The following is a 57,671-nucleotide window of genomic DNA, read 5'->3' as shown; positions in this document are numbered from 1 at the left end:
AAAAGGTGTCGCAGCAACAAGGCGAAGTCAACGCTATAGAAGCGAAGCGCCGTGATACCCAGGGTCAGTTACAAACTGCACTGTCCACAAAAGCTGCGCTAGAAGCGCTTCAACAAGATGCCTCAAATAATGAAGACGTAACGTTAGACGGGATAGAAAAGCTGTGGCAACAGTTTAGCTCTAACCAAACCCTTGCCCCTTGCGTAGAATCGATTTTACAACACACCAAAGACCCTGTTGTTGCTAAAAGCCATGACATACAGGCACTGCTGCAAAACCAAGATAATTTGCCAAGTGGCATTAAAGTGTTTACCGATAAAGCGTTTGTAAGCACTGCCAGAATTGGTTCATTAGCACACGCTCTATTAACTGAATCTAGCACTAATGAATCGTCAACACAGCGTGTTCCCACATTTTTTAATGACATTTACCTTTGTGGCAACGATGACGAACTTGCGGCAACGATTGAAAATGCTTTTGTAAGCGTTCTTGATAAAGAGGATGATCCTGAAGGCATAGCCAAGGGGTTTACTAGCGCAATCTCGCCTTCAGGGTTGTGGGCAAGCTCACAGTGGGTAGTGAAACCTGGAGAAGCAAGCGACGGTGCTTTGCAGCGGGCGAATAAAATTAAGGAACTGGTAGACAGCATTGAAGAAACTGAAAGCCTTATAGATGAGATTGAGCATTTACTAGAGCGCGCCAAACAGGCACTTGAACAGAGCGAAGCGCAAAAGCAGGATATTCAGAGGGCCTTGGGTGAAAAGGAAAACCAGCGCGCACAGATTAAAAATAAACTTTCTTTGCTTGAAATGCAGCAAGAGCAACAGTCTACACGCACTGCCAAACTTAATGACGAGTTAGCAAAGCAAGAGTTAATGTTAGCGAAAGAAGAAGAGCAGTTAGCTCAGCTTTCGGAAAAATTAGAGCTTCAAGAGGCACAAATTCTTGAACACGAAGTACACATTGACGATGTGAACGCTAAGCGTGATGCAAATGAGCGAACTACGTCAGAGTTGCGCGCGTTAGTTGATACATTAACGTCACAAAATCATGAGCTTGCACTTAAGAAGCAGCAACTAGAGAACCACCAGAATTTATATAGCCAACAGGTTACACGTAACCTTCAGCAGCGTGAAGAGTACATAAAAAACAAAGAAAGATTACAAAAAGAACTTACACAGCTGACGTCTCCTGAAGAAATTCAAGAAGCAGAGCTTCAGTCGTTGTTGGAAAACAAAGCGGAATTAGAACAGCTGAAAAGTGCTAAGCAAAGTAGTCTAGAAGATATAGAGCAGTGGTTGCGAGAAGCCGAAAAAGGGCATCAAGCTCTGGGTAAAGATATTCAAACGCGACAGACAAACATCGATAAACTCAACATTGATATTGAAGGATATCGGGTACGTGCGAATACGATTTTAGAACAGCTTGATGAAACGCAGCAGTCGCTAAAGAGCATTCTAGAAACCTTACCTGAAGATGCCGAAGAGAAGCGCTGGCAAGAAGACCTTGAAAAAACGCAGGCTAATTTGCAGCGCTTAGGTGCTGTGAACTTAGCTGCGGTTGAAGAATATGAAACCCAGTCGGAAAGAAAGTCACATTTAGATACACAGCACAACGACCTGACCGAAGCCTTAGAAACGCTACAGTCGGCCATTCGGAAAATTGATAAAGAAACCCGCACACGCTTTTCTACCACCTTTGAGCAGGTTAACGAAGACCTTAAAACGTTATTTCCCAAAGTGTTTGGGGGCGGTTCAGCGTATCTTGCGCTTACCGATGACGATTTGTTAGAAACTGGGGTGACGATAATGGCTCGCCCCCCTGGTAAGAAAAATAGTACGATTCACCTCTTAAGCGGTGGAGAAAAAGCACTAACCGCTTTATCATTGGTGTTTGCTATTTTCAGATTAAATCCGGCTCCATTTTGTTTGCTGGATGAAGTAGATGCACCATTGGATGATGCAAATGTAGGGCGCTTTTGTAACTTAGTGTCAGAAATGTCACAAACAGTGCAGTTTATTTATATCACCCACAATAAAATAGCGATGGAAATGGCCAGTCACCTCACCGGTGTTACCATGGCGGAACCGGGAGTTTCGCGCATGGTGGCGGTAGATGTGGACGAGGCTGTAGCCTTCGCAGAAGCATAACAAAGGGCGAAAGAAATTAAATGGAAGATCAATTACGTCTATTTTTACTCCTTGGAGGCACGGTTTTTATCATCGCAGTGCTTGCCCATGGTATTTGGAAAATTCGTAAAAACAGTAAGCCTTCGGAAAAAGAGCGCTTAGAGCCCCGTCAGTGGCAAGATGATGACAACGATTTCGAGTCCGACGAGCAAGAAGGCTTTGACGAGCTTGGCATTGGCGCGGTGCGCGTGGTTAGCAAATCACAAAACCAAGAGCATGAGGCTGCAAGCAACGTATCGACGAATACGGCAAAAAGCCCTGCGCATTACGATATCAATGAAAAACATGCTTACAGCAGCGAAGAAGCTGATGACGAGGATAGCTTGTCTCAACATGCCACGTCAAAAGAGCACGGTGATGGAAAAGAGGGCGCACACGGTGAGCATGCGGGTAAACGCCCAAGCAGCGTTGGTAATTCAGCTATGCCGTCTGACGGGAAAGAAGAAGCTGAGAAAGCACCAAAGCTCTATGGCTCTGTGGTTACGAATCCGAAGCCACACATGAAAGGGCAAACTCGTCCCGATGGCCCATCAACAAAAGGTGCTAACAGAGGCGACGAAAACCTTGCCGCGTTCCCTGAACCTCCAGGCTTCTTACTTCGTGAAGGCGAAGAGCAAGAGGAAACGTCTTTAGCGTCGCATGCTCAGCGTGAAGAGAGTGAACAGCCAAATACTCCAAGTATTCAAGAGAGAGCGGATAACGCGCAATCGCATGACCCAATTCAGAGTCAGGCGGGCGGTCATCAAGAAAGAGGGCGTGCAGAGCCTGTTCGTCCTGCACAGAAGTTTTATATTGACCCAACGCTGGAGGAAGAGCCTGAAACAGTGCAGCCGCCGGCTAAAAACGAAAGAGAAGTTGCTGATTTTAGTTTAGATGCACCCGAAGAGTCTGTTTCATCCAGCGATGCTCATGAAGAAAATGAACAGCCTCGACGTTTTGCACGTAACAAACGAAACAAAACGCCAGTGAGAAGACGTGAAGAGCCGAATTTTGGTGACGATCAAATGCGTATTGATTTTGACACCAGTGAAGCAGCTAGCGCTGATTTTGGCGATGAAAGCTTTAGTGCTAATGAGTCAGGTAATGATGGTGCTGGAAGTACACCAAAGACCGCTAAGTCGTCGATCGAACCCGAGGTTTTAGTATTAAATGTAAGAACGCCAGAAGGCGAGCCCATTTCAGGCGCTGCACTATTACCTATGTTATTAACATTAGGGTTTAAATTTGGCGATCAAGACATCTTCCACCGCCACGTAAACTCAAACGGCAAAGGGCCAGTATTGTTTAGCCTTGCTAACATGTTTAAGCCTGGGGTTTTCGATATTGATAACCTAGAGAACTTTGAAACCCAAGGTATTTCACTGTTTATGATATTGCCTATTGAGGGTGACCCTCATCAAGTGTTTAACATGATGCACAATGCAGCCCGCAAATTGGCAGATGAGTTCGGCGCACAAGTACTTGATGGACGCCGAAGCGTATTAACGAAGCAGGGCTTACAGCAATACGTCGAGAAAATTCGTGAGTTCGAGCGCAAGCGTATGATTGCGCGCAGCTAGCGTTAGTTTATCACTTGCGCCTCAATCTTATGGATTATTCATGTAGGTGCAAAAACAGAAAAGGACTTGGCTCATACCCAGGTCCTTTTCTGTTGATTAGGGTCTATTGATCTTTGATGTATAACACGGGCTAGCAAGCCATAGCATTGTAGCGTGGCTGTTCGTTTCACAACCTGACTGAAATAGATCAGATTTTTGCAGCCCATTTGAAACATACAGCGGCTTGGGCGAATAGGCCTTGGCAACGAATTGTAATACTTTTAACTATTTAAACGGCGTGACAACAACTCCATGTCAGATTCTTTAGAACAAGCAAAGCAACAAATAGCAACACTTCGCAACACACTTAATGAGTACAACTACCAGTACTATGTGATGGATGACCCTTCGGTTCCTGATGCAGTATATGATAGAGATATGCAGGCGCTTATTGCGCTAGAAAAACAATATCCTACGCTTCAAAGCCCGAATTCTCCCAGTCAAAAAGTAGGGGGCGCAGCATTATCGGCCTTTGAACAAGTTACCCATGATGTTCCTATGCTGTCGCTGGATAACGCCTTTGATGAAGAATCACTGCTTGCGTTCGAAAAACGTTTAAAAGACAGACTAAAAGATTCGGCAACGTTAGATTTTAGCTGCGAACCCAAGCTAGATGGTTTAGCGGTAAGTATTCTGTATGAAAATGGCGAATTAGTGCGTGCTGCCACCCGTGGTGACGGCCAGGTAGGCGAGAATATCACGGCTAACGTGCGTACTATCTCAAATGTGCCGTTAACGCTTCGTGGTGAGCATTATCCTGAGCGCGTAGAAGTGCGCGGTGAAGTGTTTATGCCTCGTGAGGGCTTTGCAAAACTCAACGAACATCAAAAAGAGGCCGGAGGCAAGGTTTTTGCCAACCCCCGTAATGCAGCGGCGGGCAGTTTACGGCAGCTAGACTCTAAAATTACCGCCAAGCGCCCGCTGATGTTTTATGCTTATTCGCTAGGCGTAGTGCAACCCGAAAGCTTTGAACTGCCCACAACACACAGCGAGCGCCTTAAGCAGTTGGGTAATTGGGGGCTGCCGCTGTGCCCTGATATTGACACCGCCGAGGGCGGTAAGGGCTGCTTGGCGTACTACAACCACATTCTGGAAAAGCGCGACAGTTTGCCGTATGACATTGATGGCGTTGTGTTTAAGGTAAACCGTATTGACCTGCAAAATGCCCTTGGCTTTGTGGCTCGCGCGCCTCGCTGGGCCATTGCACAGAAGTTTCCTGCACAAGAAGAAGTAACTAAGCTACTTGATGTTGAGTTTCAGGTAGGAAGGACTGGTGCGATCACGCCGGTTGCTCGTTTAGAGCCCGTGTTTGTAGGCGGAGTTACAGTATCTAATGCTACACTTCACAACCAAGATGAAATTTCCAGATTAGGCGTTAAAGTTGGCGACACCGTGGTAATCCGCCGAGCGGGTGACGTTATTCCTCAGGTGGTGTCTGTGGTTGAAGCTAATCGCACGGGAAGTGAAACTGACATTACCTTCCCAAGCCAATGCCCGGTGTGTGATTCGCAGGTTGAAAAACTAGAAGATGAAGCGGTTGCTCGTTGCACCGGTGGACTAATTTGTGCCGCACAACGCAAGCAGGCGCTTAAGCATTTTGCTTCGCGTAAAGCATTCGATATTGATGGTCTGGGCGACAAGTTAGTCGATCAGTTAGTTGACGCTGATCTTGTGCACAGTCCCGCCGACTTTTTCACGCTTTCGTTAGGCGATGTTGTTGGGCTAGAGCGCATGGCTGAAAAGTCTGCCAGTAAGCTACTGGCATCGCTTGAAGCTTCAAAGCAAACCACGCTTGCCAAGTTCCTTTATGCGTTGGGGATCCGTGAGGTTGGCGAAGCTACTGCGGCAAACTTGGCTGCGCACTTCGAAACCTTGGAGGCTATTCGCGAGGCGTCGCTTGAAGCACTGGTTGAAGTCCAAGACGTTGGTGAAGTGGTGGCTACCCACATATTTAATTTCTTCAACGAGTCGCATAATACCGATGTTATTGATGCGCTGTTAAAAGAAGGAATTAACTGGCCTGCTATTGAAAAACCAGATTCGGATAATTTGCCTCTTGAAGGCAAAACGTGCGTTATTACAGGTACGCTCAGCGAAATGGGACGTTCTGATGCGAAAGCCCGTTTGCAGTTACTTGGTGCAAAAGTGGCAGGCTCGGTAAGTAAGAATACCGACTTCCTAGTTGCAGGAGAAAAAGCGGGTTCCAAATTAACTAAAGCACAGGAACTAAATGTGGAGGTATGGGACGAAGCTGCGCTTATCGCTTTTTTATCAGAGCATGAAAAGTAGCCTGTCTGGCTTAAAATTCAATAAGAGCGCTCGGCGTAATGGTTTTCCTGAATAGATTGACGCCGAACTCATATTGATAGTTACCAATAAAAAAACGCCACTTCTATGAAGTGGCGTTTTTTGTAATTCTTGCTCTTTCTTTTACGGCGTATTTTGTACTGAAGGTTGTAACGGGCTTGAGAAAAGGTAAACATTTCTACAAACCCTCAAGTGTAGGGATCTCACGCTAGTGGGCTTCTTGATTCCGCATTTGTCTGCGCCTTTCCCAGGCTTTTTTCACTTGAAAGCGCCAAACCCAGTTCAAAGAGAAATAACCCGCTAGTCCAAACACAACCGAGCAAATTCCACACCCGACTAGAAATGCAGGGCCGATGGTATTAATGCTTTCTACAACCCACTGCCAACTAAACTGAAATTCAAAATGCTCAGGCTTGGTCCCAAGTACAGTAGTACCAACCTTGTAAGCCCCATAGAATATAGGCGGGATAGTAAATGGGTTAGTCACCCAAACAGTTGCAACAGATAAGGGCAGGTTTGCTCGAAACGGAATAGCTAATCCGGCAGAAAGCCACATTTGAAACGGTACCGGCCAAAACGCGAAAAATAAACCTATGCCAAATGCACCAGATGCAGAACGACGGTTTAAGTGCCAAAGATTAGGCTCGTGCAATACGCTACCAAAAATTTTTAAAGCTTTGTTTTGCTTAATGCTTTGGTGATCTGGCAAAAAACGTCGGATAAATTTCTTAGGCATAAATATCAATGCATCTCGAAAATAAAATCAAAAAAGACAGAAAAAATAACAGTAAACGGAATTGCGCAACATGAATTTGCACCACCCACATTCACTCACTGTCAATTGCTACGTGAAAACATGGTCAATCGTATCACAATTTGCTTAAGCTGTTTTTGCGCTAGCGCAATAAGTGCAGTTTCCTGGCAAAAACTTCCAAGTACTCACAGCATGGCATTGATGATTGCCATTTTAATAATATCTGTGACTATTATTATATTCATTTCGGCGACAAAACCCGTTGAACATCATGCATTTCCAGAGGTGCTGCTATGTTGGGCAGTGAGCGGACTGCTGTCTGGAGTACTTTGGGTGGCGAGTGTAGGGCATTTTTACTACGCTTGGCAACTGCCCCAAGGGAAAATTCAACAAGATGTCACAATTTCAGGTCGAGTTGTGTCGGGTGGATGTATCTTCGGCACAGCTAGGGTGCTGGAAGCAACTTATCACTATGTTGTCGCTATTGAGTCTGTCAACCGTGAAAGCACCGCGACATTTCTAGACAAGGGTATACTTTCCCCCTTGCCTAAGCGTGTTTTAACTAGCACGTTTAATTTCAAAGCTCGTCTTACTCACCAACGTTATGAATTCCCAAATGATCGAAAAAGCGAAGGCTTAGCCAACAAGAAAATCGCATATGCTCAACAGGGGACTATAGGCGTGCGGCCTCAATCAGTTTCTCCGTCCAAGGTGAAATTAAATTGTTTGCACAACGGCGATACCTTCACCGCAATTGTAAAACTTAAACCTGCATACGGTACGGCTAATCCTGTTGGAGCTAGCCGACAACAGCAGTTGGTTAGCCAATTTATTCATGCAACTGGCTATATTAAGTCGATAGAGCACGATAAAACAAAGCATAATCACTCAGCGCGTTATGAACTTGCTACAACATTGCAGAAGCTAGACCTTGTTCATGAAAAATGGTGGCGCGCATTGCTGATAGGGGAGAAAACGGGCTTTACGTTGGGTGATTGGACGCTGTTACAACGCACCGGCACTGGGCACATGTTTAGTATATCAGGCATGCATCTATCACTTATCGCTGGGGTCTGCTTGTTGTTTTTTAACCCCGTTATATTTTTACTCACGCATGTTACAGGCCTATTAGGCAGAGCGAAATATTGGTTAGTACGTTCAGCCTCCATCAACTATCCGGCAACAGGTCGAAAGAACAGAGAGCAGCAAACAAGTAAGATGTTTCAAACCAGCGCGCCAATTAGAGCCTCTGTGCTTTGTGTGCTTGTCGCTGCTTGTTTTTGTTACGCGTTGCTTAGTGGAAGCGCATTGCCGGTTGTGCGTGCGCTGATACTGGTAACTATGGGGAGCGTGCTGTCTCTTTCTCGACATGCATGGCGGCCAGTAAATGTTGCGCTCACAATGTTTACTTTGAGCTTGTTGCTGTTTCCTCTCTCTATATTAAGCGCTACCTTTTACTTGAGCATAGGGGCTGTACTGTGCATTTGGTTTTTAGTTGTTGTTTGGGGGCTACAGCGAGCACCATGGTATGTGTCTTTGTTTAAACTACAAGTAGCACTTACCGTAATAATGATGCCCCTAACCCTAATATGGTTTGGTAGCGCCAGTTTTGTTGCAGTTGTTACCAACTTAATCGCCTTGCCCGTCATATCGTTACTTTTACCTATTTGTTTAATTTCGTTGTTAGTCCTTCATTTTGCTGAGTTGCCTTTCGCACAACAAGTTACGGGCATGCTTATGCATTACAGTGATGTGTGTTTAGGGTATTTGTTATCGCTTTTGAACGTTCTTAGTCAGTTTTCTGGGAGCGCTATCAATTTTTACGTAAGTAGTGGTGCGGCACTTTGTCTAATTGTCGCTTTTTTTATTTTTCTTTTGCCAACATGGCGGTACAAAGCTATCTGCGTAGCGCTTCTCTTGCTCCCATTGCTAAGCATTTTTCAAAAGTGGTTACCTACCAATGAATCGGCATGGGCGCTGCATGTATTTGATGCGGGCCAGGCCAGTGCTATTGCAGTGACTGCGGGAGGTCGGGCTATGATTATTGATTCTGGTGCTCAGTTTAATGGCAATGCTCATACTGCAACGAAACACCTGTTACCTTTTTTAGAAAGTAAGCATATTTCGAATATAGATGTTGTAGTTCATACGCATAGTGACAACGATCATGCAGGTGGGGCATTAGCCATTGGACAACACGCCTTAGCTAAAAAAGCCACTTTCTACACACCAACATTAGGTTGTGAGCGAGGAAAGCGTATACGCTGGCAGAACTTAACAATCAATTTTCTATGGCCGCCAAATGGCAACAAAGAAGACAACAATGCCATGTCGTGTGTGGTTAAAATAACAAGCGACGCTGGTAGCGTGTTAATTCCTGGTGACATTGAGAAAACAAGTGAGTACGCGTTGATAACCCGTGAAATCATGGATGGTTTTTCAGAGGGGGCTTCAATGGATACTTTAGCGAGTTCTACAAATCTAAGTGCCGATATTCTTATTGCGCCGCATCACGGAAGCAAAACGTCGTCTACCCATGTTTTTATAGAACACGTTACACCAAAAGCTGTGATCTTTACGCAAGGTTATGAGAATCGATGGCAGTTTCCTGCGTATGTTGTGGCTAAACGTTACGAGCGTTTGGGTGTAACGCAATATTTAACAAGCTATCACGGATATATAAGCGCAACCTTCGATAAGGATTCTTTTCATATAGATTCCCAACGTGGAACGTTGAACAATCGCTGGTATTTACCAGGCATTACACCGCGACACCTCAAAGACTAAGTAATATCGTCAAATGCCAAAAATATTAGCTTGTAACGAAACGAAGATGTGCACGAATACCTTTAAATAGGTATGAAGTGGCCACACATTATTCACTTAGTTGGCAGACTAACCAATTTTGCCGCTATATTAGTGAATTAGAGCGAGAACGAGTACAATACTTCCAACGCGTTTTTGTTAACGTTTCAAACAGGTTAAAAAAACTACATGCAACAAGCCGACAACTCGGATTATCAAATTAAGCGCTTTTTACAGTATCTTAAAGCGTATAAAGTGCCTTTCGTTTTTGCCATCATCGGTATGATTGGTTATTCCGCGGTAGATACCTTCGTATTTTCCCAGCTTCAGCCAATGATTGACGAATCACTGGGGAAAAACGACCATGACTATCTACGTCTAGCCGCATATGCGATTGTGCCGCTCTTTTTGTTACGGGGTGTTTTCAACTTTTTAGGTAGTTACACGCTAAGCTGGATTGGTGCTCAGGTGGTAATGCGCATGCGCCAGCAGTTGTTTGAAAAATACATTCATCTTCCAGTGGCATTTCACGATAATCATGCGGTTGGCGGGCTCATTAGTAAAGTCACCTACGACACAGAGCAAGTGGCTAATGCATCTGGTAAGGCGCTGCTAACATTAGTGAGGGAAGGCGCACTGGTCATCGGTTTGCTGTGTGTCATGTTCTATTACTCATGGCAGCTTTCGCTCATATTTCTTTTGATTGGCCCGATTGTGGCGGTAATTGTTTCTATCGTCAGTAAGCGTTTTCGCGTTGTAAGTAAAAACATTCAACAATCAATGGGCAACCTAACATCCTCGGTAGAGCAAGCGGTGAAAGGTCACAAAGTTGTGATCATGTTCGGCGGTCAAGAAATAGAGCAAAAGCGTTTCGAGCAGAAAAACAATCACAACCGTCAACAGTCAATGAAGCTGAATGTCACCTCTATTTTGAGTGTGTCTTCAATACAGGTAATAGCGTCAATTGCCCTTGCAGTCGTTCTGTTTATTGCCAGCACGCCCGGTATGCTTGAAAAGCTTACAGCAGGCGTATTTATTAATGTGGTCTTTTGTATGGTGATGCTGCTTAAACCTCTTAAACAGCTCACTACCATTAATAACCAATTTCAAAAAGGTATGGCAGCCTGCGCCAGTATTTTTGAAATTCTTGATGAAGCAGACGAAGAAGATAAAGGGAAAACCAAAGTAGAGCGCGCAACAGGAAAAATTGAATTTGACGACGTTACATTCTCTTATCCAGGAAAACAGACGCCCGCGTTATCTAATGTGAGCTTTATCGCAAACCCTGGGCAGTCGATTGCTTTGGTAGGGCGCTCGGGAAGTGGTAAATCGACCATCTCGTCGCTGCTTACACGCTTTTATGTACCGCAAGAAGGTGAAATTCGCTTAGATGACACGGCGCTCAACGATATTGATCTTAAAGATCTGCGAGCGCAGTTCGCCGTGGTATCGCAAAACGTTACGCTATTTAACGATACCATAGCTAACAATATTTCTTATGGTGCGCGCCAAAATGTATCTCGCAAAGACATCGAGAATGCGGCAAAAATGGCGCATGTTGAAGAGTTCTTATCGAACTTACCTGAAGGACTAGATACGGTAATTGGTGAAAACGGCTTGATGCTTTCGGGCGGCCAGCGTCAGCGTATTGCCATTGCAAGGGCAATACTTGCCGAAGCGCCCATACTTATTCTTGACGAAGCGACATCTGCCCTTGATACAGAATCTGAGCGTTTGATCCAAGACGCATTAGAAACGCTGCAAAAACGATGCACCAGCATTGTTGTGGCGCACCGTTTGTCTACCATCGAAAACGCAGATTGCATTATGGTAGTGGAGCAGGGGCGCATTATTGAAAAAGGTAAACACAACGAATTGCTTGAAAAAGGTGGTCACTACGCGCAACTGCACGCGTTGCAATTTGGTGAGACTAAGTGATTCAATCACAAAGTAAAACCAAGCACGATAAATGGTATTTTGGCCATCCTTTAGTGTGGCTGCTCTCACCATTTGCGCTGCTGTTCTACTTTATTTCGGCAATTCGGCGATTACTTTTTAAAATTGGACTCAAAAAGGCCTTTAAGGCTAACGCTCCCGTGATTGTCGTTGGCAACATATCAGTGGGCGGCAACGGAAAAACGCCAGTCGTATTAGCTTTAGCCGATTATTACCAGAAGCAGGGCATTAAGGTCGGCATTTTAAGTCGGGGCTATGGCGCTAAATCACCAGAATACCCGCGATTAGTGAAAGGCGAAGATGATGCGTCTGAGGTGGGTGACGAACCTCGTTTACTGGCCATTAGAAGCCAGTGCGACGTTGTTATCGATCCAGTCCGCGCACGTGGAGCCGCGTACTTAAGTGACGAATTACACTGTGATTTAATTATTTGTGATGACGGTCTTCAACATTACGCGCTTCATCGCGACGTTGAAATTGTAGTGATGGACGACAGAAAAGTAGGCAGTGGTTATTTGCTGCCAATGGGGCCCCTTCGCGAAGGACAATGGCGCCTTGGTACCGTCGATGCGCTTGTACATAATAGCCGTTCGATGCCGACATTTAGCCATGCTGTAGCGCCTCAATATTTAATGACTTTAGTAGCAGGGGACTTCACCTCTGTTTCAAACAGAGTAAGAACCAGTCCCCTTGAAGAGATACAAAAAGTGCCGTGCAGCGCAATTGCTGGAATAGGTTCACCTCAGCGTTTTTTCTCTCAGCTTAAAGAAATGGGTATCCAGCTTTCTTCGGCTACACCGCTGGCGGATCACCATGCGATCACACGGTCAGACATAACGAATGGCAGAGTATTAATGACAGAAAAAGACGCCGTTAAAGCTGCACCTTTTGCTCATAACGACTGCTGGTTTTTACCTGTTACCGCGCATTTAGCGCCAGACTTTTTTAATTTAGTAAATGTGAAACTTGCCAAGGCAGGTTTGAAGATCAACCAAGACGGACAGGAATAATAACAATGGCCTTTGATAAAAAGCTTTTAGAAGTTTTGGCTTGCCCAGTGTGTAAGGGAAAATTAGTTCTGAGTGATGATAGCACCCAGTTAGTGTGTCGATTTGATAGATTGGCTTTCGATATAAAAGATGGCATCCCTGTACTTATCGAAAGTAAAGCAACAGCATTGTCGTTAGACGATGTTGACGCAACACGGTAATAAAACGTTAAACTAAGTGGTAAATAAGGGCGAAATAAAGTTATGTCATTTACAGTTGTGGTCCCTGCTCGATACGGCTCAAGTCGGTTTCCTGGCAAACCCTTAGCGCTTATTGACGGAAAGCCGATGATTCAACATGTGGTTGAACGTGCTAAAGAAGCTGGAGCAGATAACGTCATTGTTGCCACCGACGATGAACGTATTCAAAACGTCGTGCTTGGTTTTGCTCAAGTATGCATGACGTCTGTCAACCACCAATCTGGAACAGAGCGCATTGCCGAGGTTATCGAAAAAGAAGGCATTGCGAGTTCTACTATTGTGGTTAACGTACAGGGGGATGAGCCATTTATTCCCGCCGAAAACATCAGGCAGGTTGCAGATAATCTTGCCAATGCGCCTCAGTGTCAGATGGCTACGTTATCTACGCCTATTGAACGTGTTGAGGATGTGTTTAACCCCAATATCGTTAAGGTATTGGTAAACGAAAAGGGTGAGTCTATCTATTTTTCACGTTCTCCTATTCCTTTTGAACGCGATCACATGATGGCAAACCCGCAATCTGCAAATACGTCGCTGTACAAACGCCATATAGGTATTTATGCCTATCGTGCTGAATACGTTAAGCAATATGTTGCCTATGCGCCTAGCTCTCTGGAGCAAATTGAATCCTTAGAACAGCTTCGAGCTATATGGTATGGCGATAAGATTCACTGTGAGGTGGCGATAGCGCCACCGCCAGTTGGAATTGATACCCCGGAAGATCTAGAACGTCTTTTAAAGACTATAAGTTAATAAGAAATGAGTGCTGAAATAGGGCTGACGCCTTGTAGTAATTTAGCAACAAGCCTTATCTAAACAGCCAGTTCTTATAAAAGGTGAGTGAAACCTTTTAAACGCATACACATAGTAACAAGGGAACCGTTATGAACGTAGTTATTACCGGTGGCAACAGAGGCATAGGCCTTGCGCTCACCAAGCAATATAAAGCACGTGGTGCGAAAGTTTATGCTACCTGTCGAAACAGTTGCGACGAGCTAAACAGTGCTGGTGTGACAATCATCAAAGGTGTGGACGTATCCCAACCAGAAATGTTGGCTGAAAAGCTTGCACCTTTAATGGACGTTAACATCGATTTGCTCATTAATAATGCCGGAGTGCTCGGACGCGAGAGTATTGACGATTGGGATCCAAATACCATCGATTATCAATTTAGGGTTAATGCATTAGGTCCATTGTTAGTTACTCAAACACTATTACCGGCAATGGCAAATGACGGTAAAATTGCCATGATTACCAGTCGCATGGGTTCAATGGCAGACAATGGGTCAGGCGGCTACTATGGCTACCGAATGTCTAAAGCCGCACTAAACGCGGCGGGAGTGTCCATGGCGAATGATCTAAAACCCAAGGGAATTGCAGTAGGTATTTTCCATCCTGGATTCGTTCAAACAGAAATGGTGAATGGAGCGGGAGATATTGATGCTGATACCTGTGCTGAGCGTTTGTCACAACGCATAGATGAGCTAAATGTATCTAACGCAGGTCGCTTCATCCATTCAAATGGTGACGAGTTGCCTTGGTAGGTTTAATGTTGGCTTGCCACAAACTCAATCAATAATGCATCACACCAAGAGAGCGCTTACGAAAAGCGCTCTTTTACTTTCAAACTACACCTGTCTTTAACTGTACGTGTCCTTAACTACACGTGTTCTTAACTACATGATTCCAATGCGCCATAGCTTTAGCGCGTTAAATCATACGTATCAATGATTTGCTTAATAGACCCGTCTTTTAAACGAGCGCTAAGGGCTTGGTTAAACTCTGGAAATAGTGATGCGCACTTAGATTTGGCGGAGATAGCAAAATGTACATTGTTTGAAGATATAGGTGACTGGCTTATTCGCATGCCGTCATTTTCTGGGTCGTTCAAGTGGCTTAGTGCTGCGCTTTGTGGTGAAACTGCGTAATCAGCACGATGTCGACGCATCATTTCATACATTTTGTCGTGGTCTTTAACTTCGATAATATTCAAGTTTGATTTAATGCTATCGAATTTTTCACCTAAGCTTATTCCTCGAGGCATCACACCAATATATTGCGCGAGTGCGTTAAGCGAAAGATCGGTACCTCGCGCTTGAGAAAGTGAAGGAGAGACCACAACGTAAACCTCTTCTGCTGCAAACGGTGCGGTGATAAGCCATTTTCGACTACGAGCTTCGTTCCAATAGTTTCCCGCCAAAATATCAAGCTCGCCCGCGTCGAGTTTGGATTCTATTCGTTTCCAGGGGAGCCCGGTTTCTATCTTTAGTGTGACACCTAAATCCCGTGCTAGCAGGGTTAAAACGTCAAATGCTATCCCCGTAGCTTTCAACCTTCCTTCAAACTCGTTAAATGCGTAGGGAAACCACTGTTGTGCTCCCGCGGTGTGTAAAGTCTTGCACTCTGTACTGGCAAGTGCACGAGGGTTGAATACGAAAGTCAAAATGAGCACTATGCCAAATGACAAGATGTGGCGGGAAGAGTGTTTCAGTTTGGAGTAGGGTAACATTGCCATATTTTATTCACGTACCACAGAAGATGGCATTGATAGTTTTACTTGTTTAATTATGTATAGGGTCTGTTATACATAAAACCCTATCGACTGGCAATTAGCCGATAGGGTTACAAAAATAACGAATAGATGACTTTCGAGTTTAGACTGCAGTTAATCGAAAGTTACAGCGCGGGATCAGCGCCTTCGTCTTCTTCGTCTTGGTCTTCAGACAATACTGCCCATACGTCGTGTTCGTTAGCGTGAATAACTTCAGCCCATACACGATCGCCAGGTTTTACGTCATAAACACCGTTTAAATGAACCAGACCATCAACTTCCGGTGCGTCTGCATAGGTACGGCCGACGGCACCTTCCGCATCAACGCTGTCGATAACAACTTGATATTCGTTACCGATTCTCGCTTGAAGTCGCGCTGCGCTTATTTCGCCCTGTACTTCCATAAACCGTGCAAGGCGAGCTTGTTTCACTTCTTCTGGCACTGGGTCAGGGAGGTCATTTGCCCTTGCACCTTCAACAGGGGAATAGGCGAATGCACCAACACGATCAAGCTGCGCTTCGCGAAGGAAGTCCAATAACTCTTCAAACTCTTCTTCCGTTTCGCCCGGAAAGCCGACGATGAATGTCGAACGAATGACTAATGATGGGCACTGTTCGCGCCACTTTTTAACGCGCTCTAGCACGCGCTCAGCACTACCTGGGCGTTTCATTAACTTAAGAATACGTTTGTTGGCGTGTTGAAACGGAATATCCAAGTAAGGAAGGATTTTACCTTCGTTCATTAGTGGAATTAGGTCATCGACATGCGGGTAAGGGTACACGTAATGTAAACGGACCCAAATGCCCATTTCGCCCAGCTTTTCACACAACTGTTGCATGTGTGCTTTAACCGGAATGCCGTTCCAAAAGCCCGTTCTGTGTTTAACATCAACACCATAGGCGCTAGTGTCTTGTGAAATAACCAATAGTTCTTTAACACCAGCGTCTTTCAAACGCTTAGCTTCATCGAGTACGTTACCCACTGGGCGGCTGACAAGGTCGCCACGCATAGAAGGAATGATACAGAACGTGCAACGGTGGTTACAGCCTTCTGAAATCTTTAAATAAGCATAATGACGAGGCGTTAATTTTACACCATGGTCAGGGATCAGATCTTCAAACGGATTGTGCTGGGGTTTTGGAAGATGATCGTGGACTTGCTCAACTACCGTTTCGTAGGCATGAGGTCCAGTAATAGCCAACACATTTGGATGAAGCTCTCTAATTTCGTCTTCTTTAACACCTAAACAACCGGTAACGATAACTTTACCGTTTTCTTTAAGTGCTTCGCCAATGGTATCTAACGATTCTTCTACCGCCGCGTCAATGAACCCACAGGTGTTAACGATAACTAAATCTGCATCGTTATACGTGGGGACGACGTCATAACCCTCGGTGCGAAGTTGAGTAAGAATACGCTCAGAATCAACCAAGTTCTTAGGACAACCTAAGCTAACAAAACCAATTCTGCTGCCATTGCTTTGTTGCGAAGGTTTGTTGTCACTTAATACCTTCACTGGCGTTTCTAGCGTGGTGGTTTTATTTACTACTTTGTTTGGATTAAACGTTTCTACTGTCATCTAAAATATCACCTGGAAAATGACTGAGCTTAAAATGGCCGCGGATTATACAGGAAAACATGCTTGTACGCAGTATATATAATTAGCGACCAAGATATAAATTATTGACGCATTCTCACAGTACAGCCGTAAGTTAGGCACTAAATGTGAAAACAAGTTTAAACGGCCACGGGTTTCATTGTAAAAGCGGCACGAACAAGGTTTAAAAATACCTTACTCACCCCCACATTTATCACTTCTTGAAAGTAAACATTATCAGAGTTGAATGCGCTTTAGGGTTCAAATTAATAAAATAGAAGTGAATGCATGCTAAAATTACCGCTAACTTTTTATGATGAGTCAGGGCGAATTCTTCCTCCCCGTTGGCTTTACAGCGTGTTCATACTTCTATGCATTGACTGGCTCGCGTTCGTCTTTTCTCTGGCTTCCCGCACTCAAACTAGTGAGCTACTTACGTTCTTTTACCCACAAAAAGAAACGTTAGGGTTGGGGTTAGCGGCAAGTTTACCTGTGTTAATTGCGTTATCTTTGGTTAGCCAACGAGATCGCTTATGGAAAAAAGGCTTTTTAGCATGGCGCCGATGGGTTATTCCGCTGGCTCAATTGGGGGTGTTGGCATTGTTGAGTGTTCAGCTTTACTACGCTATGCATCATCACTGGGGGTTTGAAACTATTACGGGTGTAAAAATCGTTTTTTACAGTATAGCCTTGTATGCAATTTCAAAAAGTCGTCATTTAAAGTGGATGGTAGAGGATTGGGAAACACCTAACCCTTGAACCTCATTCTCCAAAAACATCTTTATTGGAAATATATTTAATGCACTCAATTGAACAGACGTTAAACTGAGTGCAAAATCTGTGAGAACGTTAGTGGCTGCGTAAGTGGTTCCCCAACGCCTGTTCATAGTAGGCAAATACACTGATTTGACTGTCGTTAACCAGACGTTCATAGCAAATACCCGCTAAGGCATAGGTATTTTCACCAACCTGAAGAAAAACGGCAGGTGCTTTAGGATTTGACTGATCGTAAATCCATTCACCATCTAGCTGCGCTTTTAAAATTTCTCCAACGTAAGCGCCAAAGATATTACAGATGGTGAACACTGCTTCATCTTCTAACGCTAAATCGTGATATTTATCTACGAAACTAAGTAAAATGTCGTCCACCAGTGCTACGCTAGCGGGTGAGTGGTCGAGTACAATATCGAACTCATCAGCTGCTGTTATCACAGCGTCCTTCGCGCAATCTGCCATTAATTTATTGAGTTCATCAGGTGACATGTTGTTCTCCTTCTCACCGATACTTTTGTTATAACAAGCTAACGCTTAAAAAGTCGTTAAGACAAGGTGTTATAAGTTTTTGACTATTGTGCGCAAGTTATCGGCCAAAGTCTATTTTTGTCCAGTTAATCTATTTATTACACTTGCAGCGGCAAACATACCAAAGGTGGCGGTTACCGTGACAACAGCACCAAAGCCGCCTGCACAGTCTAGTCGAGTACCACCTTCCATTGCAGATTTGTTGTAACAAACCGAGCCGTCAGGTTGTGGGTAGCGCAATTGCTCTGTTGAATAGATACATTCAACGCCAAAGCGGCGTTTTGGGTTTTTACTAAAATTATAGTTACGTCTAAGCTCACTGCGTAGCTTAGCTGCTAGGGGGTCTTGTGTTGTTTTAGCTAAATCGCCTTTAGTGACTTGAGTTGGGTCTATTTGACCGCCCGCACCGCCAACCGTAACAATGGGAATTTTGTTGCGTTTACAGTGAGCTATCATCGCCGCTTTAGCGCGAATACTGTCAGTGGCATCGACTACAGCGTGCATTTCTTTGGTTAAAAGCGTGGCCGTATTGTCTGGCGTGACAAAATCCTCAATACAATTCACTTTGCAAGCAGGATTTATCAAGTGAATTCTCGATGCAATGGCGTCGACCTTTGCTTCTCCTATGGTATTGGAAAGCGCGTGAATTTGGCGATTTGTATTAGTTACGCAAACATCGTCTAAATCAATAAGGGTTATAGTACCAATGCCCGAACGAGCTAGTGCTTCTGCAGTCCAACTTCCCACACCGCCAATGCCGACTACAGCCACATGACTGTTGGCTAAATTATTAGTTTGCTGTGCGCCATATAAACGCACAATACCGCCTAAACGTGGATCATCAGACATGTTTCACTTCACTTAAAAATAAACTAACTCAAAGGCGTGTGTTTTCACAAAAACGTGCAAACACGCTAGCAGGGCGCGCATCATCTCAAAAGTGAACACTAAAGATCAATACACTCCAGTTTTTTCGAATAATAAATCCGATTTTAAGCGACATACGTTCTACCCAATACATGTTTAAATGAATTCATTGTTTAATGAAGTAATAAAAAGGGGCAGGCATATGGGCTTACTCGTTGATGGAAAATGGCAAGACAAGTGGTACGACACCAGCAAAAATGGTGGGAAATTTGAGCGCCAAGCATCTAAATTTCGTGACAAAGTCAGTAACGAAGGTGGTTCCACGTTTCCCGCTGAATCTGATCGCTATCATCTTTATGTCTCGTTAGCTTGTCCTTGGGCCCACAGGGCGCTCATATTTAGAAAGTTAAAGGGATTGGAGGCGCATATTGATGTTTCGGTGGTACACCCTGAGATGCTTGATCAAGGCTGGGAGTTTAAAGATTACCCAGGGTCAACGGGAGATAAGCTTTATAACTTCGATTATGCGCATCAAATTTATACTAAGGCAGAACCTGAGATAACCACCCGTGTCACTGTTCCAATCCTTTGGGATAAACGAACAGAAACTATCGTTAATAATGAATCAGCTGAAATTATTCGTATTTTTAACAGTGGGTTTAATTCACTGACTAATAATGAAGACGATTATTATCCTAACGCCCAACGTGAAGAAATTGATGCCATCAACAATATGGTGTATCACGACATAAATAATGGCGTGTATAAAGCTGGATTTGCTACAACGCAAGAGGCCTATGAAGAGGCAGTAACTGCATTGTTCTGCGCGCTAGATAGGGTTGAAGAAAGGTTGAGTAAACAACGTTATTTGGTTGGCAGCAAAATAACAGAAGCAGACTGGCGCTTATTTACCACGCTGATACGCTTCGACGCTGTGTATCACGGGCATTTTAAATGCAATAAAAAGCAAATCGGAGACTATCCAAACATCTACGGCTATATGAAAGAACTTTATCAAGTTCCGGGCGTTGCTGAAACGGTAAACTTCGACCATATCAAAAGGCACTATTACTACAGCCACACTATGATAAATCCAACCCAGGTAATCCCCGTCGGGCCAGAGCAAGATCTTATGTCGCCTCACGGTCGCGATAAAATAGAACGTTAAAGCACACAAAAGGTCGGTAATACAAAAAGCTAAACGTGAAGCTCGTAAAAGATAGTGAAGGCTAAGATTTAAGGTAGATACACATTATGTCAGTGGAAGTGAGTGAACAAAAATCGATAGAGAAAGTGGTTACAGGTATGCCAACAAGTGATGGCGCGGGGGTGTCGCTTACTCGTATTATTGGGCAACCTGATCTACCTCGCCTCGATCCCTTTTTAATGTTGGATTTTTTTGGTTCAGATAATCCAGGTGAATACATTGCTGGTTTTCCACCACATCCTCACCGTGGTTTTCAGACAGTTACTTATATGCTTGCAGGAAAAATGCGCCATAAAGACTCTGTAGGCAATGAGGGGGTTATTGATGCTGGTGGCATTCAATGGATGAATGCGGGCCGAGGCATAATACATGAAGAAATGCCAGAGCAGGAGGAGGGCTTGTTACAAGGCTTTCAGCTGTGGGTGAATCTTCCGGCCGTAGAGAAAATGTCAGCGCCGAACTATCAAGACATACAGCCAGATAGTGTGCCTACAGTACACATTCAAGATGCAGTAATCAAAGTGTTAGCAGGTGAAATTGAAGGTGTGAAAGGGCCTGTGAAGACAACGGCGGTTGCTCCTACTTTTTTAGACGTTGCACTACGAAGCGGGAGTTCGGAAATTGCACTGGGTTCGGATGAAGCTGCCTTTATTTATGTGTACGAGGGAATCGTGGTTATTAATAGCGGCGAACTTAGCAAAGAAACAATTGTGTCGCAGGGAGAGCTGGGTGTTTTGTCACAAAGTGGCAAGCAGCTATCTGTATCCGCTGATACGGGTTGTAAGTTTATAGTGGTCTCAGGTAAACCTATTGAAGAGCCTGTGGTCCAATATGGGCCTTTTGTAATGAACACTCAGCAGGAAATTATTCAGGCATTTAACGATTACCAAAGCGGTTCATTAGCAAAGTAGATACAAGGTTTGCCTGTTTTGATTCGACTATGGGTAATTATCTATGCGGACTGGTATTAGACTGGGCTTTTAATTAATACCTCTTCATTAGGTTCAGCAAGGAGCAACACCGCCAATGCATTTTGAAAGCGTCGCCGAAAAACACGTGCTATCACTTTTAGACTTTGAGCGTAGTAATAAAGCTTATTTTGAAATGTCTGTTGCACCAAGAGACGCAGGGTTTTATTCTTTGGACGGCGTTGGCTACCACGTTAGCGAATTGCTTTACCTTCAACAGCAGAAAAGAGCTTGGGGTTATGTGCTTGTTGATGAGCAACGAAATAACCAGATTGTAGCGCGTGCTAACATCAAAAATAGAGCAGGCGAAAAGGCGGAAATCGGCTATCGAGTTGCAGAGAAGGATTGTGGAAAAGGCATTGCTTCTCACTGCGTCTCATTTTTAATTGAGGAGGCCAAAAGCTTGGGCATAAAATTGCTCACTGCTGAAGTCATGGATAATAACGCCGCTTCTGAAAAAGTCCTTATCAAGAGTAGTTTTACTCCTACGCTGTGTTTTCTCCGAAAGTATCGACATAAAGGCGCTTTCCATAACAGTATCTACTTCGAACTCGCGCTTTAAACTCATCTATTGAAAACAGCGTGAGCAAAACGTTGTGCTGTTCAAATTGAATTAGTAATTCACTCCCTCTAATGATTTAATATCGGTATGTCTAAATTCTTTTACGACAATAACAAAGGGGCGTATGCGCTTTTTTTGTTGTAAAAGGCGATAATGTAATCATAAATTGTTAAAACACAGGGAATTTCGATCCAAATGGCAACCCCAATTACCTGCTTTAAAGCGTACGATATTCGTGGCGAATTGAACTCACAACTGACTGAAGATGTAGCGTATCGAATTGGCTATGCTTTTGCGCAAGAATTAAATGCGGAAACTGTTGTTGTTGGTAGTGATGTGCGTCTTACGTCAACACCATTGAAATTAGCGTTAAGCGCAGGTCTTATCGATGCTGGTGCAACAGTGACCGATATTGGCATGGCAGGAACAGAAGAAATTTACTTCGCTACCAAACACCTTGGCGTTGATGGTGGTATTGAAGTAACGGCAAGTCATAACCCCATTAATTACAACGGTATGAAACTGGTGAAGTCAGGCTCTGTTCCAATTAGTGGCGACACAGGCCTAAACGCGATAAAAGAGAAAGCGGAAGCACTAGAAGATAGCTTCGTGTCAGAGCGATTAGCACACTACACTGAGGGTGCGTTGATTGATGCTGATGCGTTTTTTAACGGTACGGCCCATGTAAAAGAAGACAAGCTTTCTGAAACCGATAAATATGCGGTTAAATCGTGTATGTCTGACTATGTTTCTCACATGCTGTCTTATGTGAATTTAAGTAATTTTACACCGTTAAAAGTGGTAGTTAACGCTGGTAATGGTGCAGCAGGCCCTGCACTTGACGCCATTGAACAAGAAATGAAAGCGCAGGGTGTTCCGATAGAGTTTGTTAAAGTACATCACAATGCTGATGGTACATTTCCAAACGGCATCCCCAATCCATTGTTACCTGAAAACCGTGCTGATACGGCTGACGCTGTTAAAGCGTCGGGAGCTGATTTTGGCATTGCATGGGATGGTGATTTCGACCGCTGCTTCTTGTTTGACGCTGATGGTGAATTTATTGAAGGATATTATATCGTTGGCTTGCTTGCTGAAGCCTTTATCGAGAAAAACACCGACAGTAAAATCATTTATGACCCTCGCGTATACTGGAATACAGAAGATATCGTAGCGAATGCAGGTGGTACACCTATTAAGTCGAAAACCGGCCATGCGTTTATTAAGGAGCGTATGCGCAAAGAAGATGCGGTCTATGGCGGTGAAATGAGTGCGCACCATTACTTTAGAGATTTTGCCTACTGTGATTCAGGCATGATCCCTTGGTTGTTAATTGCCGAATTGGTGTGTGTCAAAAAGCAAACACTAGCAAGTATGGTAAAAGCGCGAATTGAAGCGTTTCCATCTTCTGGTGAAATTAACAGTAAACTAAAAGATGCTGACGCAGCGCTGGAACGCGTTACAAATAAATATCAGCCACTAGCCAGCGTAATCGATACTACCGATGGTTTGGGTCTGGAGTTTGGCACATGGCGCTTTAATTTACGTAAATCGAATACTGAGCCAGTTATTCGTTTAAACGTCGAAAGTAAAGGCGACATTGCGTTGATGGAACAAAAAACCGAAGAGCTACTTTCGCTTATTCGCGCTGAATAACCACGGTACTTTTCGTTAATAACGCTAGGTCAACAGGCCCTAGATAAATAAAAAACGAAGGCGATAATATAGTGATATTATCGCCTTTTTTGTTTTCGAGATTTGAACTTGTTAAAGCTCTATTTATCAATTGCTTAAGCTGGTTATGCGTAATTTTACGGTTTGAGTTAGACACTCGCTTAATCACCGCAGGCTTTTGCCTCTATTACTTTTTTGCAATTAACTAATGTCATGCCTTTAACGCTAAGCTGTTAGTAGTAACGTTATACGAGCAAGTAAATCATCCAGGCGTGACAGATAACAACGACACTTGTTAATCCCATCCGCAAGCTTATGTAACTTACAATCTGCTCTTTAGGAAGACTAAGGATAAACTTGTCGTAAATAAGTACGGCGACGTAGCTTAGCGATAAAACGCCAAACACCTTCACGTCGTGAGAGAACACTAAACACAACCACCCAATTATGGTCGGCAACATAGCGACTAACATTTGCTTGTCGTAACGTTGATTACTTATTGCGTCCCACCAATGGATACCACCAAAGAAAGACAATAGAACGGCTGAGTATTGGACAAAGTAAACGGCGCTTTGTGTAAGCGATAACAGGTTAAGCTGATAAGCCAGCGGCATAGCCACAAAAGGAATGAGACCGGCAATACCTAGAAAAACCGCTGAATAGGGCATTGTTGTTCCTTGAAGTAATCTTGTATAAACAAAAATAGCGCCTTAAAGGCGCTATTTTTACTATTAAGCGTAATACTTAGTTCAGTATTTACTAATTTACTACTTAATTGGCGTGTACTTACGCTGGTTATGACCAGTGTAAAGCTGACGAGGACGACCAATTTTTTGTTTAGGGTCGCTCATCATTTCATGCCAGTGTGAAATCCAACCTACTGTACGAGACAGGGCAAAAATACACGTAAACATGTTAGTTGGAATACCAATCGCTTTAAGTACGATACCAGAATAGAAGTCTACGTTCGGGAACAGTTTCTTCTCTGCAAAGTACGGGTCACTCAATGCAATCTTTTCAAGCTCCATTGCTACTTCTAGTAGTGGATCTTTTACGTTAAGCTCGCTTAGTACTTCGTGACAACTTTCACGCATTACCGTTGCACGTGGATCGTGGTTCTTATAAACACGGTGACCGAAGCCCATAAGACGGAATGGGTCATTCTTGTCTTTAGCGCGTGCAATAAACTCAGGAATACGATCAACTGTGCCAATTTCTTCTAGCATGTTCAGACATGCTTCGTTTGCACCACCATGAGCAGGCCCCCAAAGTGAAGCAACACCAGCAGAAATACATGCATATGGGTTCGCACCAGAAGAACCGGCAAGACGAACGGTAGACGTTGAAGCATTCTGTTCGTGGTCTGCGTGAAGCGTAAAGATACGGTCCATCGCGCGCTCAACAGCTGGGCTGATTTGATATTCTTCTGCTGGTACAGAGAACATCATGTTAAGGAAGTTAGCTGCATAGCTTAAGTCGTTTCGTGGATAAACAAACGGCTGACCTACATTGTACTTGTAGCACATAGCAACAAGAGTAGGCATTTTAGCAATTAGACGGTGCGCGCTGCGAATGCGCTGTTCTTCATTAGAAACGTCTAAATCGCTGTGGTAGAACGAAGACATCGCGCCAACGGTACCACATAGCATTGCCATAGGGTGGGCGTCGTTGCGGAAACCGTGGAAGAACATGTTAATTTGTTCATGTACCATGGTGTGACGAGTAATTGTCTCTTTAAATTCTTCGTACTGTTCTTTTGTTGGTGCATCACCGTGAAGAAGCATGTGACAAACTTCTAAGTAGTCTGCGTCACGCGCTAGTTCTTCGATAGGGAAACCGCGGTGTAATAATACACCTTGAGCGCCATCAATGTAGGTAATTGAAGACTCGCAAGATCCTGTCGCCATAAAACCTGGGTCGTACGTGAAATAACCGTGCTGGCCTAACGTACGGACATCGATTACATCTTGTCCTTCGGTGCCAGACAAGATAGGAAGCTCGATTTCCTTACCGCCGGCTTTAAGAATGGCTTTCTGATCTGCCATAAAATGCTCTCCTCAGAATGGTTCTGTTTGCAGCGAAAACGGACGAAAATATCCGCTTCGTTGGGAAAAGTGGGCGTATTTGTACTTTATTATGCACCAACAAGTCAATTTAATTGCATATTTGCACAATAAATATTCCGAATTGCTTAAAAAAATACTAGCAATCAGATAACGATTAATTAACTCGTTGGGATTTCACTTTGCCCGATACGGTGCAATTATCAATGGCTTTTCGATAAAGGTAAACCACCGATCGATAAATATATTAACAGGTTAGTTTAAAAAGTAACCTTTTGATGAGGAATAAATACGCATACAGATTAAAAGTGCTTAATTTCTCGTTGTTATGCATAGTTATTCCATTTAGCTGCTGGTAAACTTCTAAACACTGTAATTGCGCTCGTTTAAACGTGTTGCGCTCAATTTTGATCTCTTTTTATTCAAAATAATTATCATAAGAGTGTATATAGCGACTAAAGTCTTACTACGGCACAAAAAATTGTAATTATATACTACGCTGGATATACTCAGCGGTGCTTTGGAAATGGAATAATTATTCTGTTACAGGCATTAAAGAATAATTCACAAATTGTTAACAACTCAGTGGATGAGGCAATTAACAGGTTAAAAATCGAATTCACTTACTCAGGACATAATAAAGGTAAGAAATTCATTATCCCCTACGGATTAAACAGGCATACATTGTGAAAAAGCAAAGACCAGTAAATTTAGAACTCAATACTATTAAATTTCCGCCCTCTGCTATTTCGTCAATTCTCCACCGTGTAACCGGTGTTGCAATGTTCTTCGCGCTACTTTTTGTTATCTGGGCATGGGCAGTTTCTGTTCATTCGCCTGAAGGTTTCGCGGACGTACAAGCAATCATGGACGGTTTCTTTGGAAAATTTGTCGCAATTGGCACAGCTTCAGCGCTGACATATCACATTCTAGGCGGCCTAAGACACGTTGTTATGGATTTAGGTCACTGGGAAGAATTAGAGTCGGGTAACACAAGTGCAAAAGCAGTAATCGCACTTTGGGTTGTACTGACCGTAGTATTGGGAGTTGCATTATGGTAACCAACCAAGCAAGCATTAAGCGTGACGGCGTACAAGACTACGTTTCACTTCGCGCTACAGCAGCAATTATTTTCGCGTACTCGGTTTTCATGGCGTGGTTCTTTATTACCACCGATAACCTAACGTTTATCGAATGGCGAGGGTTGTTCTCTGGCCTTGCTATGAAAGTTTTCACATTGGCAGCACTAGTAGCAGTGATGATCCACGTGCGCATCGGCCTTTGGCAGGTGCTTACAGACTATGTTAAATCAGCAGGTCTGCGCGCAGGACTACAATATATCTTAAATATCATCGCGTTCGGCTATGTAGCTGTTGGCCTATTCGTATTGTGGGGAGTGTAAAATGAGTTTACCCGTTCACGAGTTTGATGCAGTAGTAATTGGTGCTGGCGGTGCAGGTATGCGCGCAGCACTACAGATTTCGCAGTCTGGTAAATCATGTGCACTGTTATCAAAAGTATTTCCAACCCGTTCTCATACTGTGTCTGCTCAAGGTGGTATTACTGTAGCACTTGGTAATTCACACGAAGACAATTGGGAATGGCACATGTATGACACCGTTAAGGGCTCTGATTATATCGGTGACCAAGACGCTATCGAATACATGTGTAAAACTGGTCCAGAAGCAATTATCGAAATGGAAAATATGGGTCTACCATTTTCTCGTTTCGAAAACGGTAAAATCTACCAGCGTCCTTTTGGCGGTCAGTCTAAGAACTTTGGTGGCGAGCAGGGCGCTCGTACAGCAGCTGCAGCTGACCGTACTGGTCACGCACTTCTACACCTTCTTTACCAGCAAAACGTAAAGAACAAGACCAAAGTATTCTCTGAGTGGTATGCACTCGACCTAGTTAAAAACCAAGACGGCGACGTTGTGGGTTGTACCGCAATTGATATCGAGTCTGGTGAAGTGGTTTACTTCAAGTCTCGCGCTGTTGTACTAGCAACAGGCGGTGCTGGTCGAATCTATGCATCTACTACAAACGCACACATCAATACCGGTGACGGTGTTGGTATGGCACTTCGTGCAGGCGTTGCGGTTCAGGATATGGAAATGTGGCAGTTCCACCCAACGGGTATTGCTGGCGCAGGAACATTGGTAACAGAAGGTTGTCGTGGTGAAGGTGGTTACCTTCTAAACAAAGACGGCGAACGTTTCATGGAACGTTATGCACCTAACGCGAAAGACCTTGCTGGTCGTGACGTTGTTGCGCGTTCAATGATGACTGAAATTCGTGAAGGTCGTGGGTGTGAAGGCCCATGGGGTACTCATATTAAGCTTAAGCTTGACCACCTTGGTAAAGACGTTCTTGAGTCTCGTCTACCTGGTATCCTTGAACTTTCTCGTACGTTTGCACACGTTGACCCAGTGAAAGAGCCAATTCCAGTAATTCCTACTTGTCACTATATGATGGGTGGTATTCCTACAAATGTTGATGGCCAATGTCTAACGGTTGATGAAAACGGTAACGACAAGGTTGTTAACGGTCTATTTGCTTGTGGTGAGATTGCATGTGTATCTGTACACGGTGCGAACCGTCTTGGCGGTAACTCACTTCTTGACCTTGTTGTATTCGGTCGCGCGACCGGTTTACACCTTGGTAAGACATTGTCTGAAATGGCACCAACACGCGACGCATCAGAGTCTGATCTGGAAGCCTCTATGACGCGTTTCAACCGTTGGGAAAATTCAGAGAAAGGTAAGGGCGAAGACCCAGTACAAATTAAGAAAGACTTGCAGAAATGCATGCAGCTTAACTTCTCAGTATTCCGTGAAGGTGAAGCAATGGCGGAAGGTCTTAAAGAGCTTAGCGAAATTCGCGAGCGTCTTAAGCATGCACGCCTTGACGACAAGAGCGCAGACTTCAATACCCAGCGTATTGAATGTTTAGAGCTTGATAACCTAATGGAAACCGCGTACAGCACAGCAGTAGCAGCGAACTTCAGAACGGAAAGCCGTGGTGCTCACAGCCGCTTCGACTTCCCGGACCGTGATGACGACAACTGGTTATGCCACAGCATCTACGATCCGAACACTGATAAAATGCTTAAACGTGAAGTGAATATGGCGCCTAAGCTTAGGGAAGCATTCCCGCCTAAAGTGCGTTCATATTAAGAGAGGCAACGATCATGCAATTAACTTTTTCGATTTATCGTTACAACCCAGAAGTAGATGCGAAGCCTCGCATGCAAGACTACACTCTAGAAGTAGAGGAAGGTCAGGACATGATGGTGCTAGACGCGCTACTTGCACTTAAAGAGCAGGATCCGACGCTTTCTTTCCGTCGCTCTTGCCGTGAAGGTGTGTGTGGTTCAGACGGTGTGAACATGAACGGCAAAAATGGCCTTGCGTGTATCACTCCTTTATCTGCACTGGGCAAAGGTAAAATAGTAGTTCGTCCACTTCCAGGTCTACCAGTTGTACGTGACCTTGTTGTTGATATGACGCAGTTCTACACACAGTACGAAAAGATTAAGCCGTTCTTAATCAACGACAGTAAGCAGCCGCCAGCGCGTGAACACTTACAGTCACCTGAAGAGCGTGCGAAACTTGACGGTCTTTACGAGTGTATTTTATGTGCATGTTGTTCAACTTCATGCCCATCTTTCTGGTGGAACCCTGATAAGTTCATCGGTCCTGCTGGTCTGCTTCACGCGTATCGTTTCCTTATCGATAGCCGTGATACGGCGACTGAAGAGCGTCTTAACGACCTTGATGATGCGTTCAGCGTATTCCGCTGTCACGGTATCATGAACTGTGTAAGTGTATGTCCTAAGGGCTTGAACCCAACAAAAGCAATAGGCCAAATTAAGTCTATGCTTTTACAACGGGCTGTTTAGTACTATATTCTGTTAACTTCCTAAAGTTACAGATAGCGATGCTCTAAATAGCCATCCCCAAAGGATGGCTATTTTTTTATATATTCGCTGTTATAACACTTGGTTATGCTGAGAATAACCTTATAATACATCTTGATTGTTAACTAGATTTTATAAAACGTAGCAAGGCAAATTAAATGCAAGAAAGCGTGATGAAAGCGTGGTGGGATTCCTCGCACATGGCAGGTGCCAACGCTGCCTATGTTGAAGAGTTGTATGAAACTTATTTAGAAGACCCGCAAAGTGTCTCTGAAAATTGGCGACAAATCTTCGATAACCTCCCCAAAGTCGATGGCGTAGAGTTAGAAACCAATCATACAACAATTAAAAATCAATTTAGGCAACTTGCTGCGTTAGGGCCAACCGCCCGCATGTCTAGTCCGTCTGTGCCTTCTGCAAATGTTTCAGACGACAGGCAAGTTAAAGTTCTTCAGTTAATCAATGCGTTCCGCTTCCGCGGTCATCAGCACGCAAACCTTGACCCGCTAGGTCTATGGAAACAAGAGCGTGTACGCGACTTAGAACTTTCTCACCACAGCCTTTCTGAGCAAGATTTCGATTCAGTATTCAATGTAGGTTCGTATGCCATTGGCAAAGATTCAATGCCATTGGGTGAACTATTTAAATCGTTAAACCGCACATACTGTGGCTCTATCGGTGCAGAGTACATGCATATTACCGATACTGAACAGAAACGCTGGTTGCAACAAAAAATTGAATCTGTTCAGGCAAAGCCTGAAATTTCTCGCGACGAAAAGCTAGGAATTCTTAAAGGTCTTACTGCGGCTGACGGAATGGAAAAGTACTTGGGTTCTAAATTCCCAGGGGCAAAGCGTTTCTCTCTAGAAGGCGGCGATGCACTTATTCCTATGCTGAAAGGTTTGATCACCAAGGCTGGCACTGCAGGTACCAAAGAAGTGGTTATCGGCATGGCTCACCGTGGTCGTTTGAACGTACTTGTTAACGTACTAGGCAAGAACCCATCGGTACTATTTGATGAATTCTCTGGTAAACACGACGACTCGCTAGGCGCGGGCGACGTAAAATACCACGCAGGTTTCTCTTCTGATTTTGCAACGCCAGGTGGCAATGTTCACTTAGCGCTAGCGTTTAACCCGTCTCACCTTGAAATTGTAAACCCGGTTGTTATGGGTTCTGTACGTGCACGTCTTGCGCGCCGCAATGATGACACGAATACAGTACTGCCTATCACTATTCACGGTGACTCGGCAATTGCTGGTCAGGGTGTAGTACAAGAAACCTTCAACATGTCGCAAACTCGCGGCTTTGCTGTAGGCGGTACAGTTCGTATTGTGGTAAATAACCAAGTTGGTTTCACTACATCGAAGACTGAAGATACCCGTTCAACGCAATATTGTACTGACATCGCGAAGATGGTACAGGCACCGATTTTCCACGTGAACTCAGACGATCCAGAAGCGGTTGCCTTTGTTACGCAGCTTGCGCTTGAATACCGTAATAAGTTTAAGAAAGACGTTGTAATTGATTTAGTTTGTTACCGTCGTCATGGTCACAACGAAGCGGATGAGCCAAATGCTACGCAGCCGTTGATGTACCAAAAAATTAAAAAGCATCCAGTTCCACGCGTAATCTATGCTGATCAGCTAATTGCTGAAGGTGTGATAGAGCAACGTGATGCAGATCGTTATGTTGAAGAATACCGTGAAGCTCTTGACCATGGCGCGTGCGTTGTTGAAGAGTGGCGTCCAATGACAGAGCATAGCGTTGACTGGTCTCCGTACCTTGGTCACGACTGGGATACGCCTTACGACGGAGCGCTTTCAGTTGAGAAGCTTAAAGAGCTAGGTGAGTCAATCACTACTATTCCTGAAGAGCACAAACTTCAGTCTCGTGTAAACAAGCTTTACCAAGACCGTAAAGCGATGGTCGCGGGTGAAAAGCTACTTGATTGGGGTATGGCAGAGAACTTAGCTTATGCCACTATCGTAGATGCCGGCGAAGATATTCGTATTACAGGCCAGGATTCAGGCCGTGGTACTTTCTTCCATCGTCACGCGGTATTGCACAATCAAAAAGACGCATCGACGTATATGCCACTTCAGCATATTCGCGAAGGTCAGGGTGAAATTGAAATTTACGACTCTGTGCTTTCGGAAGAAGCAGTAATGGCATTTGAGTATGGTTATGCGACAGCAGAGCCTACATGTCTGACTATTTGGGAAGCCCAGTTTGGTGACTTCGCTAACGGTGCGCAGGTTGTTTTTGACCAATTCTTAAGCTCTGGTGAAGCGAAGTGGGGCCGTTTGTGTGGTCTAACTGTTCTACTGCCACATGGTTATGAAGGTCAGGGACCAGAGCACAGTTCTGCACGCCTTGAACGTTTCCTTCAAATGTGTGCTGACCACAACTGGCAAGTGTGTGTGCCTTCTACACCTGCACAGGTTTACAACATGCTTCGTCGCCAAGTGGTGCGCCCTATGCGTAAGCCACTTATCGTAATGTCACCTAAGTCACTATTACGTCATCCTCTTGCGGTATCTTCACTTGAAGAACTTGCAGAAGGCAAATTCCATAACGTAATTGGCGAAATTGATGATATCGATCCGAAGAATGTGAAGCGTGTTGTTATGTGTTCAGGCAAGGTTTACTACGATTTGTTAGACCAACGCCGTAAAAATGAGCAAACAGACGTTGCAATAATCCGTTTAGAGCAACTTTATCCATTCCCACAAGAAGAATGCGCTAAAGTTGTGGCACAATACAGCCACGTAAAAGATTGGGTTTGGTGTCAAGAAGAGCCTCAAAACCAAGGCGCTTGGTACTGTAGCCAACACCATTTCTGGCAAGCAATTCCAGATGGTGCAAAATTAACATATGCAGGCCGTGATGCATCCTCGTCACCTGCAGTAGGTTATGTATCCGTTCACAACCAGCAACAGAAAGCCCTGGTTGAAAACGCACTCACAATTAAATAAGGAACAGTAATGACAATTGAGATAAAAGTTCCGGTTCTACCTGAGTCAGTTGCCGATGCCACCATTGCAACCTGGCACGTAAAGGCCGGTGACGCAGTTAAACGAGACCAGAACCTGGTTGATATTGAAACTGATAAAGTGGTTTTAGAAGTTGTGGCGCCAGCGGACGGTACAATTGGTGAGATCCTAAACGAAGAGGGTGCAACTGTTTTAGGCGAGCAAGTTATTGCTAAATTAGAAAAGGGTGGTGCTGCTGCACCAGCAGAAGCTAAAACAGAAAGCAAAGCGAAAGACGATTCTAAATCAGATGCGGCTCCAGCGGCTTCTGGAAAAACATCTGATGTTAAAGTACCAGTACTTCCTGAATCTGTAGCTGACGCGACAATCGCAACGTGGCACGTAGCTGTAGGTGAAGCAGTTTCTCGCGACCAAAACTTGGTTGATATCGAAACTGATAAAGTAGTACTAGAAGTTGTTGCTCCTGCAGACGGTTCTCTTGCTGAAATTATCGCAGAAGAGGGCGCCACCGTAACAGCTGAAGAAGTGATTGCTAAATTTGTAGAAGGTGCAGCAAGCGGCGCTTCTGCTCCAGCAGCGTCAAGCGAAAGCGATGACAGTGACGAGAGCAGCGATGCGCTTAGTCCTTCTGTTCGTCGTTTACTCGCAGAAAAAGGTGTTGACGCAGCTAAAGTGAAAGGCACTGGCAAAAATGGCCGTATCACTAAAGAAGACGTAGAGAAGTACCTTAAAGGTGGCGACAGCTCAGCTAAGGCGGCGCCTGCAGCAGCTGAAGCACCAGTAGCAGACTTGCCAACGGGCAACCGCACCGAAAAGCGTGTTCCAATGACACGTCTTCGTAAGACTATTGCGAATCGTCTTCTTGAAGCGAAGAACTCTACGGCAATGCTAACTACGTTTAACGAAGTTAACATGAAGCCTATCATGGACCTTCGTAAACAGTATCAAGAGAGCTTCGAAAAACGTCACGGCATTCGTTTAGGCTTTATGTCGTTCTATGTTAAAGCAGTTACTGAAGCACTTAAGCGCTTCCCAGAAGTTAACGCGTCAATCGACGGTGATGATATTGTTTATCACAATTACTTCGACGTATCGATTGCCGTTTCGACACCACGTGGCCTTGTAACTCCAGTACTTAAAGATACTGACACGCTTGGCATGGCAGGTGTTGAAAAAGGAATTAAGGAACTAGCACTTAAAGGTCGTGACGGTAAACTGTCACTGGCTGAACTACAAGGTGGTAACTTCACAATCACCAACGGTGGTGTGTTTGGTTCACTAATGTCTACACCAATCATTAACCCGCCGCAAAGCGCAATCTTGGGCATGCACAAAATCCAAGATCGCCCTATGGCAGTTAATGGCAAAGTAGAAATTCTACCAATGATGTACCTAGCGCTTTCTTATGACCACCGTATTATCGATGGTAAAGAATCAGTTGGGTTCTTGGTAACAGTTAAAGAGATGCTAGAAGATCCAACACGTCTACTTCTAGACGTATAAGACTTTCGTCTCACGGAATTGTGGTTAGGCGCTTAGCTTGTGTATGCTTGCTTTGCGCCTAACGCAACGCTGATATTTGCCCTATAATATCAGTCAAACTAATCAAGTCGCATTTGCGGCTTTTGTCTTACTAAAAATCGGATAGAAACACCATGAATTTGCATGAATACCAAGGTAAGCAGCTATTCAAAGAATACGGTTTGCCTGTTTCTGAAGGATACGCAGCAGACACTGCTCAAGGTGCTGTAGAAGCCGCTGACCGAATTGGCGGAAACGAGTGGGTAGTTAAGTGTCAGGTACACGCGGGCGGTCGCGGTAAAGCTGGCGGTGTAAAGCTAGTTAAAAACAAAGACGACATTCGCGCTTTCGCTGAAAACTGGCTTGGCAAAAATTTGGTGACTTTCCAGACTGACGAAAACGGTCAGCCTGTGAGCAAAATCCTAGTTGAATCTTGCACAGATATCGCTAACGAGCTTTACCTTGGTGCAGTAGTTGACCGTACAACCCGTCGCGTTGTATTCATGGCATCTACTGAAGGTGGCGTTGAGATTGAAACTGTTGCAGAAGAAACTCCAGAGAAAATCCTTAAAGCTGAAATCGACCCAATTGTAGGTCCTCAGCCTTATCAAGCGCGCGAAATGGCGTTTGCTTTAGGTCTTTCTGGCGTACAAATCAAGCAATTCACTCAAATCTTCCTTGGCCTAGCTAAGATGTTTGAAGAGCTTGACGTTGCGCTTATCGAAATCAACCCGCTAGTTATCAAAACTGACGGTAACCTACACTGCCTAGACGCGAAAGTAGGTATCGATGGTAACGCGCTATATCGTCAGCCTAAGCTGAAAGATATGCAAGATCCTTCACAAGAAGATGCGCGTGAAGCTCATGCTGCTCAGTGGGAACTAAACTATGTTGCGCTAGACGGTAACGTAGGTTGCATGGTTAACGGTGCAGGCCTAGCAATGGGTACGATGGACATCGTAAACCTACATGGCGGCAAGCCAGCTAACTTCCTAGACGTTGGTGGCGGCGCAACTAAAGAGCGTGTAGCTGAAGCATTCAAAATCATCCTATCTGATGACAATGTTAAAGCAGTATTGGTTAACATCTTCGGTGGTATCGTGCGCTGTGACATGATTGCAGAAGGTATCATTGGTGCGGTTAAAGAAGTTGGCGTAGAAGTACCTGTAGTTGTACGTCTTGAAGGTACCAATGCAGAGCTTGGCCGTGAAGTTCTAGCGAACTCTGGACTTGATATCATTGCTGCTGAATCGCTAACTGATGCAGCGCAGAAAGTAGTTGCTGCAGCGGAGGGCAAATAATGTCTGTATTAATTAATAAAGATACTAAAGTAATTTGTCAGGGTTTCACTGGCGGTCAGGGTACATTCCACTCTGAGCAAGCAATTGCTTACGGTACGCAAATGGTTGGTGGTGTTACACCAGGTAAAGGCGGTACTGAACACTTAGGTCTTCCAGTATTTAATACTGTACGTGAAGCGGTAGAAGCAACTGGCGCAACTGCAACAGTTATCTACGTACCAGCTCCTTTCTGTAAAGATTCAATCGTTGAAGCTGCAGATGCGGGTATCGAGCTAATCGTATGTATCACTGAAGGTATCCCAACGCTAGACATGCTTTACGTTAAAGAATACGTTGAAGCAAAAGGCGTTCGCATGATTGGTCCAAACTGCCCAGGTGTTATCACTCCTGGAGAGTGTAAGATTGGTATCATGCCTGGTCACATTCACAAGCCTGGTAAAGTAGGTATTGTTTCTCGCTCTGGTACACTTACGTACGAAGCAGTTAAACAAACTACTGACGAAGGTTTCGGCCAGTCTACTTGTGTTGGTATCGGTGGTGACCCAATTCCTGGTTCTAACTTCATCGACATCCTTCAGATGTTCCAAGACGATCCGCAAACTGAAGCTATCGTAATGATCGGTGAGATCGGCGGTACTGCTGAGGAAGAAGCAGCAGCGTTCATTAAAGCTAATGTGACCAAGCCTGTTGTTTCTTACATTGCTGGTGTTACTGCTCCTCCAGGTAAGCGTATGGGTCACGCTGGTGCAATCATCGCAGGCGGTAAAGGTACTGCTGATGAGAAATTCAAAGCACTAGAAGACGCTGGCGTTAAAACTGTACGTTCACTTGCTGAAATCGGCAAGGCGCTTCGCGAGACTACAGGTTGGTAAGCTAACGCTTAACAATTTTGTGATAAAAGCCCGCTTTAAGCGGGCTTTTTTGTGCGCGCTTATTAACAACTTTGCAGAAATTCATGTAACAAAATTACAACTATCTGCCGTAAAAGCCCCGTATAATCCATATTGTGTTGTTAAATTACATAAAGGCCTGCATATCCTTTGTTAACGGCGTGTTGCACAAATTTTATTGAATACGTATGCAGGCAATTGTGCAAACCCTAGGTCCTCTATAGCATTATGCCGACGAGATGTATTGTCATTTAATTGTCATAAGAACAACAAAAAGACAACAACTATAACCGTATGGGACACCCGTTTTATGAAACAATTTAAACCCAACCTAATTAAAGCTGCGCTTATTTCAGGCGGTATGGCGTTTGGTAGTGCACCAGCATTTGCACAAGATGCAAACACTGATGCTGTTGATGAAGCAAATCTTGAAGTAATTCAAGTTAGCGGTATTCGCGGCAGCTTACAGCGTGCTCAAGCAATCAAAATGGATAACACTTCAATTGTTGAAGCGTTATCAGCAGAAGATATTGGTAAGCTACCAGATACCAGTATTGCAGAATCAATCGCACGTCTTCCTGGTGTAACTGGTGAACGTCGTAACGGTCGTACAAGTGGTATCTCTGTTCGTGGTTTTAACGAGAACTACGTTGGTACGTCACTAAACGGTCGTGAACTTCTAGGTATGGGTGACAACCGTGGGGTTGAGTTTGACCTTTATCCAACGGAAATCATTTCAAACATTCTGGTATACAAAACACCAGAAGCGGGCATGACTACCCAAAATATCGGTGGTTCAATTGACCTTCAAACGGTTAAGCCTCTAACGGCAGAAAGCACGTTTACCGTAAACGGCACGTTCGAAAAGAATGCTGAAGACTCTCCAAACCCAGATTTTGACAACGACGGTCACCGCATTTCTGTAAACTTTGTCGATCAATTTGCCAACGATACGATTGGTTTAGCGTTGACAGTTGCAAGCATGGAATCTCCTCGTCAAGAGCAGCACCTGAGAATTTGGGGTTATCCTGAAGTTGGTCTAGACAATCCTCGTCGTGACCTTGATCCCGTAGACGTTCCGGAAGGAACAGTGGTGCTTGGCGGCCATGATTCATTTCAGCGTTCCGCAATGCTTGAACGAGACTCGTTTGCCGCTGTTGTAGAGTGGGCGCCGACTGATAAATTAAATGTTCAGCTTGATGCGCTTTACATTGATTTTGTTGAAAACGATGTGCGTCGTGGTCTTGAAGAAGGTGGTGCTGAGTGGAGCTCCAATACCTACACAGTTACTGGCGTGGAGAATGGCTTGGTAACTAGCGGTGAATTCGACGGTTTCTATAGTATTGTACGTAACGATGCTCGTCGCCAAGAAGCGGACCTTACTACTATTGGTATTAACGCTGAGTATCAAATTAATGATTCTTGGACGTTAGAAGTCGATTATTCAACAGGCAAAGTTGAAAAAGAAATTATTGAGGTTGAGAGTTATTCTGGTGTTGGTCGTGCAGGGATTGACGGACGTCCCCTTACTGCACGCAGTTGGGAAATGACGTCGACAGGCGTACTGTTTTCTGACCACCCAACCATTGCGCCAGTAGACCTTACAGATCCATCACTCATTAGTTTAGCTGGACCGCAAGCATGGGGAGCTCCACCTTTATTAGAGTCCGATGGACAAGACGGCTTCGTAAACCAGCCGCTTTTTGAAGAAGAGCTTGATACCCTTCGTTTCGACGTTAAAGGTTATGTTGAGTGGGGCGTTGTAACGGGCCTTTCTGCAGGTGTTGTTTACTCTGACCGCTCAAAATCTAAAGATAACAATGGTGCATATCTTACAGCGCCTTCCTATCCAGATGATGCAGCAATTCCTGATGTACTTGGTGTAACTAACCTTAATTTTATCGGCATTAATGGTGTACTTGCATATGACTCACTGGCGTTATATGAAAGTGGTTACTATATTGAAAACGATGCGAGCCGTGTTCAAAATGACCGTCTAGGTGATACTTACACCGTTGATGAAGAACTACTCACTTTATACACCAAACTAGACCTAGAGATGGAATTTGGTGATATTTGGATACGCGGTAACGTAGGCCTGCAAGTAGTAAGTGCGGATCAAGAATCTACAGGCTTTTCTACTACATCAGATACCGTAGGGTACACTATTGCAAACCCTATATCGGGTGGCACAGACTATACAGATGTGCTTCCAACACTTAATTTATCTGCAGAAGTTGCTGAAGGTCAATTCGTACGCTTGGGCTTAAGCAAAGTAATTTCTCGCCCTCGTATGGATGATATGCGTCCAAATACACAGTTTACATTTGCTTTCAATGACGGACAAATTACTAGCGATAGCCTTGAAAATGGCCCATGGAGTGGTAGTGCGGGCAACCCTGAGCTGCGACCACTTGAGGCAAATCAATTCGACTTGGCGTACGAAAACTACTTTGCCGATACGGGTTATGTGGCTGTGTCTTTCTTCTATAAGGATATAAAAAACTGGCATCGCGACACTTCAATTGTAGAAGACTTTAGTGAATTTTATATTCCAGATTTGCACAAAGGCTCTGAAGGTCAAACTCCAGTGTTATTTGAAGGGCAAGTTAACCGAGTATTAGATGGTTTCGAGGGGTTCGTGCGTGGTTACGAACTTCAAGGTTCACTACCCTTTGACATGATCCACAATTCACTTGAAGGTTTTGGCTTGTTCGCGAGTGCAACCTTCATGGACGGTGAAGTTGACCCGGCTCCTGGCCAAACTGAAACTCGTATTCCTGGCTTGTCTGAAGAGTCGTACAGTATGACTTTCTTTTATGAAAATGCTGGCTTTGAGTTCCGTTTGGCTGCAACAAAACGAGACCAGTTCCTGACTGAGGAAAGAGGTCCAAGTCTTTCGCTTGTTGATGCAACAAAGCAAGGCGGTACGCTCGTAGATGCTCAAATTGGTTATGACTTTAGCGAATCTGGTATCGAGTATTTAGAAGGTCTGCGCGTTACATTGCAAGCGCAGAACCTGACAGATGAAGATGATGTACAAGCTTCAGCTACTGACGATCGTCAAATTACTCAGTTCCAAACATACGGAACTAACTACCTATTAGGGTTTAACTACAAGTTCTAATTGTTACATGTGTGTAAAGCCACCAGCAGCTTTATTTTTTAGCTTGTGCTAAAAAAGAGCAAATGGTGGCTTTTCTTTTTGTATGAAAGGAACTTTTCGATAATGTTGTTAAGAATTGCGAGACGTTTATGCAAGACCCTCATAATAATCCAGTAAAGCGTGTTGTGATTGCCGGCGGTGGAACGGCAGGTTGGTTAGCTGCATCATTAATGAAAAAGGTGTTGGGTAAAGCAGTTGATATTACTCTGGTTGAATCTGAAGCGATTGGTACGGTCGGTGTTGGAGAAGCTACCATCCCCCCAATACGCCTAGTAAACCAAGTGTTAGGTATCGACGAAGCACAGTTTCTTCATGATACTAAAGCAACGATAAAACTTGCTATACGGTTCGAAAATTGGAAAGCGAAGGGTGAAAGCTACTATCACACCTTTGGTGCGCCGGGCAAAAGCATGGCGTTTTGTCATTTTCATCACTATTGGGTAAAGGCGCGCCAGCAAGGCCTAAAAGACGACCTGTGGGATTTTGACCTAAATTACCATGCCGCTGAAGCGGGACGATTTGCGCAGATAAATGCCAAAGCCCCAGTTGTTGAGCTACCTTTCGCCTATCATTTTGACGCCAGTTTATACGCTCAGTATTTACGAAAGCTGAGTGAAAATATGGGGGTTGTACGCAAAGAAAGTAAAATTTCACGTGTACAACGTTTTACCCACAGCGGTTTTATTCAAGCACTTCACTTAGAAAGTGGGGACGTGGTTGAAGGGGACTTATTTGTTGATTGCACGGGCTTTAAGGGGCTATTGATAGAGGAAGCGCTGGGCGCTGGTTACGACGATTGGTCTCACTTACTTCCTTGTGATAGTGCCATTGCTGTACCGTCTGAGCGACATGAAAAAACCGCGCCTTACACGCGCTCTATTGCCCACGATGCGGGTTGGCAATGGAGGATCCCACTGCAACACAGAAATGGTAATGGCCACGTATATAGTTCACGCTATATCAGCGATGATCAGGCCTGTGACACCTTGTTGTCAAACTTAGATACCAAACCATTGGGTGACCCTAAACTGATAAAGTTTACGACGGGCAGACGACGTAAGCAGTGGTACAAAAACGTAGTAGCAGTAGGTCTATCAAGTGGATTCTTAGAGCCACTTGAATCTACCAGTATTCACCTCATTCAATCTGCAATTGTTCGCTTAATTCAGCTGTTTCCCCACAACGGCTTTGCACCGAGCTTGGAAACGGAATATAACAAGCAGTCTGAATTAGAGTTTGAACAAATCAGAGATTTTCTTGTTTTGCATTACACCGTAAATGAGCGAACCGATAGCGTCTTTTTCAATGATATGCGAAATATTACTTTGCCCGATTCCTTAGCACATAAAATTGCGTTGTTTAAAGAAAGCGGAAATCTGCTACGAGAACAAAATGATCTATTCCTTGAAAGCTCATGGCTACAGGTCTTGTACGGTCAGGGGATTACTCCTAAGGATTATCACGGTTTGGTAAACAGTGTGCCTGAAGTTCAGTTAAATCAAATGTTAACAAGGTTGTTGGAAATCAAAAAAGAGCCCATTGCTAAGTTGCCAACACATGACGAGTATATAAATGGGATGGTTGCAAAGTATAAACGCGCAATGAGTTGAATAATTTCATATGGTTAGAAGTGCTGCGAACGAACGCATTAGCTAACTAAACTGGTAAAGGATAAAGCAGCCACATGGCTGCTTTATTCGTTTTTAAGGATGAAATGTTACAATTTTGCTGTTTTTTATTGGAGAATTAAAAATATGTTGCGCCGATGTAAATGAATACGTATGCATAGCATTGCTCCCTTTTTATACAAAACAGTAGTATTTGGTGTTGAACCATAAAAGGCATTTTTGGGTGTGGTAGTCCTAAAAGTGTCGATAATAAACAAGGAATGGGACACCAATGAAAACATTCAAACCCAGCACTATCATGGCGGCCTTGATAAGTAGTGGGGTCGCGTTTAGTGCAGCTCCTCTTTATGCCCAAGAGTCTCCAGACACCTCAATAGACGAAGTTGAACGACCACAAGAAGATACCTTAGAGCGTATTGAAGTACGTGGTTTTAGTACCAGCTTGATCCAATCACTAAACCAGAAACGTTTCTCCGATACGGTTTCTGAACAAATATCTGCAGACGATTTGGGCGGACTTCCCGATGTGTCGATGGCGGATGCACTGACCCGCTTGCCGGGTATCTCTGCGGTAAGAACCGGGGGGCAAGCCGCGCAGATAAACATTCGTGGTCTATCCGGTGACTTTGTGTTTTCTACATTAAACGGTAGAGAGCAGGTATCGACCAGCGGAAGCCGGGCAATTGAGTTTGATCAGTATCCTTCAGAGCTTATTAGTGAGGCGGCGGTTTATAAATCTCCCAAGGCATCGCTTATTGAGGGGGGAATAGCGGGTACGGTAGAACTTAAAACTGCATCACCACTTGCCATTGAAGAGCAGCATAAATTCAGCGCCAACATGCGTGGTATGTACAATGATAGAGCGTCAGAGGTGAGTGATGCTACAGAGTATGGACATAGACTGAGTTTTTCATATCAAGGTAAATTCCTTGATGATACGCTAGGTGTATCACTAGGTTATGCTCGTTTATTCCAACCGAGTGTTTCGACTCAATTCATTGGTCTTGCCTACAATGGTGTAACGGACGTAGACGGGATTTACACAAATTCTGAGTGTACCGAAGAGGAAATAGCGCCTAACTGTGAACTCATTTCAGAGGGTTTTGAAATGCAGCACAAGGGCGGGGAAGAGACTCGTGATGGTTACGTTGCGGCGTTTGAATGGGCACCTATCGATACCTTTACACTTAAAGCTGATGCTTTCATTTCTAAATTTGATTCCGAAGCCTTTGCCCGTGGCTTTCGCGTTAAGCTAGGCGGAATAAATGCCGGTATAACTAACCCTGTAATAGTTAACAGGAGCGTAATTGGCGGCACATTTTCTCGTACAGACAATAGCTTTACCCGTGTTGAGTTGGTAAACGACGACAATCAAGACTTCGACAGTGTTACTAACTTAGGCGTGAATGCTAATTGGGAGATATCGCCAGATTTAGCGGTTCAGTTTGACGTCTCCCGTTCAAGTGCTGAAAGCGACTTTAGAAACGGTTTACTGTGGTCGCTTGTTGGCGAAGACGCGACAGCGGCAAACCCCGTGTTCGACGAAAACGTCCAAATATCTTATTTGCTCAACGGTTTAAACTTACCTGATATCGGTTTCAATCAAAGTGATGCTTTCACAGATTTAGACCGAGTAATGGTAAGTAAATACGGTATTTATCCGTATGAAAATAAAGATGAGTTAGACGCCTATCGCGTAGACTTCCAATATTATGTCGATGTGCCAATCATTTCTGGCTTTGAATTTGGCTATCGTTACTCAGACCGAGAATATAGCAACGACCGCTCTGTATTTGAATACGGAAACGACAGTGCATTCTCAGTAAGCGAACCGCCACTTCAGTTAACTTCTGATATGGTCGAACAGGTAAATTGGAGCGGTGATTTTGATTATTTTCCAAGTTATCTTTCCGTTGATCTAGACAGTGCACTTAATGCTTGGTTCCCAGGCGGTAGACCACAGCCTGTTCAAACGTGGGGGCCAGGTGCTGCCGGTGTAATTAACGCTCCAGAAACAGGTACTGCTTCAACAGCATGGACACTACAAGAAAGTGGGGATGTATTTGAAACTGTGAATTCTGCTTACTTGATGGCAAACATTAATACAGAAATTGGCAGTATTCCTGTTACAGGTAATGTTGGTGTTCGTTACGTTAAAAGTAAACAGAGTTCAACGACGCTACAGCGTGCTACTCGGTTTATTGAAGATTTAGAGACCGGAACATCGGTTGAAGTTAGTGATCCTACGGCTGGAGCACAAAACATTACCGACGACGTAGGGTTAATCAATAACTTTTATCGCCCAGCGTTGATAAGTCACGAATATTCTGACGTTTTACCTTCAATTAACCTGAACTTTAAACTTACAGATGACACGCAACTTCGTGTAGCTGCTGCAAAAGTGATGGGCAGAGCGCCAATAAACCGTTTTGCCGCGAATGCGTCAACGACTATTGAACCTGTTACTGCTTTCCAAGACAGAGATTCGGGCGAAATTACGCTTTCCAACCCTACAGCAAGGGTTAGCGGTAACGCTCGTAACAGCCCTTATTTAGAGCCATTCTATGCAACTCAATACGACGTTTCGTGGGAGTATTATTTCTCAGATACGGAAGGCGCATTAGTTGTTGCTGGCTTTTACAAAGACATTGAATCGTTTGTAGAAGACATCGAAATAGATCCTTATGATTTTGAAGAAAACGGCATTATTATTCCTGACAATGTAAGCGTGCCGGTTTACTTGACGCCAGAGTTTGCAGGGCAGGAAGCCGAACTAGCGCTCGATGAAAATGGCGACCCTATCTTTATTACCGTCCCCACTGAAAATGGTAGCTACAGCACAGCCGTAAACAATGCCGAAGGTGGCTATATTCGAGGTTTAGAAATCGCCTATACGCAAATTTATAGCATGCTGCCTGGCATGTGGTCAGGCTTAGGCGTTAGCGCAAGTTACTCTTACACCGAAAGTGAAATTCAACGCACGCTAGGTGATGACGTGTATGCCGCTAACTTACCAGGTCTTTCTGAAAACGTTGCTACTCTAACCGTGTTTTGGGAATACGAAGGTTTTGAAACTCGCTTGTCCAGCCGATATCGCGATGCATTTGTTTCGCAGCAAGTAGCGGTAAACGACCAGGTGGTTAACTTTGATGAAGAATTGGTTGTTGATTACCAAGCGTCGTACGAGATTAACGACAATTGGAGCGTACTATTTCAAGTTAATAACCTAACAGACGAGCCAACGAAGAGCTATTTCTCATCAGAAGAGCAAACCGGCACTATCCAATACTTTGGAACGCAATATTACCTAGGGATGACATATCAACTATGAAAATCAGCATCTTAGGTAATTTATTTAGCAACACGAAGGAATATTCGGTTGCCAAAAGTAGCGAAAATATTCAGGAGAATTCTATGTTTACTAAAAAAAGAGTAGTGCGCGCTGCGTTACTCGTAGTAGGCGCATATACACTTGCAGGTTGCGGTGGCTCGGGCGTAGAGTCGGGCACCAACGATCTGCTTACCTGTGAGGTTCCAAATGTACCTAATTCATCAGGTACGGCTTGTGAACCGCCACCACCTATTCAATGCGATGCGCCGCTCGTACCTAATGAAGCGAACGATGCATGTGAAGCCGGTGCTGATCCAAGTTTACCTGCACCTGTATTTACCCCTTCATCTAATCAAGCTGTACTTTATTATAATCGGGCTGCTGTTGACGCTGATAACTCAAGTAACGATGCAGCTTATGAAGGCTGGAGACTACATACTTGGAACAATGACGAGTGTGATGCTTATGCTGACGCAGACACGGATTGGGCCAACGGTCGCATTCATAGCGGTATCGATCCAAACTATGGTGCGTATTGGATTCTAGACCTTAAAGACGGGTATGGAAGCTGCCACAATTTCATCATCCACAAAGGCACTGACGATGCCGGAAAAGAAATGGGGGGCGGAGACTTCCAGGGTTCTTTAGTACAAGATGATGAAACATTTGTACGCATGAATTTTACCCTTTCTGGCGAGGCAACCATATTTGAGTTCCCTATCATGTCTCTTGGTCCACAGCCTGTTGATATCGAGGGTTTTGGCGCGCATTGGTTAGATGCCAACACTATTTTATGGGACGTACCTGAAACCGTTTCAGAGGTGAAACTTCACTATTCAGCACAGGCTGACTTAGAGAGCACGCTGGAAGAGGGTATTAACGGTACTCAAGTAACGTTAATGAGTACAACACTTACCGAAGAGCAATCTGCCCGTGCGCCGCACTTATCTGCTATGCAGGCTTGGGAAGGCGACTGGTCGGTTGAAGATGCTAAAACCGTGTTGACGACACAAGCCGTAGTAGGGGGGTACGACGCTGACGGTGCGCTTGTTGTTGCGACCGGGATCCAACTGGCTAACGGAATAGACGCACTATATACGCTCGGTGAAGACGATGCCGACGAAGCTCAACTTGGTGGTATCTACTCTGATACAGGTATTACTGCCGCATTGTGGGCGCCTACTGCTTCGAATGTTGATCTTCTGATTTATAACGACAACAAGACATTAAGCCAGCGTATTGATATGGTTCGCGATGATACGTCTGGCGTCTGGCGTCATGAAGGCGATATGTCCCTTGACCGTCAGCTTTACCGTTATGAAGTTACCGTCTATCACCCTATTACGGGGAATGTAGAAACGCTGCTTGTTACAGACCCATATTCTGTGTCACTAAGCACAAACGGCCGTTTCTCTCGCTTCGTAAATCTAGCTGATGATGATTTAAAACCACAAGGCTGGGATACTCATACTATTCCGACGGTTGAGAATTATGAAGATGCAGTCATTTACGAAGGACACGTTCGTGACTTTAGCGTACGTGATATGTCTACGTCTGAGGAAAATAGAGGTAAATACCTTGCCTTTACTGAAGAGGGCACAGCACCTGTTGAGCACCTTAAAAAGCTTGTTGAAGCAGGGCTTACTTACTTCCATATACTTCCAGCAAATGACATTGCAACTATCGATGAGGATCCAACAAAAACGGTAGATTTATACGATACGGTAGGCAAACTGTGTCGCTTAAATAGCAGTGCTGCGGTATGTGAAGAAGAAAGCGCTGATGCATTGCTAATTGACGTTTACAACGGTTACGATCCTTTATCTCAAGCGGGTAAAGCCCAGCAGCTTACTAATGATTTACGCAATCTAGACACATTCAACTGGGGCTATGATCCTCATCACTTTAACGCACCGGAAGGCAGCTATGCGTCGAGTGCAGAGGGTGTAGAACGCATTGTAGAAATGCGCGCCATGATCCAAGCACTTCACGAGATGGGGCTACGTGTTGCACTTGATGTAGTCTATAACCATACCAATGCGTCGGGTGTTTTCAGTAAGTCAGTATTAGACAAAGCGGTACCGGGCTACTATCACCGTTATGAAGTGGATACTGGTGCGATTGTTCGTGAAACGTGCTGTGATGACACAGAGCCTCGCAATGTCATGATGGAAAAGTTCATGGAAGATTCGCTGCTCATGTGGACTGAGCATTATAAGTATGATTCATTCCGTTTCGACATCATGAGCCAAGCTACAAAAGACACTATGGTACGCTTGCGTGATGCAGTCCAAGCTATCGATGCTGACAACTATTTCTACGGTGAAGGCTGGACTAAAATAGAGCGCGGTTACGAGCAAGCGAGCCAGCTCAATATGGCTGGTACCGAGATTGGTACCTATAACGACCGTATTCGCGAAGCTATTCGCCAGGGCGCTATCTTTAGACCGGATGATGAAGGGCTATTAAGCGCGCAAGACCGTGTAAAAATGGGCATGATCGGAACGTTAAAAGACTATGTTTTGGAGACGTCTTCAGGAAGTGCAGGCGCTACCAGTAACTTAGGCGGCTATGCAGAAGATCCTGCGGATATCATTAACTACGTGTCGAAGCACGATAATGAAACACTGTGGGATCAGTTAAACTACACGCTTCCACAAGATATTACTCTAGAACAGCGGGTTCGTGCCCAAAATGTAGCAATGGGTATTAATCTTGTGTCTCAAGGTATTCCATTTTTACAAATGGGCGGCGACATGCTTCGCTCAAAATCAATGGATAGAAATACCTATGATGCGGGCGACTGGTTTAACTACGTCGATTTCACCTACGAAACGAACAACTGGAACGTAGGTTTACCGTTGGCACAAGACAACGAAGCCCGTTGGGAAGAAATGGGTGAATTCATTTACAATCCAAATCGCGCGGCCTCAATGGCAGATATAATGTTTGCCTCTGATGTGTTTGCAGAATTGCTTAATATTCGAATGACAAGTCCGCTGTTTAGATTAACCACCGCTGAAGACATCATCGACCGTATAGGATTCCACAATATTGGCGCACGCCAGCAGCGTGGTCTTATAGCGATGAGCATTGATGACGGCATATCTGAAAACAGCGAAGTACCTCGCCAAGATTTAGACATGATGAATGATGCGGTTATGGTGCTTGTGAATACGGGGTATGAAGAGAAGTCTATCACGGTAAACACAGCAACAGGTTTTTCGCTTCACGCCACACAAATGAATTCTGTCGATGCTGCGGTACGCGGCGCCACATTTGTAGAAGGTGAAGATGGTAATGGAACCTTTACCGTTCCTGCACTAACTATTGCTGTTTTCGTAAAACCACAGTCTGGAGCTCAAGGATATGGTCTATCAGCGTATGCCACGTCTGGTGCGCCTGATGTTGTTCCTTACGGCGACACCATCGCTTACCTGCGTGGAGATATGAATGGTTGGTCAACGGATGATGCATTTACCTATCAGGGTGACGGTAAGTACACCGTAACAGCTACACTTGAAGGTGGCGTTACATATGGATTCAAATTCGCATCTGAAGATTGGAGTACAGTGAACTTTGGTGCAGCGGATGGTGAAGAAGGTACAGTAATAGCGGGCGAAGAAAAGGTTCTTGCACGTACTAATACCAACCTTTCATTTACACCAGCGACGAGCGCGACCTACCTGTTTACTATTGATGCGACTGATAGCGAAGCACCAATCCTTATGGTTGAAAACGAAGAGCCCTATGTTAGCACACCAGTGTATCTTCGTGGTGCAATGAACGACTGGGGTACGGCTGAGGAGTTTGCGTACCAAGGCGGACGTATTTACACTTTCTCTCGTGATGTTGAACCAGGAACTTACGAGTTTAAGGTTGCTTCAGAAGATTGGAGAACCGTGAACTTCGGTGCGATATCAGCCGATGATTCAGATCGCAACCTTGCGCCTGGTCAGACTTTGGGGCTCGCCGCCACTAACGACAATCTTATTTTGAACATTGAAACCGCCGACCGCTATGTGTTCGTATTCAACGTCACTGATTTAGATGCGCCAACCATTGGTGTATTTAAAGAAGCGTTTTGGGGCGACACTCAAGTTTATATCCGTGGTGGTATGAATGGCTGGGGAGCTGTCGATATGTTTGAATATCAAGGAGAAGGTGTTTATACCGCAGACATTGAATTGAGCGCAGGTAGTATTGAATTCAAAGTCGCTTCTGAAGACTGGTCGACAGTAAACCTTGGCAACCCGAACGATGCAGCAAGCAACGTAGTAACGCCTAGCGAGCCGAAAACACTTGGCGCAAGTAACAATAATCTAATGATTGAAGTTGCAGAGTCTGGTCTATACGAGTTTAAGGTATCTGGCCCTGATGGAAATGCACCTACGTTAACGGTTACGAAAAAGTAAGACCGAATAAACGCTAATTTGGTAAATTTCTAATAAACCAAGATTTAAAAACCGCGACATAGTTCGCGGTTTTTTGTTTTTGGCATATCTCTTGATTCTCTAGTAGTATCACCAAGAAAATAGTGGTCGTACCAGAGTGGTTGGATTTATTCAAAAGGAGATGAAAATGAAACGTGCACTTGTTGTTGAAGGTGGCGCTATGCGCGGAGTTTTTGCAGCAGGCGTGTTAGACAAATTCATGGAACATGACTACCATTCGTTCGACTTCGCGATTGGTGTTTCAGCTGGCGCAACTAATCTTTCAACCTACGTGTCGAAAATGCATGGGCTTAGTAAAACCATCATTACGCAATACGCCACAAAGAGAGAGTTTTTTAGCCCGCTTCGTTTCATAAAAGGTGGGCACATGACAGATGTTCATTGGCTATGGCATCACTCTAAACAGTCCATGAATATTCCTGCACCAGGTGAAAAAAGCAGCATGCCACTGTATGTTGGGATTACTAATGCAGAGTCAGGTGAATGTGAATATATACAAGCCACCAAAGATAATGTTGATGATTTAATGGTAGCTTCCTGTGCGTTGCCAACTGCATACCGAGACGAAATTTCAATAAACGGTACGCGATACTTGGACGGGGGAGTGGCAGATGCAATACCTGCTATCCAAGCATACAAAATGGGTGCGAAGGATATCACGGTTATTCTTTCTCAACCGTTAGGTTTTACAAAACCAGAAGTAAAGTCTGTTTGGCTAATGCAAAAGATGTATGGCAACCAGCCTGCGCTACTCGATAAGATGTTGCAGCGTGCAGCCATTTATAACGAAACGTTAGCTTTTCTCAATAATCCACCCGACGACTGCACAATCCGTGTGATAGCGCCTGATGAAGCTTTTTGCGTTAAGCGTTTAACTATGGATAAGAGGAAGTTATTGCGAGGCTACGGTCAAGGGCGGCGCATGGCAAGACGCTATCTTAAACATTGCTATGAGAATTCAGTGGAAAGACAGCGCAAAAGCGCATAGCTACCAGACTGATTTCTTCTTTCTGTACAAAGCCTGTATGCAAATCGCAACAAAAGGCTTATAGAGCTTGGTTTTTTCCAAGCTTTTTTTTATCTCCAATAAAAGTCAAATTTTCAGTATCTTACCCTGTTTCAATTTGGCAACAGTTTAAGCTTAAGTTACTGGTTCTTACTTCTAGTACCAGTCTTACACAGCGTGAATTGTTGAATTTAGCAACGCTATTTCCCTTACACCGCTTATAACTAGCGCTGTTGACTTCCCGTTTGAACATAAGTTGCCATATTTCCTATTTTAGTAACATTTTGAAAAAAGTGAATTTTGTCGAGTTTATGAAGCATTCTTATGTAAACTTTTCAGGCAATGTGCAATATTTTCATTAAATTGGTCTGCATCTTGCTGAACAGGTGGCAATAAACGCTGTTTTTTAACGATACGAAGATTTCAGATGGTTCATTTATCTCAACATTAAATCCTTCTTAAAAAAGGGATTGAGTAAATAGACCAAACTGTCACACGTTATTAAAATATAGAAATTATAATCGACCACGCTTTGCAATATCACGTGCTTCTCGATAACAAGAGGAGACCAATGCTCATTGGCAGAAATGCTTATTGGCATAGTTGAATCGCGAGTTTTGTGTCTACCGCTTTTTAGTTAAATTTAATCATACTTAAGGTTAGTTTACGCTAACCTATCTGGAAGCGTGAAAAAGAACGTGGCAATATCAAATGCTGAATAAAAAATAAAATAAATACAAACGTGCAAATTGCGAATCAGAAAATGTCAATTGGGTTAATAAACCCGAAAAATCCCGTAAATGTTGCTTCTATACTGCGAGCTGCAGGTTGTTATGGTGTGGCCAGCGTTTTTTATACTGGTCAGCGCTATCGATTTGCTAAAGATTTTAATGCGGATACGAAAGCGTTTCATAAAGTCATTCCGACCATTGGGGTCGACGACTTAAAAGAAGTAGTGCCTGAAGGTGCGTCAGTCGTAGCGGTTGAACTGGTAGAGGGTGCTACACCACTACCTTTGTTTGAGCACCCGAGCAATGCGTTTTACTTGCTAGGTCCTGAAGATGGCAGTATTGGCGAAGACGTTTTGTCTTGGTGCGATCATGTTGTCTACGTTCCTACTTTTTCATGCATGAATTTAGCGGCCACAGCAAATGTGTTGCTGTATGACCGTCTGTCAAAGTCTGATTACGTAAGTGGGGATGCACTTATCAGACAAAGTAGAGATACGAATAACAAATCTAAGATTAAATAGTAATTAAATAACTAAGGCTGTCGTTGCGAACAGGAAGTTACCCACAAGCCTAATAATAAATTAAATCAGGGGAGCTTTGCGTTGAAGATGAGAACAATGAGCGCAGTTCGAGCGTTAAATGGCGCCGTGTCTAACAAACTGAGTCGACTACCACAAACATTTTCTAGGGTACTCCCTAGTCGTTTCTCACTCGAAGAGAGTATTTCTAATTTCTTCTTTAGCCGTTACGAACTTGTGATTGCAAACGAAGAAAGTGAAAAGCAGGTGAGTTATAAAACGCGACACAAAGTGTATTGTGAAGAAATGAACTTCGAGCAGAAAAATGCCACTGCATTAGAAAAAGATAAGTTTGATGATCGCGCGATCAATTGCTACATCAAGCATTTGCCAACAGGAGAGTGTGCAGGCACGATAAGGTTGGTCTTGCCAACTGAAGCTGGCTTGGCGCTTCCATTAGAAGAAAAGTGTGCGGAAGTAATTGGCGATGGTGCATTGCTACCTTCAAACTTGTCCCCACAAAGCGTCTGTGAAATCTCTCGCCTTGCAATACCGAGAGAATTTAGAGTGCGACAGTTACGGTCTAAAATCTTACCCTCTGAAAAAATTGAAAAAGTTAAACAAAAGAAAAATGTTCCATTTAACGTTGAGCATTTTCCTTATCTTTCAATTGCGCTGTACTTAATGGCAACGAGTGTGTGCCTTCATTTAAACGTTAAGCATGCCTATGTGCTAATGGAGCCTAAGTTAGCAAGAAGAATGAAGGCATTCGGTATTCATTTTAATCCAGTAGGTGAAGCTATTGAATTCAATGGCAAACGTATGCCATATAGATTGTCACCGCATGTACTTCTTGATGATTTAGCAAAACCACTAAAAGGTTTCCACAGAAAGATTCATTCAGAACTAAATAGTGCGTTACAAGCTATTGGCGATGTGGCCGTTCCCACCATTGAGCATACTCGAAAACCGCTTCGCATAGCCCATGCAGCATGACACCATGCTATCTGGAATACTAAGCCGCCTCGTCAGGCGGTTTTTTTTATGTTTGAATACGTATGCATGTTTTTTAACATCCAGTTAACGCGTATCCTGTTGGCATAATTTACGTTTATCACAATGATTACCATGCCAAATTTCCAATTTCGTTTTTGTCTTAAACCCTTGTCAATTGCTATGCTGTCAATTGGAATAACAGCGTGTACAGGGCCGACCTCTCCAGTGAATAATCAAAAACCGGTGACCAAAGACGCTAGCCTGAAACCATTTGGTCAAAGCGGCGAAAGTTCGACGCTAAACGATTCGGCTGAAAGGCAAGGTAAACCTGTTGTTTATCAAGTTTTTACTCGCTTGTTTGGAAACACGAATACAAATAACCAGCCTTGGGGCACAATTGAGCACAATGGGGTAGGTAAGTTTAGTGATTTTACTCCCGAAGCGCTAAAGGCCATAAAATCTTTGGGAACCAGTCATATCTGGTATACCGGTGTGCCGCACCATGCGGTGATTAATGACTACACTGATTTTGGTATTTCAAACGACGACCCAGATGTAGTGAAAGGCAGAGCGGGCTCTCCCTACGCAGTTAAAGATTACTACAACGTTAATCCAGACCTAGCCGATGATCCAGCCAAGCGTTTAGAAGAATTTGAAGCGCTAATTGCCAGGACTCACGCAGCGGGAATGAAGGTTATTATCGATATCGTGCCTAATCATGTCGCCCGTGATTACCATTCACTTTCTGCACCTGAAGGTGTAAGTGATTTCGGCGCGCACGACGACACGTCTGTTGAATACGCCCGTGATAACAACTTTTACTATGTAGTAGGTGAAGCGTTTCAAGTGCCCACAGCTGATAACTATCAACCTCTAGGTGGTGAAAAGCATCCACTATCTGACGGTAAGTTCGAAGAGTTTCCAGCAAAATGGACAGGTAACGGTGCTAGAGCTTCGAAACCGGATATAAACGACTGGTATGAGACCGTAAAAGTGAACTATGGCGTGAAGCCTGACGGCACTTACGACTTTCCAGTTCTACCTGAAGAGTACAGTGATAAGTCTTTTGAAGAACATGCCGCATTTTGGCAAGGAAAAGACGTACCAGATTCGTGGTATAAATTCAGAGATATTGCACATTATTGGATAGATAAAGGTGTCGACGGTTTCCGCTACGATATGGCCGAAATGGTGCCTGTCGAGTTTTGGTCGTTTCTAAATAGCAGTATTAAACAAAAGGCACCTAATGCGTTCTTGCTAGCGGAAGTTTATCAACCAGATAAGTATCGCGAGTATATCCACCAAGGCAAAATGGACTACCTTTACGACAAGGTGGGTTTCTACGACACATTAAAAACGATTATGCAGGGGAGTGGAGAAGTAAGCAAACTGGTTACTATTCATGATGAAATCAATGATATCGCCCCGCATATGCTTCATTTTTTAGAAAATCACGACGAACAACGTATAGCCAGCCCTGACTTTGCCGGTAGTGCCCAGAAAGGTAAACCCGCGCTGGCAGTGAGTGCGCTTATTAGCAGTTCGCCTACGCTGTTGTACTTTGGTCAAGATGTGGGTGAAGACGGTAGCGAAGAGACAGGTTTTGGAGATCCAACACGTACGTCAATTTTCGATTATGTAGGTGTTCCTGCCCATCAGCGTTTTATGAACGACGGTAAGTTTGATGCAGGGAAATCTACCGAAGATGAAAAAGCACTTCACCAATTTTACCAAGACGTGATGGCTATTGCTGCCACAAACCCTGCAGTTACAGGTGAATATCAAAGCCTACACGCGCTAAATCTTGATGTGAAAGATTCAGCCTATACTGAGCAGCAATTTGCTTTTGTGCGCGCGCAAGGTGAGCACGGATTTGTGGTTGTGGCTAATTTTAACGATAAGCCTACAGGTGCAATAAAGCTTGTTGTTCCTTCAAATGTTTTAGGTAAAGATAGCGATCGGATCACGCTAGCGCCTATGCTTTCTCATGAAGGCATAACACTAGAAAAAGAGGGCATTAACTACAACGCTTCGTTCTCATTGGAAGGGCTTGAGACTAAAGTATTCGCCTTCTAATTAGGTTTTATCACATGCTGCTGAGTTAACGCGAAACACCATGTTTTTTTACATGGTGTTTCGTGAATACGTATGCAGAGCATTGGTCAGATCGGACGGGCAAGGTAGTATCTCATCACCATCTTGTACTTAACGTATTTTTAACATGGGGTTGATGTGCCAAAACGTAATCGTGTAACTAATGACAGTGGTCATAAAAAAATCCAAAAGCGCGCAATTCCGCTTCTCCTCAGCTGTATCACTACCTTTCCTTTGTTCTCAGTTCAATCATCTGCAAACAGTGGCATTGATGTTTACCCCCCGAATTGGTGGGTTGGTATGCAAAACAGTAATGTAGAACTGATGCTTTATGGTGATGATGTTGCCGATGACACTGTTTCAATAGCGAAAGGCGATGTAAGCGTTAAGCATAGCCAAGCCCTTGATAGTGAAAACTATCTATTCGTAACGCTAGACACGTCGAATGTTAGTGCCCAGGAACTCGTTATCAGGCTTACTGACAGCGATGGTACGACCCGTGATTTAACTTACACGTTAGAAAAAAGAGCACAAGGCTCAGCGTCGCGCGAAGGCTTTGGGCCTCAAGATGCTATTTATCTTATTGCCCCCGACAGATATGCCAATGGTAATGTGGAAAATGATAATGTTAAGGGTTATGGCGATCCCGCAGACCGTTCATTCAAAGGTGGTCGCCACGGTGGTGACATTCAAGGTATTGTTGATAACCTCAACTACATTCAGGATATGGGCTTTACTCAAATATGGACAATGCCCATGCTCGAAAATGCCATGGATAAATACAGTTATCATGGCTATTCCACCACGGATTACTACAAAATAGACCCTAGATTTGGTTCCAATGACGATTTTATTGCGTTAAGTACTGAAGCTAAATCAAAGGGTCTTGGCATTATAATGGATATGGTACTTAACCATATAGGCAGTAATCATTTATGGATGAAAGATACGCCGTCACACGACTGGATCAATAACAACGGTAAATTTGTAGGGACAACCCACAAGCGTGAAGCTCTTCACGACCCACACGCCATAGCAAGCGATATAAAAGGATTTAGCGATGGTTGGTTTGTGCCAACCATGCCGGACTTAAATCAGCGCAATCCGCATTTAGCGAACTACCTTATTCAAAACGCGATTTGGTGGGTTGAAAGCGCTGGGCTAAGTGGAATACGTGTGGATACGTACTCCTATCCTGATAAGGCGTTTTTGAGCCAATGGACAAACCGCATAATGGACGAGTACCCGAATTTCAATATAGTAGGGGAAGAGTGGTCAGTTAACCCCGCAATCACGGCATATTGGCAGGCGGGTAGCCACCGCCACGATGATTACGATAGCGCTCTACCATCGGTTATGGATTTCCCGCTTCAAGCCGCAGTCGTTGAAGCGTTGAGCAATGACGAAAGCTGGAATTCTGGCTTCATCTCTGTATACGAAACCTTAGCTACTGACTTTTTGTATGGCGACCCGAATAATTTGGTCATCTTTCCTGATAACCACGATATGAGCCGCATTTTTACTCAGCTCGGTCATGATAAAGACAAATGGAATATGGCGATGACGCTATTGCTCACTACGCGCGGTATTCCACAAGTTTTTTACGGTACAGAAATTTTAATGGGTAACGAAGGCAGTGAAGACCACGGTATTATTCGTTCTGACTTTCCAGGCGGGTGGCCTTCGGACGATGACAAAAACGCTTTTACCGGGCACGGTTTAACGGATGGTGAGCGTTGGGCACAGCAGCGTGTGAAGGCGTTACTTCAACTGCGTAAATCACACCCTTTGCAGTTTAAAGGCCTGTTGAAGCATTTTGCACCAGAGAATGGGGTTTATTCCTATATTCGAGAGGCAAATGTCGATTCAGCCAGTGGTGCAGATAAATCAAATACTAATCAGTCTGATAAAATATTGGTCATCTTAAATAAAAAGCCAGTGGACCTGCCTCTAAACAAGTATGCAGAGGTGCTAAGCACACACCAGACGTTAACACGGGTTAGCGATGGGATAACTTTTAAGACGACGGATACCTTAAGCTTACCAGCAATGTCTGCTAGTGTTTTCATTGTGCAGTAATCGTATTAATTATAGTAAAACAATAAATAGAGCAAAGTATGCAAGCAACTCAACCACGCCTTTCTTTCTGGCAAATATGGAACGTCAGTTTTGGCTTTCTAGGTGTTCAATTCGGTTTTGCACTGCAAAACGCAAACGTAAGTCGGATCCTTTCAGACTTAGGGGCAGACCTTCACTCGCTATCACTATTTTGGCTCGTCGCGCCAATCATGGGGTTAATCGTTCAACCAATTGTTGGCTCAGCATCTGATAGAACGTGGAATCGATTAGGTCGACGCCGCCCGTTCATCCTTGCTGGTGCAATCGCCGCAGTATTGGGTATGATTTTACTGCCTAATGCGCCGATATTTGTTGCCTTCTTGGCACCTATGGTAATGGGCGCGTTAATGGTTGCACTTATGGACGCGTCGTTTAACGTATGTTTTCAGCCGTTTCGCTCATTGGTGTCAGACATGGTACCGCCGTCACAACGCAATGTTGGCTATTCGATTCAGTCGTTACTGATTAATATAGGCGCAGTTATCGGCTCAATACTGCCATTCGTACTTACCAATGTTATTGGCCTTGAAAATACGGCACAAATGGGTGAGGTTGCACCTTCTGTTGTTTGGGCTTTCTACATTGGCGCTACAGTACTGCTTGGTACGGTCATTTGGACGGTAGTTCGTACCAAAGAATACGCACCAGATGAATACAACCGCTATAAAGGGCTTACCGAAGAGCAGCCTGCAACTGAAAAAGCGCCTAAAGCACCGCTAGGACAACGCTTAAGTGAGTTTTTCACGTTAGTAAAAGATATGCCAAAGACGATGAAACAACTTGCTGTCGTGCAGTTTTTCTCGTGGTTTGCGCTCTTTATTATGTGGGTATACACCACACCTGCTATTACGCAACATATATGGAATGTAGATAAGCAGTGGTTTGACCCAGCTTATGTTGCTGCAGCCCCGATGGTGCCTGAAACCATCATCATGGCCAAGGGAGCTGCTGGTGATTGGGTAGGGATTCTATTTGCTGCGTATTCGGTATTTGCTGCTATTTTTTCTATTTTCTTGGCAAAACTTGCTGACAAGTTTGGTCGCAAAACGGTTTACGCTTCGTCTTTAGCGCTAGGTGGCCTGAGCTACGTAAGCTTCTTGTTATTCCAAGACCTAACGATGATCAACGTAAACTTACTGATTACTGAAGTAACAGTACCTTTGGGCGCAGTGAAGCTGTTAATCCCTATGGTAGGCGTAGGTATTGCGTGGGCTGCTATTCTTGCTATGCCTTACGCTATGTTAGCTGGTGCGTTACCTGCAAATAAAACGGGTGTTTATATGGGTATCTTCAACTTTACCGTTGCCGCCCCTCAAATTGTATCGGGCCTAACTGCTGGCTGGATTCTAAGT

The 57,671-nt window shown here is 44.2% G+C and carries 39 protein-coding genes (2 of these 39 only partly in view); 32 read left to right on the top strand and 7 right to left on the bottom strand.

Annotation, left to right across the window (positions count from 1 at the left end):
* The 3 genes from smc to ligA all read left to right on the top strand — a co-directional run.
* Positions 1 to 2,150 carry the 3' portion of a chromosome segregation protein SMC gene (gene smc, locus KUL49_RS04500; protein WP_373995654.1) on the top strand. 661 nt of this gene lie to the left of the window's left edge, so 2,150 of the gene's 2,811 nt are visible here — the last part of the coding sequence; the start codon falls outside the window, past its left edge; the stop codon is at positions 2,148 to 2,150.
* A 20-nt stretch (positions 2,151 to 2,170) separates the two neighbouring features.
* Positions 2,171 to 3,748: a cell division protein ZipA gene (gene zipA / locus KUL49_RS04495; RefSeq protein WP_131136439.1), complete on the top strand. Its 1,578-nt coding sequence runs from the start codon at positions 2,171 to 2,173 to the stop codon at positions 3,746 to 3,748.
* 291 nt (positions 3,749 to 4,039) lie between these two features.
* Complete coding sequence (gene ligA / locus KUL49_RS04490) at positions 4,040 to 6,076, top strand: NAD-dependent DNA ligase LigA (RefSeq protein ID WP_131136438.1); 2,037 nt, start codon at positions 4,040 to 4,042, stop codon at positions 6,074 to 6,076.
* Positions 6,077 to 6,302: 226 nt separating this feature from the next.
* Here ligA and KUL49_RS04485 read toward each other — a convergent pair whose 3' ends face one another.
* Positions 6,303 to 6,830: a DUF2062 domain-containing protein gene (locus tag KUL49_RS04485; protein WP_014949426.1), complete on the bottom strand. Its 528-nt coding sequence runs from the start codon at positions 6,828 to 6,830 to the stop codon at positions 6,303 to 6,305.
* A 210-nt stretch (positions 6,831 to 7,040) separates the two neighbouring features.
* On the opposite strand from KUL49_RS04485, the gene KUL49_RS04480 reads away from it, so the two are divergent.
* The 6 genes from KUL49_RS04480 to KUL49_RS04455 all read left to right on the top strand — a co-directional run bounded on the left by KUL49_RS04480 (position 7,041) and on the right by KUL49_RS04455 (position 14,402).
* Positions 7,041 to 9,635 (top strand): DNA internalization-related competence protein ComEC/Rec2, encoded by a 2,595-nt coding sequence (locus tag KUL49_RS04480; protein WP_131136437.1) that lies wholly within the window; start codon positions 7,041 to 7,043, stop codon positions 9,633 to 9,635.
* A gap of 207 nt (positions 9,636 to 9,842) precedes the next feature.
* Positions 9,843 to 11,591: a lipid A export permease/ATP-binding protein MsbA gene (gene msbA, locus KUL49_RS04475; protein ID WP_131136436.1), complete on the top strand. Its 1,749-nt coding sequence runs from the start codon at positions 9,843 to 9,845 to the stop codon at positions 11,589 to 11,591.
* On the top strand, positions 11,588 to 12,619 hold the full coding sequence (gene lpxK / locus KUL49_RS04470) for a tetraacyldisaccharide 4'-kinase (RefSeq protein ID WP_131136435.1): 1,032 nt from the start codon (positions 11,588 to 11,590) through the stop codon (positions 12,617 to 12,619). The genes msbA and lpxK overlap by 4 nt, the downstream gene beginning before the upstream one ends.
* Before the next feature lie 5 nt (positions 12,620 to 12,624).
* Positions 12,625 to 12,819 carry a Trm112 family protein gene (locus KUL49_RS04465; protein ID WP_014949430.1) on the top strand — a complete coding sequence of 65 codons (195 nt, stop codon included), beginning with the start codon at positions 12,625 to 12,627 and terminating at the stop codon, positions 12,817 to 12,819.
* 42 nt (positions 12,820 to 12,861) lie between these two features.
* On the top strand, positions 12,862 to 13,611 hold the full coding sequence (kdsB, locus tag KUL49_RS04460; protein WP_131136434.1) for a 3-deoxy-manno-octulosonate cytidylyltransferase: 750 nt from the start codon (positions 12,862 to 12,864) through the stop codon (positions 13,609 to 13,611).
* A 131-nt stretch (positions 13,612 to 13,742) separates the two neighbouring features.
* Complete coding sequence (locus KUL49_RS04455; RefSeq protein WP_014976529.1) at positions 13,743 to 14,402, top strand: SDR family oxidoreductase; 660 nt, start codon at positions 13,743 to 13,745, stop codon at positions 14,400 to 14,402.
* Between the two features lie 158 nt (positions 14,403 to 14,560).
* Here KUL49_RS04455 and KUL49_RS04450 read toward each other — a convergent pair whose 3' ends face one another.
* Together KUL49_RS04450 and rimO are read right to left on the bottom strand one after the other, a co-directional pair.
* Positions 14,561 to 15,373, bottom strand: a complete 813-nt coding sequence (locus KUL49_RS04450) for an ABC transporter substrate-binding protein (protein WP_131136433.1) — start codon at positions 15,371 to 15,373, stop codon at positions 14,561 to 14,563.
* A gap of 161 nt (positions 15,374 to 15,534) precedes the next feature.
* The gene (gene rimO, locus KUL49_RS04445; RefSeq protein WP_131136432.1) at positions 15,535 to 16,989 is read right to left on the bottom strand and encodes a 30S ribosomal protein S12 methylthiotransferase RimO; all 1,455 of its coding nucleotides are present in this window, start codon (positions 16,987 to 16,989) and stop codon (positions 15,535 to 15,537) included.
* Positions 16,990 to 17,295: 306 nt separating this feature from the next.
* Here rimO and KUL49_RS04440 point away from each other — a divergent pair, with 306 nt between their 5' ends.
* Complete coding sequence (locus KUL49_RS04440; protein WP_014976532.1) at positions 17,296 to 17,766, top strand: DUF2919 family protein; 471 nt, start codon at positions 17,296 to 17,298, stop codon at positions 17,764 to 17,766.
* A gap of 90 nt (positions 17,767 to 17,856) precedes the next feature.
* On the opposite strand, the gene KUL49_RS04435 is transcribed toward KUL49_RS04440, so the two are convergent.
* Together KUL49_RS04435 and tcdA are read right to left on the bottom strand one after the other, a co-directional pair.
* Positions 17,857 to 18,270: a hypothetical protein gene (locus tag KUL49_RS04435; protein ID WP_131136431.1), complete on the bottom strand. Its 414-nt coding sequence runs from the start codon at positions 18,268 to 18,270 to the stop codon at positions 17,857 to 17,859.
* Positions 18,271 to 18,381: 111 nt separating this feature from the next.
* Positions 18,382 to 19,158: a tRNA cyclic N6-threonylcarbamoyladenosine(37) synthase TcdA gene (gene tcdA / locus KUL49_RS04430; protein WP_014979275.1), complete on the bottom strand. Its 777-nt coding sequence runs from the start codon at positions 19,156 to 19,158 to the stop codon at positions 18,382 to 18,384.
* A gap of 220 nt (positions 19,159 to 19,378) precedes the next feature.
* On the opposite strand from tcdA, the gene KUL49_RS04425 reads away from it, so the two are divergent.
* The 4 genes from KUL49_RS04425 (at position 19,379) to KUL49_RS04410 (ending at position 23,569) form a co-directional block, all read left to right on the top strand.
* A complete protein-coding gene (locus KUL49_RS04425) occupies positions 19,379 to 20,344 on the top strand; it encodes a glutathione S-transferase family protein (RefSeq protein ID WP_131136430.1) in 966 nt (321 codons plus the stop codon).
* An 86-nt stretch (positions 20,345 to 20,430) separates the two neighbouring features.
* On the top strand, positions 20,431 to 21,294 hold the full coding sequence (locus KUL49_RS04420; protein WP_131136429.1) for a pirin family protein: 864 nt from the start codon (positions 20,431 to 20,433) through the stop codon (positions 21,292 to 21,294).
* Between the two features lie 115 nt (positions 21,295 to 21,409).
* Positions 21,410 to 21,913, top strand: coding sequence for a GNAT family N-acetyltransferase (locus tag KUL49_RS04415; protein ID WP_131136428.1), 504 nt, complete (start codon positions 21,410 to 21,412; stop codon positions 21,911 to 21,913).
* A gap of 195 nt (positions 21,914 to 22,108) precedes the next feature.
* Complete coding sequence (locus KUL49_RS04410; protein ID WP_131136427.1) at positions 22,109 to 23,569, top strand: phosphomannomutase CpsG; 1,461 nt, start codon at positions 22,109 to 22,111, stop codon at positions 23,567 to 23,569.
* Positions 23,570 to 23,832: 263 nt separating this feature from the next.
* Here KUL49_RS04410 and KUL49_RS04400 read toward each other — a convergent pair whose 3' ends face one another.
* The gene (locus tag KUL49_RS04400; RefSeq protein ID WP_014949443.1) at positions 23,833 to 24,255 is read right to left on the bottom strand and encodes a DUF3429 domain-containing protein; all 423 of its coding nucleotides are present in this window, start codon (positions 24,253 to 24,255) and stop codon (positions 23,833 to 23,835) included.
* Positions 24,256 to 24,354: 99 nt separating this feature from the next.
* A complete protein-coding gene (locus tag KUL49_RS04395) occupies positions 24,355 to 25,632 on the bottom strand; it encodes a citrate synthase (protein WP_014949444.1) in 1,278 nt (425 codons plus the stop codon).
* Between the two features lie 704 nt (positions 25,633 to 26,336).
* Between KUL49_RS04395 and sdhC the strand changes: the two genes are divergently transcribed.
* The 18 genes from sdhC to KUL49_RS04305 form a co-directional block, all read left to right on the top strand.
* Positions 26,337 to 26,711, top strand: coding sequence for a succinate dehydrogenase, cytochrome b556 subunit (gene sdhC, locus KUL49_RS04390; RefSeq protein WP_014949445.1), 375 nt, complete (start codon positions 26,337 to 26,339; stop codon positions 26,709 to 26,711).
* Positions 26,705 to 27,052 (top strand): succinate dehydrogenase, hydrophobic membrane anchor protein, encoded by a 348-nt coding sequence (sdhD, locus tag KUL49_RS04385; protein ID WP_014949446.1) that lies wholly within the window; start codon positions 26,705 to 26,707, stop codon positions 27,050 to 27,052. The genes sdhC and sdhD overlap by 7 nt, the downstream gene beginning before the upstream one ends.
* Position 27,053: 1 nt before the next feature.
* Positions 27,054 to 28,826 carry a succinate dehydrogenase flavoprotein subunit gene (sdhA, locus tag KUL49_RS04380; protein WP_014949447.1) on the top strand — a complete coding sequence of 591 codons (1,773 nt, stop codon included), beginning with the start codon at positions 27,054 to 27,056 and terminating at the stop codon, positions 28,824 to 28,826.
* Positions 28,827 to 28,840: 14 nt separating this feature from the next.
* Entirely contained in the window at positions 28,841 to 29,551 is a 711-nt protein-coding gene (locus KUL49_RS04375) for a succinate dehydrogenase iron-sulfur subunit (protein WP_012518362.1), read from the top strand.
* 176 nt (positions 29,552 to 29,727) lie between these two features.
* Positions 29,728 to 32,547: a 2-oxoglutarate dehydrogenase E1 component gene (gene sucA, locus KUL49_RS04370; RefSeq protein WP_131136425.1), complete on the top strand. Its 2,820-nt coding sequence runs from the start codon at positions 29,728 to 29,730 to the stop codon at positions 32,545 to 32,547.
* Positions 32,548 to 32,556: 9 nt separating this feature from the next.
* Positions 32,557 to 34,068, top strand: coding sequence for a 2-oxoglutarate dehydrogenase complex dihydrolipoyllysine-residue succinyltransferase (odhB, locus tag KUL49_RS04365; protein WP_131136424.1), 1,512 nt, complete (start codon positions 32,557 to 32,559; stop codon positions 34,066 to 34,068).
* 152 nt (positions 34,069 to 34,220) lie between these two features.
* Positions 34,221 to 35,387 (top strand): ADP-forming succinate--CoA ligase subunit beta, encoded by a 1,167-nt coding sequence (gene sucC, locus KUL49_RS04360; protein ID WP_014949450.1) that lies wholly within the window; start codon positions 34,221 to 34,223, stop codon positions 35,385 to 35,387.
* Positions 35,387 to 36,259, top strand: a complete 873-nt coding sequence (gene sucD, locus KUL49_RS04355) for a succinate--CoA ligase subunit alpha (protein ID WP_012518366.1) — start codon at positions 35,387 to 35,389, stop codon at positions 36,257 to 36,259. The genes sucC and sucD overlap by 1 nt, the downstream gene beginning before the upstream one ends.
* A gap of 328 nt (positions 36,260 to 36,587) precedes the next feature.
* Positions 36,588 to 39,404, top strand: a complete 2,817-nt coding sequence (locus tag KUL49_RS04350; protein WP_131136423.1) for a TonB-dependent receptor — start codon at positions 36,588 to 36,590, stop codon at positions 39,402 to 39,404.
* A gap of 128 nt (positions 39,405 to 39,532) precedes the next feature.
* Positions 39,533 to 41,053 carry a tryptophan halogenase family protein gene (locus KUL49_RS04345; RefSeq protein ID WP_131136422.1) on the top strand — a complete coding sequence of 507 codons (1,521 nt, stop codon included), beginning with the start codon at positions 39,533 to 39,535 and terminating at the stop codon, positions 41,051 to 41,053.
* 289 nt (positions 41,054 to 41,342) lie between these two features.
* Positions 41,343 to 44,402 carry a TonB-dependent receptor gene (locus tag KUL49_RS04340; RefSeq protein WP_131136421.1) on the top strand — a complete coding sequence of 1,020 codons (3,060 nt, stop codon included), beginning with the start codon at positions 41,343 to 41,345 and terminating at the stop codon, positions 44,400 to 44,402.
* A gap of 83 nt (positions 44,403 to 44,485) precedes the next feature.
* Positions 44,486 to 48,817 (top strand): alpha-1,6-glucosidase domain-containing protein, encoded by a 4,332-nt coding sequence (locus KUL49_RS04335; RefSeq protein ID WP_165477874.1) that lies wholly within the window; start codon positions 44,486 to 44,488, stop codon positions 48,815 to 48,817.
* A 166-nt stretch (positions 48,818 to 48,983) separates the two neighbouring features.
* Entirely contained in the window at positions 48,984 to 49,844 is an 861-nt protein-coding gene (locus tag KUL49_RS04330; protein ID WP_131136419.1) for a patatin family protein, read from the top strand.
* 781 nt (positions 49,845 to 50,625) lie between these two features.
* Positions 50,626 to 51,114, top strand: a complete 489-nt coding sequence (locus tag KUL49_RS04325; RefSeq protein ID WP_207198495.1) for an RNA methyltransferase — start codon at positions 50,626 to 50,628, stop codon at positions 51,112 to 51,114.
* A 96-nt stretch (positions 51,115 to 51,210) separates the two neighbouring features.
* Positions 51,211 to 52,107 (top strand): PEP-CTERM/exosortase system-associated acyltransferase, encoded by an 897-nt coding sequence (locus KUL49_RS04320; RefSeq protein WP_131136418.1) that lies wholly within the window; start codon positions 51,211 to 51,213, stop codon positions 52,105 to 52,107.
* A 123-nt stretch (positions 52,108 to 52,230) separates the two neighbouring features.
* Entirely contained in the window at positions 52,231 to 54,183 is a 1,953-nt protein-coding gene (locus KUL49_RS04315; RefSeq protein WP_131136417.1) for an alpha-amylase family protein, read from the top strand.
* Between the two features lie 156 nt (positions 54,184 to 54,339).
* Positions 54,340 to 56,280, top strand: coding sequence for a glycoside hydrolase family 13 protein (locus KUL49_RS04310; protein WP_131136416.1), 1,941 nt, complete (start codon positions 54,340 to 54,342; stop codon positions 56,278 to 56,280).
* Positions 56,281 to 56,318: 38 nt separating this feature from the next.
* Positions 56,319 to 57,671, top strand: the 5' portion of a protein-coding gene (locus KUL49_RS04305; RefSeq protein WP_131136415.1) for an MFS transporter. The gene runs 129 nt beyond the window's last position; 1,353 of the gene's 1,482 nt are visible here — the first part of the coding sequence; the start codon lies at positions 56,319 to 56,321; its stop codon lies beyond the right edge, outside the window.

It is taken from the genome of Alteromonas sp. KUL17 (genome assembly GCF_006538305.1).
GTDB classification, from domain to species: domain Bacteria; phylum Pseudomonadota; class Gammaproteobacteria; order Enterobacterales; family Alteromonadaceae; genus Alteromonas; species Alteromonas macleodii.
This window is presented reverse-complemented; position numbering and strand designations above follow the sequence as displayed.

Coding starts and splice junctions, on each gene's coding strand:
- zipA (WP_131136439.1), top strand. CDS start 2,171: ATGGAAGATCAATTACGTCTATTTTTACTCCTTGGAGGCACGGTTTTT.
- ligA (WP_131136438.1), top strand. CDS start 4,040: ATGTCAGATTCTTTAGAACAAGCAAAGCAACAAATAGCAACACTTCGC.
- KUL49_RS04485 (WP_014949426.1), bottom strand. CDS start 6,830: ATGCCTAAGAAATTTATCCGACGTTTTTTGCCAGATCACCAAAGCATT.
- KUL49_RS04480 (WP_131136437.1), top strand. CDS start 7,041: ATGGCATTGATGATTGCCATTTTAATAATATCTGTGACTATTATTATA.
- msbA (WP_131136436.1), top strand. CDS start 9,843: ATGCAACAAGCCGACAACTCGGATTATCAAATTAAGCGCTTTTTACAG.
- KUL49_RS04465 (WP_014949430.1), top strand. CDS start 12,625: ATGGCCTTTGATAAAAAGCTTTTAGAAGTTTTGGCTTGCCCAGTGTGT.
- kdsB (WP_131136434.1), top strand. CDS start 12,862: ATGTCATTTACAGTTGTGGTCCCTGCTCGATACGGCTCAAGTCGGTTT.
- KUL49_RS04455 (WP_014976529.1), top strand. CDS start 13,743: ATGAACGTAGTTATTACCGGTGGCAACAGAGGCATAGGCCTTGCGCTC.
- KUL49_RS04450 (WP_131136433.1), bottom strand. CDS start 15,373: ATGGCAATGTTACCCTACTCCAAACTGAAACACTCTTCCCGCCACATC.
- rimO (WP_131136432.1), bottom strand. CDS start 16,989: ATGACAGTAGAAACGTTTAATCCAAACAAAGTAGTAAATAAAACCACC.
- KUL49_RS04440 (WP_014976532.1), top strand. CDS start 17,296: ATGCTAAAATTACCGCTAACTTTTTATGATGAGTCAGGGCGAATTCTT.
- KUL49_RS04435 (WP_131136431.1), bottom strand. CDS start 18,270: ATGTCACCTGATGAACTCAATAAATTAATGGCAGATTGCGCGAAGGAC.
- tcdA (WP_014979275.1), bottom strand. CDS start 19,158: ATGTCTGATGATCCACGTTTAGGCGGTATTGTGCGTTTATATGGCGCA.
- KUL49_RS04425 (WP_131136430.1), top strand. CDS start 19,379: ATGGGCTTACTCGTTGATGGAAAATGGCAAGACAAGTGGTACGACACC.
- KUL49_RS04420 (WP_131136429.1), top strand. CDS start 20,431: ATGTCAGTGGAAGTGAGTGAACAAAAATCGATAGAGAAAGTGGTTACA.
- KUL49_RS04415 (WP_131136428.1), top strand. CDS start 21,410: ATGCATTTTGAAAGCGTCGCCGAAAAACACGTGCTATCACTTTTAGAC.
- KUL49_RS04410 (WP_131136427.1), top strand. CDS start 22,109: ATGGCAACCCCAATTACCTGCTTTAAAGCGTACGATATTCGTGGCGAA.
- KUL49_RS04400 (WP_014949443.1), bottom strand. CDS start 24,255: ATGCCCTATTCAGCGGTTTTTCTAGGTATTGCCGGTCTCATTCCTTTT.
- KUL49_RS04395 (WP_014949444.1), bottom strand. CDS start 25,632: ATGGCAGATCAGAAAGCCATTCTTAAAGCCGGCGGTAAGGAAATCGAG.
- sdhD (WP_014949446.1), top strand. CDS start 26,705: ATGGTAACCAACCAAGCAAGCATTAAGCGTGACGGCGTACAAGACTAC.
- sdhA (WP_014949447.1), top strand. CDS start 27,054: ATGAGTTTACCCGTTCACGAGTTTGATGCAGTAGTAATTGGTGCTGGC.
- KUL49_RS04375 (WP_012518362.1), top strand. CDS start 28,841: ATGCAATTAACTTTTTCGATTTATCGTTACAACCCAGAAGTAGATGCG.
- sucA (WP_131136425.1), top strand. CDS start 29,728: ATGCAAGAAAGCGTGATGAAAGCGTGGTGGGATTCCTCGCACATGGCA.
- odhB (WP_131136424.1), top strand. CDS start 32,557: ATGACAATTGAGATAAAAGTTCCGGTTCTACCTGAGTCAGTTGCCGAT.
- sucC (WP_014949450.1), top strand. CDS start 34,221: ATGAATTTGCATGAATACCAAGGTAAGCAGCTATTCAAAGAATACGGT.
- sucD (WP_012518366.1), top strand. CDS start 35,387: ATGTCTGTATTAATTAATAAAGATACTAAAGTAATTTGTCAGGGTTTC.
- KUL49_RS04350 (WP_131136423.1), top strand. CDS start 36,588: ATGAAACAATTTAAACCCAACCTAATTAAAGCTGCGCTTATTTCAGGC.
- KUL49_RS04345 (WP_131136422.1), top strand. CDS start 39,533: ATGCAAGACCCTCATAATAATCCAGTAAAGCGTGTTGTGATTGCCGGC.
- KUL49_RS04340 (WP_131136421.1), top strand. CDS start 41,343: ATGAAAACATTCAAACCCAGCACTATCATGGCGGCCTTGATAAGTAGT.
- KUL49_RS04335 (WP_165477874.1), top strand. CDS start 44,486: ATGTTTACTAAAAAAAGAGTAGTGCGCGCTGCGTTACTCGTAGTAGGC.
- KUL49_RS04330 (WP_131136419.1), top strand. CDS start 48,984: ATGAAACGTGCACTTGTTGTTGAAGGTGGCGCTATGCGCGGAGTTTTT.
- KUL49_RS04325 (WP_207198495.1), top strand. CDS start 50,626: ATGTCAATTGGGTTAATAAACCCGAAAAATCCCGTAAATGTTGCTTCT.
- KUL49_RS04320 (WP_131136418.1), top strand. CDS start 51,211: ATGAGCGCAGTTCGAGCGTTAAATGGCGCCGTGTCTAACAAACTGAGT.
- KUL49_RS04315 (WP_131136417.1), top strand. CDS start 52,231: ATGATTACCATGCCAAATTTCCAATTTCGTTTTTGTCTTAAACCCTTG.